General features: G+C 61.8%; 49 protein-coding genes. 26 read left to right on the top strand and 23 right to left on the bottom strand.

Features of this window, described 5'->3' with window-relative positions:
• The first annotated feature begins 280 nt into the window (after positions 1-280).
• From ACESMZ_RS10420 to ACESMZ_RS10410, 3 genes are all read left to right on the top strand, one after another.
• Complete coding sequence (locus tag ACESMZ_RS10420; RefSeq protein WP_372957622.1) at positions 281-1,288, top strand: methionine ABC transporter ATP-binding protein; 1,008 nt, start codon at positions 281-283, stop codon at positions 1,286-1,288.
• A complete protein-coding gene (locus ACESMZ_RS10415; RefSeq protein WP_091851851.1) occupies positions 1,288-1,953 on the top strand; it encodes a methionine ABC transporter permease in 666 nt (221 codons plus the stop codon). Before ACESMZ_RS10420 ends, ACESMZ_RS10415 begins: the two co-directional genes overlap by 1 nt.
• Positions 1,954-2,222: 269 nt before the next feature.
• Positions 2,223-3,005, top strand: coding sequence for a MetQ/NlpA family ABC transporter substrate-binding protein (locus ACESMZ_RS10410; protein ID WP_372957623.1), 783 nt, complete (start codon positions 2,223-2,225; stop codon positions 3,003-3,005).
• Between the two features lie 117 nt (positions 3,006-3,122).
• Here ACESMZ_RS10410 and ACESMZ_RS10405 read toward each other — a convergent pair whose 3' ends face one another.
• From ACESMZ_RS10405 to ACESMZ_RS10395, 3 genes are all read right to left on the bottom strand, one after another.
• Positions 3,123-3,776, bottom strand: a complete 654-nt coding sequence (locus ACESMZ_RS10405) for a peroxiredoxin (protein ID WP_372957624.1) — start codon at positions 3,774-3,776, stop codon at positions 3,123-3,125.
• 192 nt (positions 3,777-3,968) lie between these two features.
• Positions 3,969-5,327, bottom strand: coding sequence for an alanine/glycine:cation symporter family protein (locus ACESMZ_RS10400; RefSeq protein ID WP_372957625.1), 1,359 nt, complete (start codon positions 5,325-5,327; stop codon positions 3,969-3,971).
• Positions 5,328-5,435: 108 nt separating this feature from the next.
• The gene (locus tag ACESMZ_RS10395; RefSeq protein ID WP_372957626.1) at positions 5,436-5,621 is read right to left on the bottom strand and encodes a hypothetical protein; all 186 of its coding nucleotides are present in this window, start codon (positions 5,619-5,621) and stop codon (positions 5,436-5,438) included.
• A 1-nt stretch (position 5,622) separates the two neighbouring features.
• Between ACESMZ_RS10395 and ACESMZ_RS10390 the strand changes: the two genes are divergently transcribed.
• Both ACESMZ_RS10390 and fghA read left to right on the top strand, forming a co-directional pair.
• Complete coding sequence (locus ACESMZ_RS10390) at positions 5,623-6,051, top strand: CBS domain-containing protein (protein ID WP_372957675.1); 429 nt, start codon at positions 5,623-5,625, stop codon at positions 6,049-6,051.
• Positions 6,052-6,115: 64 nt separating this feature from the next.
• The gene (fghA, locus tag ACESMZ_RS10385) at positions 6,116-6,961 is read left to right on the top strand and encodes an S-formylglutathione hydrolase (RefSeq protein WP_372972581.1); all 846 of its coding nucleotides are present in this window, start codon (positions 6,116-6,118) and stop codon (positions 6,959-6,961) included.
• Between the two features lie 69 nt (positions 6,962-7,030).
• On the opposite strand, the gene ACESMZ_RS10380 is transcribed toward fghA, so the two are convergent.
• From ACESMZ_RS10380 to ACESMZ_RS10365, 4 genes are all read right to left on the bottom strand, one after another.
• Complete coding sequence (locus ACESMZ_RS10380; protein ID WP_372957628.1) at positions 7,031-7,996, bottom strand: NAD(P)H-quinone oxidoreductase; 966 nt, start codon at positions 7,994-7,996, stop codon at positions 7,031-7,033.
• 80 nt (positions 7,997-8,076) lie between these two features.
• Positions 8,077-9,234, bottom strand: coding sequence for an HD-GYP domain-containing protein (locus ACESMZ_RS10375; protein ID WP_372957629.1), 1,158 nt, complete (start codon positions 9,232-9,234; stop codon positions 8,077-8,079).
• Entirely contained in the window at positions 9,221-9,664 is a 444-nt protein-coding gene (locus ACESMZ_RS10370) for an acyl-CoA thioesterase (protein ID WP_372957630.1), read from the bottom strand. Before ACESMZ_RS10370 ends, ACESMZ_RS10375 begins: the two co-directional genes overlap by 14 nt.
• Before the next feature lie 82 nt (positions 9,665-9,746).
• Positions 9,747-11,369 (bottom strand): methyl-accepting chemotaxis protein, encoded by a 1,623-nt coding sequence (locus tag ACESMZ_RS10365; RefSeq protein ID WP_372957631.1) that lies wholly within the window; start codon positions 11,367-11,369, stop codon positions 9,747-9,749.
• A 315-nt stretch (positions 11,370-11,684) separates the two neighbouring features.
• Between ACESMZ_RS10365 and ACESMZ_RS10360 the strand changes: the two genes are divergently transcribed.
• Positions 11,685-13,769, top strand: coding sequence for a diguanylate cyclase (locus ACESMZ_RS10360; protein ID WP_372972580.1), 2,085 nt, complete (start codon positions 11,685-11,687; stop codon positions 13,767-13,769).
• Here ACESMZ_RS10360 and ACESMZ_RS10355 read toward each other — a convergent pair.
• The 12 genes from ACESMZ_RS10355 to ACESMZ_RS10300 all read right to left on the bottom strand — a co-directional run bounded on the left by ACESMZ_RS10355 (position 13,758) and on the right by ACESMZ_RS10300 (position 30,967).
• Entirely contained in the window at positions 13,758-16,640 is a 2,883-nt protein-coding gene (locus tag ACESMZ_RS10355; RefSeq protein ID WP_372957633.1) for an EAL domain-containing protein, read from the bottom strand. The two genes, ACESMZ_RS10360 and ACESMZ_RS10355, sit on opposite strands and share 12 nt — an antisense overlap.
• Positions 16,633-17,079: a response regulator gene (locus ACESMZ_RS10350; protein WP_372957634.1), complete on the bottom strand. Its 447-nt coding sequence runs from the start codon at positions 17,077-17,079 to the stop codon at positions 16,633-16,635. The genes ACESMZ_RS10355 and ACESMZ_RS10350 overlap by 8 nt, the downstream gene beginning before the upstream one ends.
• Positions 17,076-20,723 (bottom strand): PAS domain S-box protein, encoded by a 3,648-nt coding sequence (locus tag ACESMZ_RS10345; protein ID WP_372972579.1) that lies wholly within the window; start codon positions 20,721-20,723, stop codon positions 17,076-17,078. The genes ACESMZ_RS10350 and ACESMZ_RS10345 overlap by 4 nt, the downstream gene beginning before the upstream one ends.
• A complete protein-coding gene (locus ACESMZ_RS10340) occupies positions 20,716-22,962 on the bottom strand; it encodes an ATPase, T2SS/T4P/T4SS family (protein ID WP_372972578.1) in 2,247 nt (748 codons plus the stop codon). The genes ACESMZ_RS10345 and ACESMZ_RS10340 overlap by 8 nt, the downstream gene beginning before the upstream one ends.
• 14 nt (positions 22,963-22,976) lie before the next feature.
• Positions 22,977-24,113, bottom strand: coding sequence for a sensor histidine kinase (locus tag ACESMZ_RS10335; protein ID WP_372972591.1), 1,137 nt, complete (start codon positions 24,111-24,113; stop codon positions 22,977-22,979).
• A gap of 2 nt (positions 24,114-24,115) precedes the next feature.
• Positions 24,116-24,778 (bottom strand): GTP-binding protein, encoded by a 663-nt coding sequence (locus ACESMZ_RS10330; RefSeq protein ID WP_372957638.1) that lies wholly within the window; start codon positions 24,776-24,778, stop codon positions 24,116-24,118.
• A gap of 7 nt (positions 24,779-24,785) precedes the next feature.
• Complete coding sequence (locus ACESMZ_RS10325; protein ID WP_372972577.1) at positions 24,786-25,313, bottom strand: response regulator; 528 nt, start codon at positions 25,311-25,313, stop codon at positions 24,786-24,788.
• Positions 25,310-26,668, bottom strand: a complete 1,359-nt coding sequence (locus ACESMZ_RS10320; RefSeq protein ID WP_372957640.1) for an HD domain-containing phosphohydrolase — start codon at positions 26,666-26,668, stop codon at positions 25,310-25,312. Before ACESMZ_RS10320 ends, ACESMZ_RS10325 begins: the two co-directional genes overlap by 4 nt.
• A gap of 19 nt (positions 26,669-26,687) precedes the next feature.
• Positions 26,688-27,548, bottom strand: coding sequence for an ATP-binding protein (locus tag ACESMZ_RS10315; protein ID WP_372972576.1), 861 nt, complete (start codon positions 27,546-27,548; stop codon positions 26,688-26,690).
• Between the two features lie 184 nt (positions 27,549-27,732).
• Positions 27,733-28,494 (bottom strand): hypothetical protein, encoded by a 762-nt coding sequence (locus ACESMZ_RS10310; protein WP_372957642.1) that lies wholly within the window; start codon positions 28,492-28,494, stop codon positions 27,733-27,735.
• 103 nt (positions 28,495-28,597) lie between these two features.
• Entirely contained in the window at positions 28,598-29,980 is a 1,383-nt protein-coding gene (locus ACESMZ_RS10305; protein WP_372957643.1) for an MATE family efflux transporter, read from the bottom strand.
• A gap of 99 nt (positions 29,981-30,079) precedes the next feature.
• Positions 30,080-30,967, bottom strand: a complete 888-nt coding sequence (locus ACESMZ_RS10300; protein ID WP_372957644.1) for a DUF6279 family lipoprotein — start codon at positions 30,965-30,967, stop codon at positions 30,080-30,082.
• 181 nt (positions 30,968-31,148) lie between these two features.
• On the opposite strand from ACESMZ_RS10300, the gene ACESMZ_RS10295 reads away from it, so the two are divergent.
• The 11 genes from ACESMZ_RS10295 (at position 31,149) to ACESMZ_RS10245 (ending at position 39,996) form a co-directional block, all read left to right on the top strand.
• Positions 31,149-31,412: a DUF2798 domain-containing protein gene (locus tag ACESMZ_RS10295; protein WP_372957645.1), complete on the top strand. Its 264-nt coding sequence runs from the start codon at positions 31,149-31,151 to the stop codon at positions 31,410-31,412.
• Positions 31,409-31,879 carry a Na+/H+ antiporter subunit E gene (locus ACESMZ_RS10290; protein WP_372957646.1) on the top strand — a complete coding sequence of 157 codons (471 nt, stop codon included), beginning with the start codon at positions 31,409-31,411 and terminating at the stop codon, positions 31,877-31,879. The genes ACESMZ_RS10295 and ACESMZ_RS10290 overlap by 4 nt, the downstream gene beginning before the upstream one ends.
• Entirely contained in the window at positions 31,876-32,151 is a 276-nt protein-coding gene (locus tag ACESMZ_RS10285) for a monovalent cation/H+ antiporter complex subunit F (protein ID WP_372957647.1), read from the top strand. Before ACESMZ_RS10290 ends, ACESMZ_RS10285 begins: the two co-directional genes overlap by 4 nt.
• The gene (locus ACESMZ_RS10280; RefSeq protein WP_372957648.1) at positions 32,144-32,443 is read left to right on the top strand and encodes a cation:proton antiporter; all 300 of its coding nucleotides are present in this window, start codon (positions 32,144-32,146) and stop codon (positions 32,441-32,443) included. The genes ACESMZ_RS10285 and ACESMZ_RS10280 overlap by 8 nt, the downstream gene beginning before the upstream one ends.
• Positions 32,440-32,709: a Na(+)/H(+) antiporter subunit B gene (locus ACESMZ_RS10275; protein ID WP_372957649.1), complete on the top strand. Its 270-nt coding sequence runs from the start codon at positions 32,440-32,442 to the stop codon at positions 32,707-32,709. The genes ACESMZ_RS10280 and ACESMZ_RS10275 overlap by 4 nt, the downstream gene beginning before the upstream one ends.
• 50 nt (positions 32,710-32,759) lie before the next feature.
• On the top strand, positions 32,760-33,401 hold the full coding sequence (locus tag ACESMZ_RS10270; RefSeq protein WP_372972575.1) for an MnhB domain-containing protein: 642 nt from the start codon (positions 32,760-32,762) through the stop codon (positions 33,399-33,401).
• Entirely contained in the window at positions 33,401-33,715 is a 315-nt protein-coding gene (locus tag ACESMZ_RS10265) for an NADH-quinone oxidoreductase subunit K (RefSeq protein ID WP_372957651.1), read from the top strand. The genes ACESMZ_RS10270 and ACESMZ_RS10265 overlap by 1 nt, the downstream gene beginning before the upstream one ends.
• Positions 33,712-35,175 carry a complex I subunit 5 family protein gene (locus ACESMZ_RS10260; protein ID WP_372957652.1) on the top strand — a complete coding sequence of 488 codons (1,464 nt, stop codon included), beginning with the start codon at positions 33,712-33,714 and terminating at the stop codon, positions 35,173-35,175. Before ACESMZ_RS10265 ends, ACESMZ_RS10260 begins: the two co-directional genes overlap by 4 nt.
• Positions 35,175-36,674, top strand: coding sequence for a complex I subunit 5 family protein (locus tag ACESMZ_RS10255; RefSeq protein WP_372957653.1), 1,500 nt, complete (start codon positions 35,175-35,177; stop codon positions 36,672-36,674). The genes ACESMZ_RS10260 and ACESMZ_RS10255 overlap by 1 nt, the downstream gene beginning before the upstream one ends.
• Complete coding sequence (locus ACESMZ_RS10250) at positions 36,671-38,368, top strand: complex I subunit 5 family protein (RefSeq protein ID WP_372957654.1); 1,698 nt, start codon at positions 36,671-36,673, stop codon at positions 38,366-38,368. Before ACESMZ_RS10255 ends, ACESMZ_RS10250 begins: the two co-directional genes overlap by 4 nt.
• Positions 38,369-38,592: 224 nt before the next feature.
• Positions 38,593-39,996 (top strand): DUF4397 domain-containing protein, encoded by a 1,404-nt coding sequence (locus ACESMZ_RS10245; RefSeq protein WP_372972574.1) that lies wholly within the window; start codon positions 38,593-38,595, stop codon positions 39,994-39,996.
• Between the two features lie 54 nt (positions 39,997-40,050).
• On the opposite strand, the gene modC is transcribed toward ACESMZ_RS10245, so the two are convergent.
• The 3 genes from modC to modA are packed head-to-tail and all read right to left on the bottom strand — an operon-like array spanning position 40,051 to position 42,566.
• Positions 40,051-41,133 (bottom strand): molybdenum ABC transporter ATP-binding protein, encoded by a 1,083-nt coding sequence (gene modC, locus ACESMZ_RS10240; protein ID WP_372972573.1) that lies wholly within the window; start codon positions 41,131-41,133, stop codon positions 40,051-40,053.
• Positions 41,130-41,816, bottom strand: a complete 687-nt coding sequence (modB, locus tag ACESMZ_RS10235; RefSeq protein ID WP_372957657.1) for a molybdate ABC transporter permease subunit — start codon at positions 41,814-41,816, stop codon at positions 41,130-41,132. The genes modC and modB overlap by 4 nt, the downstream gene beginning before the upstream one ends.
• A gap of 6 nt (positions 41,817-41,822) precedes the next feature.
• The gene (gene modA / locus ACESMZ_RS10230; protein ID WP_372972572.1) at positions 41,823-42,566 is read right to left on the bottom strand and encodes a molybdate ABC transporter substrate-binding protein; all 744 of its coding nucleotides are present in this window, start codon (positions 42,564-42,566) and stop codon (positions 41,823-41,825) included.
• 237 nt (positions 42,567-42,803) lie between these two features.
• Between modA and napE the strand changes: the two genes are divergently transcribed.
• From napE to ACESMZ_RS10200, 6 genes are read left to right on the top strand one after another with little or no spacing between them, the layout of a single operon-like run.
• Positions 42,804-42,983, top strand: coding sequence for a periplasmic nitrate reductase, NapE protein (napE, locus tag ACESMZ_RS10225; protein WP_372957659.1), 180 nt, complete (start codon positions 42,804-42,806; stop codon positions 42,981-42,983).
• 41 nt (positions 42,984-43,024) lie between these two features.
• The gene (gene napF / locus ACESMZ_RS10220; RefSeq protein ID WP_372957660.1) at positions 43,025-43,528 is read left to right on the top strand and encodes a ferredoxin-type protein NapF; all 504 of its coding nucleotides are present in this window, start codon (positions 43,025-43,027) and stop codon (positions 43,526-43,528) included.
• The gene (locus tag ACESMZ_RS10215) at positions 43,521-43,826 is read left to right on the top strand and encodes a chaperone NapD (RefSeq protein ID WP_372957661.1); all 306 of its coding nucleotides are present in this window, start codon (positions 43,521-43,523) and stop codon (positions 43,824-43,826) included. Before napF ends, ACESMZ_RS10215 begins: the two co-directional genes overlap by 8 nt.
• A gap of 50 nt (positions 43,827-43,876) precedes the next feature.
• A complete protein-coding gene (gene napA, locus ACESMZ_RS10210; RefSeq protein WP_372972571.1) occupies positions 43,877-46,381 on the top strand; it encodes a nitrate reductase catalytic subunit NapA in 2,505 nt (834 codons plus the stop codon).
• Positions 46,382-46,393: 12 nt separating this feature from the next.
• Entirely contained in the window at positions 46,394-46,882 is a 489-nt protein-coding gene (locus ACESMZ_RS10205; protein ID WP_372972570.1) for a nitrate reductase cytochrome c-type subunit, read from the top strand.
• Positions 46,879-47,466 (top strand): NapC/NirT family cytochrome c, encoded by a 588-nt coding sequence (locus ACESMZ_RS10200; protein WP_372957664.1) that lies wholly within the window; start codon positions 46,879-46,881, stop codon positions 47,464-47,466. Before ACESMZ_RS10205 ends, ACESMZ_RS10200 begins: the two co-directional genes overlap by 4 nt.
• Positions 47,467-47,508: 42 nt before the next feature.
• Here the strand turns inward: ACESMZ_RS10200 and ACESMZ_RS10195 are convergent, their stop codons facing one another.
• The gene (locus ACESMZ_RS10195; protein WP_372972569.1) at positions 47,509-48,060 is read right to left on the bottom strand and encodes a DUF1415 domain-containing protein; all 552 of its coding nucleotides are present in this window, start codon (positions 48,058-48,060) and stop codon (positions 47,509-47,511) included.
• Between the two features lie 83 nt (positions 48,061-48,143).
• Here ACESMZ_RS10195 and ACESMZ_RS10190 point away from each other — a divergent pair, with 83 nt between their 5' ends.
• From ACESMZ_RS10190 to ACESMZ_RS10180, 3 genes are all read left to right on the top strand, one after another.
• Positions 48,144-49,016 carry an EamA family transporter gene (locus tag ACESMZ_RS10190; protein ID WP_372972568.1) on the top strand — a complete coding sequence of 291 codons (873 nt, stop codon included), beginning with the start codon at positions 48,144-48,146 and terminating at the stop codon, positions 49,014-49,016.
• A gap of 178 nt (positions 49,017-49,194) precedes the next feature.
• Positions 49,195-50,766, top strand: a complete 1,572-nt coding sequence (locus tag ACESMZ_RS10185; protein ID WP_372972567.1) for a PAS domain-containing methyl-accepting chemotaxis protein — start codon at positions 49,195-49,197, stop codon at positions 50,764-50,766.
• Between the two features lie 239 nt (positions 50,767-51,005).
• Complete coding sequence (locus ACESMZ_RS10180) at positions 51,006-52,379, top strand: sodium-dependent transporter (RefSeq protein WP_372957668.1); 1,374 nt, start codon at positions 51,006-51,008, stop codon at positions 52,377-52,379.
• Positions 52,380-53,167 lie beyond the last annotated feature (788 nt).

Genomic DNA, 53,167 nt, shown 5'->3' with positions numbered 1-53,167 from the left:
TCGACGCGGCTGAGGTAGGAAACCCATGCCTGGGTGGATGTCATCCTTGAGCCTGGCGGTGTGGAATCACTCACAGTGCGCAAAGCCTCTGGATCAATGGTGGATCGATAATGTCACAATTGATTCATGGTACTACACTTGTGTTGCTGCCCCAGCCGGAGTCCGCCTGCGGATACAAAAACGAACATTCGGGTTTCAGGATTGATTGCGTTATAATCAGCGGCTTTTCGTGCCGTACCCACAAGGTGGCGGCCAGTGCCTGACGGAAGGTTTGTGCTCTGTGATTGAACTTGACCAGGTTCAGAAATCCTATCAGGTGGGCGGCCGGGCGATCCCCGCGTTACAACCCACCGATCTGACCATCGACACCGGCGAGGTTTTCGGTATTGTCGGTCATTCCGGCGCCGGCAAATCCACGCTGGTGCGACTGATCAATCTGCTGGAGCGGCCCACCGGTGGCCGGGTGCTGGTGGATGGCGAGGACGTCACCCACTATGACGCTGCCGAACTGCGGGCCTTCCGTCGCAAGGTGGGCATGATCTTCCAGCACTTCAATCTGCTGTCGTCCCGCACGGTGGCAGACAATATTGCCTTTCCCATGAAGCTGGCCGGTATCTATTCCAGGGGACAGATCCGCGACCGGGTCGCCGAACTGCTGGCGCTGGTGAGTCTCACTGACCAGGGCAGCAAGTACCCTTCACAGCTCTCCGGCGGGCAGAAGCAGCGGGTGGGCATTGCCCGGGCACTGGCGTGTCGTCCGTCCATCCTGTTGTGCGACGAGGCCACCAGCGCCCTGGACCCCCAGACCACCCAGTCGGTGTTGCGTCTGCTGGCGGAGATCAACCGGGAGCTGGGGCTGACTATCGTGCTGATTACCCATGAGATGGATGTGGTGCGCCGGATCTGCGACCGCGTCGCGGTAATGGACGGTGGCCGGATTGTGGAAATGGGGCCGGTCACCGATGTGTTCCTGCACCCGGAACATCCCACCACTCGCGACTTTGTATTCGAGAGCGAAAATGTGGACCGGGAGGAGCTGCAGCAGGATCTCCAGCATGCACCTGGCCGCATTCTTCGACTGACGTTCCGGGGTGAGTCCACCTACCAGCCCTTGCTGGGCCATGTGGCCCGGGCTTCGGGTGTGGATTTCAGCATCCTCTCCGGCCGTATCGACCATATCAAGGATACGCCCTACGGCCAGCTAACCCTGTCACTGGTGGGCGGTAACCTGGAGCAGGCCATGTCGGAGTTCGAGGCGGCGGACGTCCATGTGGAGGTGGTGCGATGATGGAGTCACTGCTGACGAACGTGGACTGGGTGGAAATCGGCTGGGCCAGCTGGGACACCCTGGTGATGGTGGGTATGTCGCTGCTGTTCAGTGTGCTGATCGGTCTGCCGGTGGGTGTGCTGTTGTTTTTGACCGGCAAGCGGCAGCTGCTGGAGCAGCCGGTGGCCTATGCCATCCTGTCGTTTATCGTGAATGTCTTGCGGTCGGTGCCGTTTATCATTCTGCTGATTGTGATGATTCCGGTGACGGTGATGATCATCGGCACGTCGCTGGGTGTGGCCGGGGCGATTCCGCCGTTGGTGGCCGGTGGTGCGCCGTTCTTTGCCCGGCTGGTAGAGACCTCTCTGCGGGAGGTGGACCGGGGGATTATCGAGGCGACCCAGGCGATGGGGGCCAACGTGCGGCAGATTATTTTCGGGGCACTGTTGCCGGAGGCCCTGCCAGGGATTATCGCGGGTATTACGGTGACGGCGATTACGCTGGTGTCCTATGCGGCGATGTCCGGTGTGGTCGGCGGTGGTGGTCTGGGTGATTTGGCCATTCGTTTCGGTTATCAGCGGTTCCAGACGGACGTTATGGTGATTACTGTGGCGTTGCTGGTGGTGTTTGTGCAGTTGCTGCAGATGCTTGGGGATCGGCTGGTTTTGTATTTTAGCCGGAAGTGACGGTTAGGTTTTTTGGGAAATTTGAATGATGGCTTGGTGCTCGGTCGCCAACCATGGGGTTCCGCCGGAAAGCTCAGACTCCGGAGCACAAGCCTTCCAGCCGATAAGCTTTCCCCGGACACGCCCCGCAAGTACATCCATGTAGGGCTCCGTCGCGCCATCCATGGCGCTCCAGGGTCCGGGGAAAACTTCTCAGCCAGAAGGCTCCCGTAGCTGTGGAGTTACCTTCGGTGCCGAATGGTCTTTATTTCGTTGAGTAGGAGAGTGTTATGAATTTCAAGAAAACACTGGTTGGTTTGACAGCGTTTGCGGCGTTTTCCGCGGCCCAGGCTGAGGAGACGCTTTCCGTTGCTGCGACTGCGGTTCCCCATGCGGAGATTCTGGAGTTTATCCAGCCGGCTCTGAAGGAGAACGGTGTGGATCTGCAGGTGAAGGTGTTTACCGATTACGTGCAGCCGAATATCCAGGTGGACCAGAAGCGGATGGATGCGAACTTTTTCCAGCATCAGCCGTACCTGGATGAGTTCAACGATGGCAAGGGCACGGACCTGGTGACCGTGACCGGTGTTCACATCGAGCCGTTCGGCGCGTACTCCCAGAAGGTGGACTCCCTGGAGGCGCTGGAAGAGGGGGCTACCGTGGCTATCCCCAATGACCCCACCAACGGTGGCCGTGCGCTTCTGCTGCTGCAGGATGCCGGGCTGATCAAACTGAAGGATGAGAGCAAGATCACCGCCACGCCGCGGGATATTGCCGAGAACCCGAAAAAGCTGAAGTTCCGTGAGCTGGAGGCAGCCACCCTGCCGCGTATCCTGAACCAGGTGGATCTGGCGCTGATCAACACCAACTATGCCCTTGAGGCTGATCTGAACCCGGCGGAAGATGCGCTGGTGATTGAAGGTGCCAACTCTCCCTATGTGAACATCCTGGTTGCCCGTCCGGACAACAAGGACTCCGAGGCCATGCAGAAGCTGGCGGAGGCACTGACCTCTGAGGACGTGCGTGCGTTCATCGAAGAGAAGTATGAAGGGGCGGTTGTGCCGGCGTTCTGATCCGGTTCGCTCCGGGCAGATCCAAAAAAAACCGGCCCGCGTTGTAGCGGGCCGGTTTTTTTATGCTTTGTTGAGCGCCGCACTGTGCTGTTGATTCGGTACGGCACTGGGTCGGTTTCAGTCGCCTGACCAGTTGGACTTGGGGTCCGGGGTCATGCGCAGGTAGGATCTGACCGCCTTGTAGCCCTTGGGGAAGCGCTGTTTGATCTCGTCCTCGTCCTGCAGGGAGGGCACGATCACAACGTCCTCACCGCGTTCCCAGTTGCCCGGGGTGGCGACCTTGTGCTCGTCGGTCAGTTGCAGGGAGTCGACAACACGCAGCACTTCGTTGAAGTTACGGCCGGTGCTGGCGGGGTAGGTGATGATCAGGCGGATCTTCTTGTTCGGGTCGATCACGAACAGGGAACGCACGGTCAGGCTGTTATCCGCGTTGGGGTGGATCATGTCGTACAGCTCGGACACCTTGCGGTCCTCGTCGGCGATGATCGGGAAGTTCACCGAGCAGCCCTGGGTCTCGTTGATGTCGCTGATCCATTCCTTGTGGGAATCCACCGGGTCAACGCTCAGGGCGATCGCCTTGACGTTGCGCTTGGCGAACTCATCTTTGAGTTTCGCGGTCAGGCCAAGCTCGGTAGTGCACACCGGGGTGAAATCCGCTGGATGTGAGAACAGGATGCCCCAGCTGTCGCCCAGCCATTCATGGAAGCGGATGGTGCCTTCACTGGATTGCTGTTCGAAATCAGGTGCGGTATCACCAAGACGTAAACTCATACCTTCTCCTCCGTTGTCGGTACTGCGGCCTGCAGTGGTCTGCGAGGCTCTGTTTGGTTATCCATAAGGGCTGCCGGTAGCCGGCAGAGTGGTCTTATACTCAACAGTTATGGGACCGGCGGCGTCACTCCACAAGGGGGTGGGCGCGTCGGTGTTATACGATTTTGTAATCGGGGTATGCCAATAACGGCATTAAACCCCGACTTTCCGTTCGTTTTCGAAGTGTTCCCGGGTCAGCCTGAAGACCACCGGGCTGAGTAGCACCAGGGCAATCAGGTTAGGCAGTGCCATCATTGCGTTCAGGGTATCGGCAAGCAGCCAGACGAAGCCCAGGTTGAGGGTGGCACCCACAGGGATGGCGAGAATCCACAGCACACGGTAGGGCACGATCGCCTTGACGCCGAACAGGAATTCGACGCTGCGCTCACCATAGAAGGACCAGCCCAGAATGGTGGTAAAGGCAAAGATCGCCAGGGATACCGCCACCACATAGTTGCCACCGGGAATACCCAGGGCAAAGGCGTCGGAGGTGAGTGCCGCGCCGGACTCGCCGCTGGTCCAGGCGCCGGAGGTAATGATCACCATGCCGGTAATGGTGCACACGATGATGGTGTCGATGAAGGTGCCCAGCATGGCCACCATGCCCTGATTGATGGGGTTGCGGGTTTGTGCGGCTGCGTGGGCGATGGGGGCAGAGCCCAGGCCAGCCTCGTTGGAGAAGATGCCCCGGGCCACGCCGAAGCGGATGGCTGCCCAGACGGCAGCACCGGCAAAGCCGCCTTCCGCGGCGGTCCCTGTAAAGGCATCGGAAAAGACCATGGCGAAGGCGGCCGGCAATTCGGTGGCGTTGACGGCCAGGACCACAAGGCCGATAGCGACATAGGAAATCGCCATCAGTGGCACCAGGGTGCTGGCCACCTGGCCAATCCGGCGGATGCCCCCGATCAGTACCAGGCCAACCAGCACGGCGAGCACAATGCCGGTAAGCCAGTGGGGCAGGGCAAAGTTGGTCTGCAGCACGTCGGCCACCGAGTTGGCCTGTACCGTATTACCGATGCCGAAACCGGCGATGGCGGCAAAGATGGCGAACAGTACCCCCAGCCAGGCCCACTTCTTGCCCAGGCCGTTACGAATGTAATACATGGGGCCGCCGACATGGGCGCCGCGTTCGTCCACTTCCCGGAATTTGACCGCAAGAACGGCTTCCGAGTACTTGGTGGCCATCCCTACCAGAGCGGTCAGCCACATCCAGAACAGGGCGCCGGGCCCGCCCAGGAACACGGCGGTTGCCACCCCGGCGATGTTACCTGTGCCTATGGTGGCAGACAGGGCCGTCATCAGGGCCTGGAACGGCGGAATCTCACCCTCTTTCTCGGCATCGCCCCCGGTACGCCCTTTCCACATCAGGCGGAACCCTTCGCCCAGGCGCAAAATCGGCATCAGCTTGAGACCAAGGCTCAGGAAAAGCCCCACACCCAGAATCAGCACCAGCATGGGTGGGCCCCAAACCAGGCCGTTAATGGCCGACACAAAATTGCTTATAGCTTCCATGATTGTCTCCGTCGCAAGCCCCGTCCTGCAGCGGTTGCGGTGAGGGGCTGATTGATTCTTTTTAACGTCCGTCTCAAGTTTAGCCCCTGAAACCTGGATGTAAATGTTTCAAATCAGTGAGTTGGCAGCTTGCGTTATTTTTTTGCTGAGAAAGTGAACGTTTCGTTTTGCCAGCTTCTTGCTAAGGTTATAGATATGCGGCTTGCGCTGGCCGCGCCGCAACGCCCGACCGGCGTGGTCTGGACCGATCAGCGAAGCAACCAGACGGGACACCAGGAACAGGAGGATGGTCATGATGCGCTCACTGAAAGCCTCGGACATCATGTGGAACCATATCGAACCGGTGCGACTGGGTACGACCCTTCCGGCAGTGGTAAAGCACCTGCTGCAGAACCATGTCACCGGTCTTCCCGTAGTGGACAAGGACCGGAAGGTGGTGGGGTTTGTGTCAGAGCAGGACTGCATCCACGCGCTGCTGGTCAGCAACTATCACAGCGAGGGTGAACCCTCGGTGGATGACGTGATGAAAGGCGAGCCGGTCACCATCAGCCCGGAAATGTCTGTGGTGGACCTGGCCCAGAACCTTGGTCACGGCAGGCCCAAGGTCTATCCTGTGGTAGACCATGGTCGGCTGGTGGGTATAGTAACGCGCACGTCCATTCTGGCGGAGCTGGCCCGGGTTGGTGCCGGTATTGATGTAGGGCGGTTTGCGGGGGCTGACTGACCGGAGAGATCCTGTTCGGCCTGCCCTCCACCCGTTCACCCTGAAAGTCTATCGGAGGTTAGGTATGGAACTGTTGGCAAGCAATGTCTGTTTTGGTGGCGAGCACCGCCGTTATCGTCACCGCTCTGAGGTGCTGGACTGCGACATGGAGTTTGCCGTCTACCTGCCACCGGTGGCCATCGCTCGGGAGCCCAGGCCTGTCCCCGCGCTTTACTGGCTCTCGGGGCTCACCTGCACGGACCAGAACTTCATGCAGAAGGCCGGCGCCCAGCGCCGCGCGGCAGAACTGGGACTGGCCATTGTATGCCCGGACACCAGCCCCCGGGGAGTCAACCTGCCCGGGGAGGATGACAGTTACGACTTCGGTTCCGGTGCCGGCTTTTACATCAATGCCACCCGGGAACCCTGGTCCCGGCACTACCGCATGTACGATTACGTGGTAACGGAGCTGCCGGAACTGCTGGAAAAGGAACTGCCCGTGACCGGCAAGCGCAGTATCAGTGGTCATTCCATGGGGGGGCACGGTGCTCTGATTGGCGCCCTGAAGAATCCGGGCCGGTACCAGTCCGTTTCCGCCTTTGCCCCCATCGCCAACCCCAGCAACTGTCCCTGGGGCCGCAAGGCGTTCAGTGGTTATCTGGGTGATGATGAAGAAACCTGGAAAGCATGGGACGCCACACTGCTGATTCCGGAGGCGGAGGAAAGACTGCCGCTGCTGGTGGACCAGGGCACGGCGGATGACTTCCTGGAAGAGCAGCTCTCACCGGAGGCGCTGGCGGAGGCCTGCGAGAAGGCTCACCACCATATCGACCTGCGCATGCACCGTGGCTATGACCACAGCTACTTCTTCATTGCGTCGTTTATTGATGACCACCTGAACCATCACGCCCGGGCGCTGGGTCTGAAATAAACGATCTGCGGGGTCGGCCTGGCGACCCCGAACGGTGCGTCAGGCGGCCCTTGACCAGGGCCGCTGGCCTTACTGGTTCACCTGCAACAGTATCTTGCCTGTGCTCTCGTTGCTCTCCAGATACGCCATCGCCTCATCGGCGTCTTCTATGGGCCAGGTCCGGTCAATAATTGGCCGTATCTCACCGCTTTCCAGCCTGGGCCAGACCTGTTCGTACAGGGCGTCCATGACTTCGCCCTTGAGGCCCACCGGTTGCGCCCGTAGGGTAGAACCGATCAGACGCTGGCGCTTCATCAGCATCACGCCGGTGTTGATGTGGGCGTCGGCACCCCCCATACGCCCGATGAGAATGATGCGGCCTTCCATATTGAGGCACTTCTGGTCCTCGGCGATGTAGTCACCACCCACCGGGTCCAGCACCATATCGGCTCCGCCCCAGTCCTTTACCGCATCGGCGAAAGAGCCATTGTGGCGGTTCCAGGTACCGGTGGCGCCCAGTTCCTGGCAGAAGGCGAGCTTGTCGTCGTTGCCGGCGGTGGCGAATACGGGGTTCCCCATGACGGTTGCCAACTGGATGGTGGCGGTACCGACCCCGCTGGCAGCGGCATGGACCAGCACCCGTTCGCCGGGTTGGACAGCGGCGACCATATACAGGTTCATCCAGGCGGTGGCATAGACCTCCGGCAAGGCGCCGGCCTGTTCCAGGGTGAAGCCTTTGGGTACCGGCAGAACCTGGGCTGAGGGCACGTTAACCCGGCTGGCATAGCCACCGCCAGTGAGCAGTGCGCACACCTCATCACCCGCCTCCAGGTGGGACACATTCTCGCCGACGGCGGCCACCCGGCCGCTCACTTCCAGCCCGAGGATGTCCGATGCACCCGGGGGCGGCGGATAGGCGCCTTTACGCTGCATGAGGTCGGCCCGGTTCATTCCGGCCCAGGCCACATCAATGGCGACCTCGTCGGCGCCAGGGGGCGGCAGGTCGTCCACATCGGTCCAGGTCAGGTTCTGCTTCTCAATGGTAATGGCTTTCATGTCCCACAACTCCGGTTACGCACGATCGTTAAAGCCTAGCACGGTTCCTGGTGACCAGCAGGGATAGAAGCGTCCCTGGCTTACGCCTGGTAGTCCCAGAGCGCCTGGAAGTCCATGGGGGGCATCATTTCCACCACCTCAACTGCCCGGATATTGAACTCCAACAGGTCGGTCGTGTGCCGGAATCCGGTGAGATAGGCGTTGCCTCTCGGATCGGTGATTGCCTTCACCACATGACCACTGCGCTGCTCCGGCCGGTGGGTGACCACGGCAATCTCGTTGTTGGCCAGGCGCACCAGGGCACCCGGGGGGAAGGGGGTCAGGGCGTCAAGCAAGGCCTGGAAAAGCTTGGGCCGGCTACTCTCCCTGGCGGCCTCGGCGATGGCCTTGCGGGCCTGGGTGATATTGCGTCGGGGCCGGTAGCCCCGGCGACTGATCAGGGCAACATAATGTTCCGACAGGGCGAGGATGCTGGCTTCCGGCAGGATGGTGTCGCCTTCCAGGCCTTCGGGGTAGCCGCTGCCATCGGAACGTTCATGGTGCTGCAGGATGATTTTCAGCAACAGACGGTTTTCGATGCCCGCGTCGTGCAGTGCCCGGGCGGCCAGCTGGGGGTGGCGGCGGATGATAGTGCGTTGCTGGTCTGTAAGGCCGTGACTGGAGGCGTTCAGCCGGTCGAGGATTGGCATCAGTGCCAGGTTGGCGGAAAGCGCAGCAGCCATCAATACCACCCGCCGGCCTTCGTCCATGCCCAGCTCGGTTGCGGTGAAGTGGCAGACAATGGCGTAGAACAGCGACTGCTCCGTGGCGGTGGGCTCCACCGAGTACAGGTGCACCAGGGCCAGGGTGGGGGCCGGTGCCTCCCGGCAGATGCGGTCGATCAGCCGGGCCAGGCCCAACAGCTTGAGGCGTGCCTCCGGATCACGGGCTGAAATGGCCTGGTGGGTCCGTCTGAGGGTTTTCAGCAGGGCGCGATAGTCGGAGAAGGGATTACGTTCCCCTTCCGCCACATCTTCCTGGACTTCCTCGTCCGGGTTTTCCGCCTGGCGGGGGTAGAACATGCCCCGCTTGTAGAGCTGCTCCAGCTGGGAGTCACTCTGGATCACGAAACCCTGGGCCAGCAGGACTTCACCCTGGCTATCGAACACCGGCCAGGGCAGTGGCTTGCCCACCACCAGCACACCCGGGGCAACCCGGACCAGACTCTGGCCGGCGTCGGCGGTCCTACTCTCCGGCATGGCTGACCACGACACCCTGGCCCGCGGTGACCATCCGCTCGCGGACGTCATCGGGAATGGTCCTCTTGCTGGCGGTGGCCGGGTCGATCATTACGTAGACGACGTCCGCCGTGGCAATCGGCGCCTCGTCCGGGTACCGCACAAAGTTCACCTCAAGGGTAAAGGAGGTATTGCCCAGCCTTTTTACGCTGATGCGGGCGCAGAGCACCTCATCAAAGCGGGCGGGGGCGGACCAGTTGAGGGTCATGCTGACCACCTGCATATCCAGCCCGGCATCCAGCATGTTCTGGTAATGGCCGAATACTGCACGGATGTATTCGTTGACCGCAATGTCCACGTAGTCGGCGTAACGGGCATTGAACACCACCTGCTGGGCGTCGCATTCGGCGTAGCGGACCCGAAAGCGGAATTCCATGGGGGTATCGCTCATGACCTCTCCTGTTATATCCGTAATCCCACAGTGTACCCGCCAGTGGCGGTTTGTCATCAATGCCGTATCCCGGATGACAGGGTCAGAACTGGAACTTCCGGACCAGTTCCGACAACTCCGCTGCCAGCCGTGACAGCTCCTCGCTGGATGAGCGGGTCTGGTTGGCGCCGGTGGCGGACTGGGCGGCCAGGTCCCGGATGTTGGTCAGGTTGCGGTCCACGTCCCGGGCCACCTGGGCCTGCTCTTCCGCGCCGCTGGCGATGCTGGCATTGCGGTCGTTGATGTCGGTGACGGCCCGGGCGATCTTCGCCAGGGCCTCGCCGGCCTCCCGGGCGATAGCCAGTGCATCGTCGGAGCGTTCACTGCTTTTCGCCATGGCGTTTCGGGCGTTCTGACTGCCGTCCTGCACCGCACTGATCATGGTCTCGATTTCCGCCGTGGAATCCTGGGTGCGCTGGGCCAGGTTGCGGACCTCGTCGGCCACCACGGCAAAGCCTCGTCCTGCCTGACCGGCCCGGGCGGCCTCGATGGCGGCGTTCAGCGCCAGCAGGTTGGTCTGGTCGGCAATCCCGCGTATGACATCCAGCACGGTACCGATGTCGCCGGCCTTGCTGGCCAGTTCCTCAACGTAGTGCACCGTCTGGGTAATGTTCTTCGCCAGGTCTTCCATGGCCAGCACGGTGTCCGCCACTTTCTCGCGGCCACCCTGGGCCTGCTGATTCGCCTCCCGGGAAGAATCTGCGGCGGAGCTCGCATTACGGGCCACATCATCGATGGCAGCAGTCATTTCGTTCACAGCAGTGGCGGCCTGGTCCAGCTCGTCACTCTGCTGGTTCATGCTGCGGCTGGATTCGTCGGTGACCGCGCTCAGCTCCTCGGAGGTGGAAGCCAGCCGGTCTGAAGAACCGGCGATGGTGCTGATGGTGCCACGCAGGTTGTCCTGCATGGTGGTCACCGCCTGCATCAGTTCTGCCATTTCGTCCTGGCCACGGGTGTCGATGCGGGCGTTCAGGTTGCCCCCGGCAATCGTGCGGGCCACGTCCAGGGCATGGCGGATCGGACCGGTGAGGGAGCGGGTGATCAGCAGGGCCATGAACAAGGTGAGAGCGACGCCAATCAGTACGGCGATGATAACGCCGTTGCGGACATTGGCGGCCACCCGGCCACCCTCGCCAGCGGCGTCAGTAATCCGCTGATCCTGAAACTCGAGCAGGGCACGGGTGAGCCCCATAACCTCTTCGGTTACCGGGTTCAGTTCCTCGTTTCTCACTTGCCGGGCACGGTCAGACTGGCCGCGTTCAGCGTAGCGGACGACGTTTCCATGGGCTTCCCAGAATGACTCATCGGCTTGCTGCAACCTCGAAAACAGATTGCGGGCTTCTTCAGCCTGAATCAGGGAATCGTAACGCTCGGTAGCTGCTTTGAGTTTGTCCCTGGTATCCACCAGGCGGCCGATCAAGGGTGCCCGGGTTGCCATGTCCGATGCGCCGATCAGGGACTCGGTATGGAACCGGACACGCAGGTATTGCTCATTGACCCCGTTGATTGCGTCGTTAGCTGGGGCGAGATGGTCGGTTACAGAGAACAGTTCATCACGTAGGGCGTTGCTCTGGACCAGCGAGTACGCCCCCAGACCAACAAGAACCAGAATCAGGAATCCAAAAGCCAGCGACAGTCGCAGGCCGACACGTAATTGTCTGAACATGGAAGAACATCCGTTGATTGATAGGCAGGATAAAAAGGGTCGCCATCATACGCGGATGTTCTATCGGCCTCTGTTCCAAAATGTTAACTGGTTCCTGTTTGCATTGGCGGTATTCATGGGGGCCGATTAGTTATATCGATGATTGATGTTTGTCACCGTAGGGGCCGCCTCTTACCATTAAGTCCTTTAACAAAACCCTACAGTCGGTCGCTTGCCTGTCGTGGTAAACCCACTATAGTTCCGGGGTAGACCGCGCCGTTCTTTTTCCCCGGCTGCGGTAACCTCATATCTGTATCGCTGTCCGGAGAACTGCCGTTGAACCTCGTCCATGGGAAGTCCCGTGGGTCGGATGAGGCAAAGGACCGCCCCTTCCCGATCAGTCAGGCCATCCAGGCCTGTGGTGCCATCCTTGTCCTCGATAGCGAGCTGAACACCGTTGTTCAGGCCAGTGCCAATCTGCTCCAGATCATGGGGGTCCCGGCCGGGGGCGCCTGCGAAAGCACGCCGTCCGAGGTGCTTGGTCCCAGATTGCTGCGTGCGCTACGGAGTGGGCTCCGTAAAGGCCCCCAACTTGATGGCCCCCTGTCGGTCCGGCGGTACCTCAACGGGCGCCAGTGCCGTCTGCAGATTCGTGCCTGGCGCCGGGAGGGGCATGTCATTGTAGAAATCGAGCCTTTGTTCTCGCTGGGCAAGCGTCGGCTGCTGGGCTCGGTCAACCAGTGGCTGGGGGACCTGGCCCGGGCCAGTCATCCCGATGACCTGCTGGCCACTCTGGTGGAAAGTATTGCCGATATCGGCGGCTTTGAGCGGGTGATGGTCTGCCACTTCGAGAGCCAGGGCAATGGTGTGGTCATTGCGGAGAATCAGGGCGCCGGCGGTGCCACCATGCTCGGCCAGCGGTTTGCCTCATCCTTTTTCCCGGAGGAACAGCGGGAACGCTTTCTGGCCCTACCCCTGCGCAGTATCCCGGACCTGACTTCGGCGGACGTACCCCTGATACCGGTGGACTACTTGCAGCAGCCGGACCTGAGCACCTCGGTGCTGGCTGCCCCGTCTGAGCACAAACGTGAGCAGTGCCTCTCGCTGAACGCCGGGGCACTGCTGTCCCTGTCGGTGATCTCGGAGAACGGTCTCTGGGGCGTGGTGGTCTGCACCAGTTCGCGCCCCCAGGAGCTTTCTCCCACAGTGCGGGATGCCACCTACACTCTGGTGCAAATGGCCAGCCAGCGGCTGTTCCTGCTCAAGGCCCGCATCGAGTCCGCCTTTCTCAGCCGGGTGCAGCAAGTGCGGGAGCGGCTGGCGGAGGATATGTCTCTTCATCGCACACCGGCTTCTCGTCTGCGGGAATCCGGCGAGGAGTGGCAGGCCCTGTTCCGGGCCCATGGGATTGTCATTATCGCCCGCAATGCTGTCGCCGTGGTGGGCAACACCCCATCGGAAACCGTTATCCGCGTGCTGGCGAACCGGCTGGCTGACCATGCCAGGGGAGGCCACTGGCGCAGCGAATGCCTCCACGATGAACCCCTGTGCCATGAGCTGGGGATGGGCGACAGTTGCGGCCTGCTGGCGGTGGCCCTGCCCTCCACCAGTGTGACGGGCGAGTGGCTGATGTTCTTCCGACCCCGCCATCGGGAAGCAGTGTACTGGTCCGGCAGCCCCCTGACGCCGGTGATCAGTCGTCAGGAAGCCCGGGCGGCGCCCCTGCAGCAGCCCCTGAAGTGCTGGCAGCAGGAAATGCGACACCACAGTGAAACCTGGGAGCGGGTCGAGGTGCTGGGCGCCCAGGACCTGGCGGAAGACCTGGCGGTACTGAGTTCGTCCTGCGAAATTGCCGAACTGAACGAAAAACTGGAAGAAGAACGCAAGGCCCTGGCCCGGGCCAATGAGCAACTGCGGGAGATGGCAACCCGGGACTCCCTCACTGGTCTCTGGAACCGATACGCCATGGAGCAGGCTCTGGACGACGCCCTGGCCCGGGCGGAGCGCTATGGCGAGCCCTTTTCCGTACTGCTGGTGGATGTGGACCATTTCAAGCAATTCAACGACGTCTACGGTCATGAGACCGGCGATGAGGTGCTCAGGGCGGTGGCGAGCATCATGGCCGGCGCCCTTCGCGAAACTGACAGGGTGGGGCGCTGGGGTGGCGAAGAGTTCGTGGTAATTGTGTCCAGGACCGACGGCGACGATGCCGCCAGCCTCGCCGAGCGACTACGGGCGCTGGTGGAAAACCTTGAAGTCCCGGGCATCCCCCGGCCGGTCACTGCCAGCTTTGGCGTGGCCTGCTGGCAGGCCGGCGACCGGCGCAAGGCCGTGCTGGCCCGGGCCAATGAAGCCATGTACCGGGCCAAGGAGAAGGGGCGTAACAGGGTGGAGCGTGCCGACGGGGCCTCAGTCCGTTGAGGCGCCGTAATACACGAAGGCCTGGCGCACGTGGCTGCGGATCTGCTGGTCATCCCAGGGCTTGGTGAGGAACTTGTAGATGGCGCCTTCATTGATGGCATCAGTCACCGACTTAAGGTCGGTGTAGCCGGAAAGCACGATACGCACCGTATCCGGGTAGATGTCCTTTACCTGACTCAAAAACTCGGTGCCGGACATTTCCGGCATGCGCTGGTCTGAAATGATCACCTGCACATTATTGGCCGCCAGTAATTCGAAGGCTTCCTTCACGCTGGTCGTCGACAGGATACGGTAGCCGTCCCGGCGTAATAGCCGGGTCAGGGCCCGGATAATATTGGTCTCGTCATCCAGCAACAGCAGGGTGGGCTTGTCTTGGGAGGTGACGTCCGGGGCTCTGTCTGCAACCGGGCCCCGATCCGCCAGGTAGGCGATGAGGTCATCGAATGGCATAGGCCGCGCGAACAGGTACCCTTGCAGGATTTCACAGTTGTTTTTGCGCAGGAAGGCGGCGTGGGCCTCGGTTTCCACACCTTCGGCCACCACTTCCAGGGACAGGTGGTGAGCCATGGAGAGGATGCCCTGGGTAATGGCTGCATCACTGGAGTTGCTGATCACATCCTTCACAAAGGCCCGGTCAATCTTGATCTTGGTGACCGGCATGATCTTCAGGTAGCTCAGGCTGGAAAAACCGGTGCCGAAGTCATCAATGGCGATGCCGATCCCCATGTCCCGCAGCGTAGCCAGCCGTTCCACCACCTGTTCGGTGTCATAGAGGATGGCCGATTCAACGATCTCCAGTTCCAGCAACTCCGGCGCAAGACCGGTTTTGCGCAGGGTTTCCGTTACCAGGTCGACAAACCCCGGCTGGCGCAGCTGCATGGGTGACACGTTGACTGCCATCCGGTGTTCCCGGTAGCCCAGTCCCTGGAGCCTGACCGCATCCCGACAGGCCTGTTTAAGTACCCAGCGACCCAGCTCGATGATCTGGCCCGTATCCTCCGCCAGGGGTATGAACCGGCCAGGTGATACCAGCCCTTTTTCCGGGTGGTGCCAGCGGATCAGTGCTTCCGAGCCCCGTATACGGCCTGTACGGCTGTCCACAAGGGGCTGGTAGAAAAGTTCCAGCTGTCGCAGCTCGATGGCCTTCTGCAGATCATTTCGCAGTTCCACCCGCTCGTTGGCCTCATCGTTGAGTTCCGAGGCGTACCACTGATAGGTGTTCCGGCCCTGTTGCTTGGCCCGGAACATGGCCAGGTCGGCCTGCTGTACAAGGGTCATGGGCTCGGCGATGGTGCCGTCGTCGAGGGCGATGCCGGCACTGGCGGTCAGCCGGAGTGAGCGCTCACCGGCTTCATAGGGGGCGGCGATGGCGGCAAGCAGGTGTTCGACTACCTTCACCACGTCATCGCCATGGGCAAGGTCGGGGAGTACAACGATGAATTCATCTCCGCTGCCCCGTGCCACGGTATCACCGTTGCGAACGCCCTTTTCCAGGCGCCGGGCCGCTTCCACCAGAATCTGGTCGCCGACCCGATGGCCCAGGGAGTCGTTGATGGGTTTGAAGCCGTCCAGGTCAAGGAACAGGATACCGACCTTGCGACCGTAGCGCCGGGCCATCTGGCAGGCCTGGATCAGCCGGTCTTCCAGAAGCGCGCGGTTTGGCAGACCGGTGAGCACATCGTGGCTGGCGTTATAGGCCAGCTTGGATTCCGCGGACTTTTTCTCGGAAATGTCGTTCTGAATGCCTATGTAGTGGGTAACCATGCCCTTTTCGTCCCGGATCGGGGCAAGGTAGAGGTCGTTCCAGAAGGGCGTGCCGTCCCTGCGGAAGTTGCGCAACACCACGGAGACCTCGGTCTGTTCCCGCAGGGCGAGGCGAAGCCGGGCAAGGGCATCCCGATTGACGTCATTGTCGGGACCGCCCTGCTGGAGAAAGCGGCAGTTGCGGCCCAGGCTCTCCGACTGATCGAAGCCGGTGATCGTGCAGAACGCCGGGTTAACGTAAACGATGGGAAAATCCGACCGGCGGGCGTCGGCAATGACAATGCCGTTGGAGCTGGCCTCGATGGCCCGCTGCATCAATCTCAGCTGACGGCTGCTGGCAATACGCTCGGTCACATCCACAACCATCACCAGCAGGATCTGCCGCTGGTTGAGCACCATGGACTGGTCCCGCATTTCTACATAGAGCTGGGAGCCATCCTGTCGCTGGTGTATTTCCAGACGACTGTCCCTGTGGGTAATCAGCCCCTCGGCGTTCACATTCCGGGGCAATGAGCCGTTGCTATCCTCCGGACCCTGCAGGTCGCGCAGGCTGAGATGACTGACCATAGCGGGCTCGACATCGTACAGGTCCCGGGCGGCCTCGTTCATGGACAGGATTCGCCCGGTTTCCGGCTCGGTGAGCAGCATGGGCACCGGGTTGCTGTTGAACAGCACCCGGTAGCGGGCCTCGCTCTGGGCCAGGCTGCTGACCGCCAGGGACCGGTCGATGGCGTAGCGGATACTGCGAATCAGGGCCTGGGCATCCACCAGGCCCTTCACCAGGTAATCCGCTGCGCCAATTTCCACTGCGTTATGGTCCAGTTCCCGGTCGCCCTGGCCGGTCAACAGTATCAATGGCGTGTTGACGCCTTCCTGGCGGGCCTGGCGGATCAGGTCGATGCCGGAGTCCGGTCCAAGCCGGTAATCCACCAGCGCCACATCATGGCGGTGCTCCCGCAATACCAGCAGGCCTTCATCGGCATTGTCCACCCACTCCACATCCACCGGCAGGCTGCTGCCTTCCGCCAGCAGATCCTGTGTAATCAGTACATCGTCTTCGTCATCCTCGATCAGCAGGATTCTCAGGCGCGCTTGGGTATCAGACATAATGCTTGTTCTTTCCTGGTAATACGGTGGTTTCCATCCAGTAGTGTTTCAGGGAGCGGACAATATCCAGTAATCCGTCATAGCTCACCGGTTTCACAATGTAGGAACTGGCGCCGAGGCTGTAACAGCTCTCAATATCCTCGTCAGCCCCGGAAGTGGTCAGCACGACAATCGGTATATGCCGAAAGGCAATGTCGGCCTTGAGTTCCGATATAACCTGGCGCCCATCCTTGCCAGGCATGTTCAGGTCCAGCAGGATCAGCTGGGGCAGGGTTCTGGTCGCCAGCGCGTCAGAGAGCCCCTGGAGGATAGTCTCGCCATCTTCGTAGAAGGTCAGTCGGGCCTGGTGCGCGCTCTCCAGAAAGGCGTCCCGGATCAGCAGGCGGTCGTCGGCGTCGTCATCGGCGATATAGATATGTATCGGCAGGGTGTGGCTCATGGTGTCGGCGTATCTCCGGCGGGCTCGCTGGGAGCGGCCTGGCTTGTGAAATGGATTCGGAAGGTGGCTCCTTCTCCGGGCTGACTATCGGCCACGATGATGCCGTTATGACGAGAGACTATCTTGCGAACGATGGCCAGGCCGATGCCGGTGCCCGCGTAATCGTTCTTGCTGTGCAGCCGCTGGAAAGGCTGGAACAGCCGGTCCACGTATTTTGGATCGAAGCCGGTGCCGTTATCGCTGACCACCAGTGTCCAGCCCTTGGCGCTGATATTTTCAGCGTATACCAGAATCTCCGGTGTCACATCCGCACGGCGGAATTTTATGGCGTTGCTGAGCAGGTTTTGCATGACCTGCCGGAGCTGGGACGGGTCCCCCTGGACCGGCGGCAGGTCAGACACCCTGATTACTGCGCCACTGCTGGTGATGGCCGACTCAAGGTCCTGTTGTACCTCCTCAATGATCCGGTTCAGGTCGCAGTCCCGGAACGGTTGCCCCCGGGTGGAGACACGGGAATAGGTCAACAGGTCCATGATCAGGGTCTGCATGCGGCTGGCGGCCGACTGCATGCGTTTGAGGTAGTCCTGTTCCTTCTCGCCCAGATTTTCCGCGTTGCGCATCAGCCGGTCGCCGAAGGTCTGGATCTTGCGCAGGGGTTCCTGAAGATCATGGGAGGCCACGAAGGCGAAGTCCTGAAGCTCCCGGTTGCTGCGCTCCAGCTCTGCCAGGGTGGCCTGCAGGGCCTGTTCAGCTTTCTTGCGTTCGTTGATGCTGCGGAAGTAGACCGCCAGGCCTTCCTCGGAGGGGTAGGCCTTGACCTCAACCCAGAGCTCTAGGGGCTCGAAATGGGCTTCGAAAGAGGCGGTTTCACCGGTTGTCAAAGCATCGCGGTAATGCTCCTCAAACTCGGAACCGATCGTTTCAGGGAACGCCTCCCAAAGGGTTTCGCCTAACGCATCACTCCGGGAACGTTGCAGCAGTTCCTCGCACTTTCCGTTCATGAAGGTAAAGTGCCAGCTCCGGTCCAGCGTGAAGAAGGCGTCTGTGATGCTCTCGAAAATCCGCGACTGGCGTTCCGCAAGGCGCCGTATTTGCTCGCTGGCCTCCTTGCTGGCTGAAACATCCTGAAATGCACCCTGCAGCTTCACGATTCTCCCGTGATCATCACGAACGGCCTGCCCGATCGCCCGTACCCATCGCAGGCGGCCCTTGACGGTACGAATGCGGGCTTCAATATCGAAAGGCAGTCCGAGCTCCGAGGCCAGACGTACCGACTCTTCCACCAGTGGACGGGTCTCTGCGGTGTAGTAATCGAGGGCGTCCGTCAGATCTGGTACTTCGCCAGGCTCCATGTCGTGGATTTCATAGATAGCACTGGACCAGGTGGTCTTGCCGGTGGCTACGTCCACCACCCAGCCCCCAAGGCGTCCTGTGTTCTCCGCCATGCTGAGCAGGCGCTCTTTTTCCTGGAGTTGCCGCTGTGTTTCCTTTTCGCCGGTAATATCCCTCGCGGAGCAATAGATTTTCTCTGCGTACATGGCCGCGTTGAGTCTCAGCCAACGTTGCTTCCCCTCCCGGTTCAGGACCTCAATTTCCAGGTCGTAGATGGTTGCGCCATCCAGCAGTTGTTCCACTGCGTTGACCACGGCCTGGTGGTGTTCCGGGAGAATGATATTCAGGTAGGGATTACCCAGTAGCTCCTCGCGGCTGTAACCCAGGTTTGTCAGAAATGCCTGGTTTACCTCCACGAAACGGTTGTCGGCAACAATGCAGAACATCTCCGGCGTCAGTGAGAAGAAGGCCTCACGCTGCTGGGCCAGTTCCTCTGCTTTCAGCTCTGAGGTCATATCCCGGCCAATGGCAAACAGGGTGCCATCTTCCGAGGATATCCGGGCCTTCCAGTCCAGGGTGACCGTGCGGCCGTCCCTGTGCCGGTAGCGGTTGCGGAACTGCGGGACGGGCGCTGAGTGGCGGGTGCGCACCTGTTCCACGACTTCAGCACTGGCGGCCCAGTCCTCCGCCAGCACAAAGTCCCGCACCGGCCTGCCCTCCAGTTCCTCGGGGCTATAGCCGAGAATGCGTCGGCTTGATGGGCTGACAAAGCGGAAGTAACCCTCGCTGTCAATGGTGCACAGCAGGTCGCTGCTGAAATTGACGATGCGTTCGTTGGTTTCCCGCAGTGCCTGTTCCCGTTTCAGGTGCCGCTGAAGCTGGCTGTTGGCCTGTTCCAGGCGCTGGTTCCGGCCGGTAGCCATGGCTCCCAGCAGGCGGCTGAGCATCATCAGCACGGTCAGGGCAAGGCCGCCGAAAAGGATCAGTGTCTCAGTGGCATAGTCTTCTGTCGTCTGCCCGGTCAGGGGTTCGGATACCGTGAGCCTCCACAGGGCATGGTCCAGGTTAATGCTTGCGTTGGCCCGTACCAGGCGATCTGCCCCGGAGAGGTTGTTGGTTCGGTAAAGGGTATTGCCACCACTGGTCACATCCACCACCATGCCGGCCGTCTGGCGGTTGTCGAGCCACTGCAGGGCCTGGTCTACAGAGGTAAGGGCCAGCAAAGTCCACGACCTGCCATCCGCAAACTGTACTGGTGCAGCCAGAAATATCGATAATTGCCTTCCCGGTCCGCGATACACGCGGCTGGTATGGGGCGTTGGTTGGGCGTGATCGTGGCCTAGCCAGGCGCGGAATTCGTCCCGTCCGAACTGATCGCTCAACCAGAACCGGCTATCGGAATCCCGGACCTCCAGTTCGATGATTTGCTGGCGGTGGTCCAGCAGGGCGAGCATCTGCAGGTGGGGCAGGTCCCGGAAATAACTGGCGACTTCCTGTTGCCAGGCATGCTCCGGCAGCGTGCCCCCGTAGGCCTGCACCCGCTCGCCAAGACGCGCCACCGTGGCCAGTTCATTCCGGTGAAAGGCCTGGATGGACTCCGATGTCTGGCTGGCGATCAGCTCCGCTTGTCGCTGCATCTCCTCATTGTGGTTATTGCGGGCCAGGTACCAGCTGGTCACCGTGATGAGAATGCCCACAATTCCGACCCAGAGGACCGGTTTTCGCTGTTCGCGGTAATTGACCTGGTAGAGACGGGGGACCAGCATAAGCACTGCACCGAGAATCATCAGGAACAGGGCGGTGGCCGGGCCCAGGTCCGGCACCGTCGTCAGTCGCGCCCAGGCCGGTAGGCCGAGACTGGCAGCGAAGAGATTGATGGCACCGCCTGCCATCGTGGCTGCGGAAATAGCCTTCACCAGGGGCGTGGTCTGGTCGTGACGGGCGGCCATCAGGTACCCGATGCAGCCCAGTATTACGATCGCGGGTAATCCCGGGAGGATGCCGGTTTTGGGCAGCTCCGCCTGAACCAGGTCTGTGTTGGCCAGGGCCAGGGGGAACTGGATAATCGAGACCAGAATCAGCAGCAGTGCCATGATCCGGCTCATCCAGCGGGACGCAAAGGCCAGTGCCAGGCACAGCCCCCCCGCCAGCAGTGACAGGGGGCCACCTACCGGGTAGATGACGTCCGAAGGCGTATCCACCAGTAACAGGAATAAATTGACCGACAGGGCCATGCCGTGGCCAACAAGGCACAGACCCAGTGCCAGAATCAGGCACCAGTAGACGGCGTCGCGGTTATTCAGCTCAGTCATGGAGCTCCTGGGGGCCCAGTACCCGGAGGATTTCCTCCGCGGTCGTCAGGCCGTCTTTCAGCTTGTCCATGGCATCGTCCAGCAGCACTCTCATGCCTTGCTCCCGGGCAATGGCTTCGATCTGCATGGCGCTGGCCCCTTCGGTGATGGCGATTCGTAGTCTCTGGTTCATGGTCAGCACTTCGTGCAGCGCGACCCGGCCCCGATAGCCCTTGTGGCAGCGTTCGCAGCCCTTGCCCTGGAAATACCTCACCTCTGGTTGAATAAACCGGGACCCCAGCTGCTTCAGAACGTCTTCCGGTGGCGCCACCTCCTCCCGGCAGTGGGTGCAGGTGCGCCGTACCAGCCGCTGGGCAATGATGGCCTCCAGGGCTGTCGCCAGCACAAAGGGCTTCAGGTCCAGGTCCAGCAACCGGGCAACGGTGGCGGCGGCGGAGCTGGTGTGCAGGGTGGAGTAAACCAGATGGCCGGTCATGGCGGCGTGGAAGGCAACGTCGGCGGTTTCCTCGTCGCGGATTTCTCCCAGCAGGATCACGTCCGGATCCTGGCGCAGGATGGCGCGAAGTACCGTGGCAAAGTCCAGTCCGATGCGGTCCTTCACCGGTACCTGGCCGGCCATGTCCACATGGAACTCCACGGGATCCTCGATGGTGACGTAGTTACGCTCAGGCGTGGCGTTATGCTGCAACAGTGCATACAGGGTGGTGGTCTTGCCGCTGCCGGTGGGGCCGGTGGCCAGGATGATGCCCTGGGGCTTGCCCACCACGTGCGTCAGCTGTTTGAGGTTGTGGTCCGAGAGCCCCAGCTGGTCCAGGGACTGGGCGGAGGACTGGCGCTCCAGCACCCGCATGACCACCTTCTCGCCATTGATGGTGGGCAGGGTGGAAATGCGCAGATCTACGATGCGCATGGGGGTTTTTACCGTAATACGCCCGTCCTGGGGGCGGCGGCGCTCGGTGATATCCAGCTCCGCCATCACCTTGATGCGGGAGACCACCGACATCAGCAGGTTGGTGGGAATGTGGATCTTGTCCTGTAGCACGCCGTCGATCCGGTAACGCACCACCAGGGACTTGGTGCGGGGATGGACATGGATATCACTGGCCCCCAGGCGCAGGGCTTCCAGGATAATGCCGTTTACCAGGCGGATGGCCGGGGGTTCCTCGGAGCTTCCAAGCAGCTGCTCCAGGCTTTCGCTCTCCTCGTCGTCCAGGACGATTTCGATGCCTTCGTAGGGGTCATCGGTGCCCACTTTCGTGGTGAGTTCGTCGATGTTATCGGTCTGTTCGCCGAAGGTTTCGTTGAGCTTGGCCTGCATCTGGCCGGCTTCCACCAGCAGCGGATGGATGGTGTAGCCGGTCATGAAGCCCAGCTCATCAATCAGGTTGATGTCCATGGGGTCCACCATGGCCAGGCGCAGACGCTTGCCCTGGACCCGTAGCGGCAGGATCAGCTGGCGGGTGCACACCGACTGGGGAATCAGTGACAGCAGGCTGGGGTCCACCTGGAATTCCCGCAGGTCGATCTCCTCGAACATCAGTTCGTCCCGCAGCAGGTCCCGTACCTTGCCGAAGTCCACCCACTCGTGTCTCATCAGCTGGCGCACCACCGGCGCCTTCTGGCTCTGCATTTCACGGTGCAGCTGCTGGATCTGCTGAGGGTTCAGCCAGCCTTTCTTGTGGAGCATGATGGCCAGCTGGCTGCGGTTGGTGGCCCCCAGCTTGGCAATGGTTTCCAGGTCTTTGTTCTGCTTCTTGTTCTGCTGCTCCAGCTGGCGGGTTTTCTGGATCAGCTCGTATTGCTCCAGGGCCAGGGCGATGGTCAGGCGCAGGTCATCATCATTCCAGGGCTTCAGGATGAACCGGTAGACGGCGCCATCCTTGATGGAGCCCATCACCGCATCGGTATTGGCGTGGCCGGTTAGCATGATGCGGATGGTCCGGGGCCAGCGCTCCCGGACTTCCCTCAGTAGTGCGCTGCCGTTGATGCCGGGCATCATGAAGTCCGTCATGATCAGTTCCACGGACTGCTTCTCGAGGATGCTCAGGGCCTCTTCGCCGCTTTTGGCAAACAGCAGCTCGTAGTTTTCCCGCATGAACACTCGCCGCAGGGAGGCCAGGATGTTGGGCTCGTCATCCACCAGCAACAGGCGATAGGGCCGACGCTTGTCCGTCTCAGCCGGGGCCCGGTCCTGGTTGTCCTGTTCGCCGGTGAACAGGGAGGCGTAACGTTTTGCCATGGTTCTCCTGGTGGTTAGTTACCGCGGGGCAGTAAAAGGGTGACGCGGGTGCCGGTACCTTCCCGGCTCTCAAGCTTGATCAGGCCTTTGTGGGCGCGCACGGTGTCCTGGGCCACGGTCAGCCCCAGGCCAGTACCGGAGCCTACCGGGCGACTGGTAAAGAACGGGTCGAACACCTGCTCCCGCTCATCCGGTGAAATGCCGCAGCCATTGTCCTGGACGACGATGGCGATGTTGCCGCTGTTGTCGGTGGCGGTCTTGACGATAATGCGGCCCTCGTCATCGATAGCCCGGGCCGCGTTGTCGAGGATATTGTAGAAGGCCTCTGACAACCTCGCCGGATTGCCGGGAATCTCCGGCAGCTCCCCCAGCCGCTCGTCGATGGTCAGTTGGCGGTCGCTGTGACAGGTCTTCAGCAGATGGATGGCTGCCCGCACCAGGTCGTTGATGTTGCAATGGGTGTATTCGGCGTGGTCGATGCTGGAGAACGTCTTCAGGTCCGACACAATGGTGGCAATACGCCGGGAGCCGTCCAGGGATTCTGACAGCAGGTCCCGGAAGTCCGCCAGCAGTTCCCGGGTTGCCTCATCCTGTGGCAGCTTTTTCTCCAGGTCGTCCAGGTAGTCACCGGCCACTTTCAGGTTGCTCTGGATAAACCCCACCGGGTTGTTGATCTCATGGGCGATGCCGGCGGCCAGTTGCCCCACGGAGCGGGTCTTGGCGCTCTCGTAGAGTTCCTGCTGGGCTTTCTGGATGGTGTCGACCTGTTCCCGCACCTGCTCCTGGAGCTGGTCCGACAGGTCCCGGTAGCGGGCCTCGGATTCCTGCAGGGCCTCGTGTTTGCGTTGCAGTTCCGCGTAGCTGGCCTCGGTGGTGTCGTGGTGCAGGTTGGCCGCCAGGCGGTATTTGGCCACAAAGAACAGTACGAACGAGACCAGCTCGGCTGCTTTCTCAACAAGGTTCCGGTTGGCGTTGGCGGACAACCAGGCCACGGTTTCCAGGTTGAATTCCACCGGCAGGGCACCGTCGCTCCTCTCTGCCGCCAGCCGGGCCTGTGTCAGCCCGAGCCCGGCCAGGCTGGCCTCCAGGCGTGCTATCTGGCCAGGATCCAGCAGGTCCGTCAGGGTGGGGTCGTCTTCAAAGTGCCGCATGGTCACGAGCCGTCCCCCTCTGCGCTCAGGCGGTCGACAAAGGTCTGGCGGTCAATGCCGTGGCGGTCCGCCAGCTGGAATTCCTGGTCGGTGGCGGTGTAAAGGCGGTCGAGTAGTACCCGGAATGTGTCCACCACGCCGGTGCCGTTGAGGGCACTGGCCATCTGCAGGGGTGACCAGGGGGTTTGCGCCCAGCGTTGCTGGAGGTCCTCTTCCGGTACCACCTCCGCCATGTCCCGCTTGTTGAACTGGATGACCAGGGGCAGGTTGTCGATGTCCAGGCCCACCTTGTCCAGGTTTTCCTCCAGGTTCCCAAAGGCCATGGCGTTATTGTCCTGCTGGTTTCGCTGGGAGTCCGCCACGAACACGATGCCGTCCGCCCGGGAGAGTACGGCCTTGCGGGTACTGTCGTGCTGTACCTGGCCTGGTACGGTGTAGAGCTTCAGCCGAAGATCCAGACCGTCGGAGCCCTTCAGGCCGATGGGCAGCATGTCGAAGAACAGGGTACGGTCGTCCCGGGTTTCCAGCACCATCAGTTCGCCCTTGCGCTGGGGCATCAGCAGGGTGTGCAGCTGCATCAGGTTGGTGGTCTTGCCGCTGAGGGCAGGGCCGTAGAACACCACCTTGAGGTTGAGCCGGTTATCTTCGGGAATAAAATCAGCCATGGCGTGGTCAGAAAGACTCGTCGATCACAATGGAACCATCTTCATCCCGTCGTACCCGGGTGATGCCGGGGTTGTCCTGCTCCAGGCGCAGCAGTTCTTCCTCCCGTTGGCGCAACAGGTCATTCTGGTGGCGCACCTGTGCCAGCAGGCGCTGGTTTTCAATCTTTACCTCGTGCAGGTCCACGGCGGAGCAGATGGCGGCCTGGATTTCGTAGTCCTCCCAGGGCTTGGACAGAAAGCGGTAGATCTCCGCCCGGTTGATGGCGTTGATCATGGACTGGCGGTCACCGTGGGCGCTGAGAACCAGGCGGATGGCTTCCGGCTGTCGCTGGCGGGCGAACTGCAGGAAGGTCACGCCGTCCATTACCGGCATCTTGTAGTCCGAGACGATGACACTGTAGTCGTGAACCTGCAGGGCCTCCACAGCGTGTTCGGCATCGGTGAAAGCGTCTACCTGCCAGTCTTCTTCCCGCAGCAATCGTTTGAGGGCGTTGAGAATGTTGGCTTCGTCGTCCAGCAGCAGAATGCGGGTCATTGGATACTGGCCTCCATCAATGGCTCTTCCGGTTCTTCCGGGTCATAGACAAACAGGGTGTAGCGGGTGCCTTCCGGCTCGCCCTTCTCGAAGGTAATCAGCTTGTCGATCAGGGGCCTGGTGAGACGCTTGCCCTCGTTGAGCAGCAGCATGCCGGAGGCAGCGTGCAGGTCCCTGGCCAGTACCATGCCGGCGGCCAGTTCCCGGGTGGGCAGGGCGATTACGCCTTCCTCGGTGGGGGCCAGGTCCGGGGCGGTTTCCTCGCACATGACCGCAAACTCTTCACAAAGATCTGGCTGGTACAGGCGGCCGCTCTGGCGGCGGAGCAGTTTGATGGCGTCTTCCCGGGACACCCGGCGGCTGAGGATCAGCCCCGCCTGCAGTTCGATAAAATCCACCGCCATGCGCAGGATGCGGGCACCCAGGGGGATAGCTTCACCTTCCAGTTCATCGGGAAAGCCACGGCCGTTCCAGCGTTCCTGGTGGTGACGGATCAGGTGGGCGGCTTCCTGGAGGGGCTCCAGGGTCATCAGTAGCTGTTCCCCGGACTCCGGGTAGGCCCGGTACAGGGCGGTTTGCTCCTTGGTGAGCTGATCCGAAGGTGCCCGTAACATGTCATCGGACCAGCTCAGCTTGCCCAGGTTGTAGAGGGCGGCGGCCATTTCCAGGTTGCGAGTCTGTTCGCTGTCCAGGCCGCGATGCTGGGCGAAGGCCCGCACCAGTGCGCTGACCCGTGCATTGGTCTGTAGATCCCGGGGCAGGCGCTGGTTGAGCAGAGACGAGAACACCTCGGTGGTGGTGACATAGCTGTTGCGCAGTTCCGCGAGGGTGCGGTCCAGCATGTCCGCCGTTTCCTGAAGTTCGGCGGTGCGTGCGGCGACCTTTTTCTCAAGGCTTTCCGCCAGTGCCCGCAGTTGCTTGTTCTGCTTGCGGGACTTGCGCTCCAGGGCCAGCCGGCGCCGCTCGGAATGCTGGAAGGCCAGGGCCTGGCGGATGGTCAGCCGGAGCTCGTCGTCATCCCAGGGTTTGCTAATGTAGCGGTAGATCTGGCCGTCATTGATGGCCTTGATGGTGGAGTTCATGTCCGCATAGCCGGTGAGCAGGATGCGGATCACCCAGGGCCAGCGCCGGCGCACGGTACTGAGCAGGGTGGGGCCGTCTACCCCTGGCATGCGGGCATCGGAGATCACCAGGTCGATGCGCTGGTTTTCCAGCACTTCGATCGCCGCCTGTCCGGAGCCAGCCATCACCAGGTCATAGGGTTCCTTGCGCAGAATCCGTTGCAGGCTGCGCAGGATGTTGGCTTCGTCGTCCACGAGCAGCAGCCGCAGGTTGTCGGGCAGCTTGTCGGTCATAGGCGCCTCGCGGATCTCCTCAGACACTGGCAGGGCTGTGTGGCTGGCTCACCGGCAGGCGGATATGGAAGGTCGTGCCCTGCCCCGGGGTGCTGGTGGCGGTAATCTGACCGCTGTGCTTCTCGATAATATTGAACGACAGGGAAAGGCCCAGCCCGGTACCCCTACCCACCGGCTTGGTGGTGAAGAAGGGTTCGAAGATGCGGTTCAGGTGGGCCTGTTCAATGCCCTTTCCGGAGTCTGTGATGTCCAGGCTGACGAAACCCCCTTCGCTGCGGGTGCGGATGGTGATGGTGCCGGATTCCTCGATGGCATGGGCGGCGTTGACCAGCAGGTTCATGACCACCTGGTTGAGCTGGGAGATAATGCACTCGATCTCCGGCAGGTCACCAAAGTCCCGCACTACCTCGGCCTTGTACTTGAGCTCGTTGTTGACCACGTTCAGGGTGGTCTCGATGCCCCGGTGCAGATCGGCGTAGCGGAATTCCTCTTCTTCGGTGTGGGAGAAGTCCTTCATGGCGGCGATGATGGTCTTGACCCGCTCGATGCCTTCCCGGGACTCGGCCAGCAGGTCCTCCAGGTCACCGCGGAGGAAGTCGTAGTCGATACTCTTGCGGATCTGTCGCAGATCTTCCAGGGATTCCGCCGTGTCCACCGCATCCGTCAGCCGGAACAGGTCTGTCAGGTAGGTGCCCAGGCTCTGCAGGTTGGAGTACACATAGCCCACGGGGTTATTGATCTCATGGGCCACCCCGGCTGCCAGCTGACCAATGGCAGCCATTTTTTCCGACTGGACCAGCTGCCGGTTCGCCTGCTCCAGACGGGCCGAGAGCTCCTGCGGGGGCATATCCTGTGACAGCGGTGACGGTGCATCAGTCATGGCGGAAACCACACGTTTTGTAAGGGCTTAAGATGGATTGGATCCACATCAAACAGTATAGAACCCTGTCACAAAACGTTTGGTAACGATTGGTATCAAAGAGTGGCTGGGGTGTGACAACAGAGCTGCTCCCGGTGCCGGCAGCGCGTATAAATTAGCTTACGAATGACGGGGGAGGGGTTCCTCAATCCTGCCTCCTATCCTCCTCAGAACGGGTATCCGCCACGTTGAAGGTCTTCTGCACCCGCTCCGCAATCCGGGCCTTTTCCCCGCTGCGATCCAGTTGCTCCAGTGCCTTCGCCAGTGGTTCTGCCAGGTTGGCGTGGCGGCGGTGGAGGTAGTGATACAGGGTGAAACGGGTAACGGGTTCCGGGATGATATGGAGGTGGTCCCAGCGCTCATCGTCAAGGGGCGAGAGGCTTTCAATGCTCGAAACCAGGGCGAGGTCGACACGGCCCCAGTCGAGCAGGGCCTGCATTTGCTGGTAGCTGTCGGCATGGACAAGGACCATGCCCAGGTCTTCCGCGGTCTGTTCGGCAATGAGTACGCCTCGCCGAACGGCCACCCTCGGTTTCCAGTCGCCGTTGCCCACCAGTAAACGATCACCTGGAAACCTGGAGACGGCATGAAGCTTGGCCTCCAATAGCGGATACGGCACGCGGACCAGGTTAGGGTAGCGATCGCCGACCTCGGCAATCCGGAACAGATCACCGTCAACCTGGCCGTTATCGGCCATCATCAATGCCCGCCGGGACGGTACTTCCCGCGTGGTCAGCACGATCCCCAGGTTGTCGTAGGCAGCGGCCAGCAGCTGTACCGCCAGGGTGGTGCCGGGCACGTCAAAGATAACGGCAAACTGCAGGTCATCCGGCAGATCGGCTGTCTCCGCAATAGCTGCATTGCTGGTGCCCAGCAGCAGCGTCAGGATAATGCTTTTCCCCCACATGGTGGTCTTCCGAAAGAGAATGGAAATACCTCCTGTCAGGGTAGACGCTCAGGCGGGAAATGTCCGTCCGGGTTTGTACGTTCGCCCTCGCCCGTGAAGCAACTCAGCGGGTATAAAGAAAAAGCCGTGTGCCCAGCAGAAGGGCCGCGGTAGCCAGACCCGCGGTAATGCCCACCCAGAAGCCCGGCGCGCCCATGGCGGCGACCAGGGCGTCGGTAAAGGTCAGCACATAGCCCAGTGGCATACCGACACCCCAGAAGGAGAACAACATGATAAACATGGGGATGCGGGTGTCCTTGTAGCCCCGCAGGGCGCTGATGCAGCTTACCTGGATGACGTCGGCAATCTGGAAAACGGCGGCGTACTTCAGCAGCAGCGTGGTGACTTCCTGCACCTGCCGATCGCTGGTGTATAGGCCTGCTATGGGTCCGGCAAACAGGAACAGGGTGACCGCGAATACCAGCGCCGTGGCGGAGGCCAGTAGCAGGGAACTGCGGGACAGCAGGTGTGCCGTGGCCGGCGTGTTGGCGCCTACCAGAAAGGCCACCCGCAGGGTCAGGGCCATGCCGATGCTCAGGGGTAGCATGAACAGCAGTGAGGTGACGTTGAGGGCAATCTGGTGCCCGGCCACCACGACCGGCCCCAGGGGGGCCAGGAACAGGGCGATCACCGAGAACATGCTGGCCTCCACGAAGATGGTGAAGCCAATGGGGAGGCCGATGCGCAGGATGTAGCGGATGTTTTCCGGATCCGGTTTTACCCAGTCGGCAATCAGGTGGAAGTGTTTGTAGACCGGGCTGCGATTCAGGTAGAACACCATGGCAACTGCGGCAATGGCATTGGAGATGGCCGTGGCCCAGCCGCAGCCGATACCACCCATCTCCGGCAGGCCGAACTTGCCGTAGATGAGCGCCCAGTTCAGGGGCAGGTTGATCAGCGTACCCAGCACCGAGAACGCCATGATCACCCGGGTGTGGCCCAGGCCATCGGTGAGTCCCCGCAGTGCCACCATCAACAGCATGAAGGGCACCCCCCAGGCAAAGGCGTCCAGGTAGCCTTCAGCAATATCCGAAGTCTGCGTGTCCAGGTTCATCATATTGAACACGGGGCGAACGTTGATCACCAGCAGGATCATGATCGCCGAACTGATCGCACCGATATACAGACCCTGCCAGGTGGCGGGCATGATCTTCTGTACTGCCCGGGCGCCGTTGTAGCCGGAAATGATGGGTTGCAGCGCCCCCAGCAGACCCATGAAGAACAGGAACAGGGGCATCCAGATGCTGCTGCCGATGCCCACCGCTGCCAGGTCCTCGGCGCTGGCATGCCCGGCCATCACCGTATCGATGACGCCATTGGCCATCTGGGCTATCTGCGCCACCAGGATGGGCCCGCCCAGCAGGGCAAGTGTGCGCCACTCCCCCAGAATACGGGGGATCAGCGGCGCCCGGGTGTCGGGGACTGGCTGGTGTTCGTGGTCGAGCATGGTGCAGCGGGTTATCCGGCAGGTCGGCAAAGCGCCCTACTATACACCTTCAGCTGGCGTGTGTGTCCCGGCCCATTCGTTAACCCTGATTCACCCGATTCAACCGCGCGGACGGGGCTCGTCAGTGTCAGGCAGCGCACAGGCGAGGGCGGAGACGTCCTGTTCCAGGCTGGCGATGCTTTTCTGCAGGGTTCGCCAGTGGCGGTCGTCGGCTGCCTGAAGCAGGTCGTGGGTCAGGCGGGTGAGGTCGCGGGTGTTGGCTTCAAGCATGTTCCGGTATGCCTCGCCCTGATAGTCCGGGGCGTTAAGGATCAGGTCCCGCAAGCGGGGTCCGAAGTCCGCCTGCCGTCGCTCCCCAAGCAGCTCTGACAGTGCCTGCTGCCAGTGTCCCCGGCCTTGCAGCCAGATCCGTGTCTGTTGCTGCCGGTCCCGGGTCCAGTCATCAATGATAGTCTGCTGGCGTTGGTTCAGGGTGCCGAGCCAGCGTTCTGTCCGCTCTCGTATGCGTTCGGCGGATTTTTGCTGGCTGTCGTCGCCGAGGAATTCCTGTTTTCGGTCCTCCTGTTCGCGGGCCATATTGACTTCCAGCTCCTCCACCTGGGCGTCGCTCAGGGTGCCCAGCAGGCTTGTGGCAACCGGTACGATGCGCGCTGCCAGCGGTTCCGCGAATGTGGCCACCTGCTCCCGGTGGAACTCAATGCGTGCCGGCGGCAGTTCGCCGTTGGCCATCTCCTCCCGGAGCTTTCCGAGCCAGCCGGAGTAACGGGGTAACTCGGCCTCGCAGTGCCAGGCTTTGAGCACTTCCAGGTCATTCCGTAGCGTGGCCTTCTGTTCACGGGTCAGGGTGACGTAGTCGTCCACCCACCAGAGGACACCCTGGTCGGCGAAACGGTAGGCCAGCCGGGTGGAGCTACAGGCGCCCAGCACGACGACAACCAGCAGGATGCAGGTGGTACGGACAACGCGAACGGGCATAAACGCTTGCACTGGCGGACGTCCTTTCGAAATTTCGTTACCCTGTAAATTCCAGTGGCCTGCGCGGGTTCTACAGCGCGAGCCCCCGGAGCAGGGAACAACAGGTGCTCTGGCCATGGTAGTTCAGGGTGTACCCGGAAGACATTACGGCCCGGTCGGGCTTCTGGATGCTTACAACCGCAGGAGATGATGTTTGACCAACCAACCTTCCATGAAAGTTCAGCAGCTGGTTTTCGCGTTTTACATGTCCGGGCTTATGTCCTTGCTGATGTCCGGTGTGATCACTGCCATCAATACCGGCCTGGCCATCGGGTTTGTGCAGCGATGGTTGCCGGCCTGGGTTGTAGCCTGGGCGGTGGCATTCCCGCTGGTGGTGCTGGTGGCGCCCCTGGCCCGGCGGATGTCGGATACGACCATCCGGGTGTTGTCACGAATTCGTGGGCGGGGCGCCCGGTGAGATTGGGCCTGCTGGCTGTCCTCTGGCTGGCGCTCACCAATGGCGACCCGTCAGGCTGGGGGTATGGCCTGGTCGTAGTGCCGCTGGTCTGGATATTGTCCTCCAGGGTCTTCCCGCCGGGAGCCTACCGGGTGAAACCACTTTACCTGCCGCAATTTACCGTATGGTTTCTGGTGCAGTCACTATCGGCCGGCTGGGATGTCAGCCGCCGGCTAATGGCACCACAACTGGCGGTTGCGCCCGGTGAAAGGGAAGTGCCCTTCACCCTTCCGGAGGGCAGCCCCCGCTGGCTTGCCGCCAACCTGTTGTCGCTGATGCCCGGCACACTGAGTGTGGAGGTTCACGGAGAAACCCTGTTGCTGCATTGCCTGGACACGGGGCAGGATACGATCGCAGCGGTGGCGGAAACGGAACGGCAGGTGGCCCGCCTTTTCGGCATTACGCCATCGGCCACGGAGGGTGAATGACACTGGCACTCGAACTGACTGCGGTATGGCTTCTGCTAACGCTTTTGCTGGGGCTGGTACGCATCTGGCAGGGACCGCGTCCGGCAGACCGTATCCTTGCCGCACAGCTGTTTGGCACCACCGGGGTGGCCATCCTGCTGGTGCTGGCCAGCGTGCAGGACATGCCCTCATTGAGGGATGTGGCCCTGGTCCTGGCCCTGCTGGCAGTATTGGCTACGGCGGCGTTTGTCACCCGTGAGGTCCGCCTGGACCGGGAGGATGACGTTGGCTGAGTTTCTGCCCTGGTTGCAGATCCCCTTGCTGGTGGCGGGGTGCCTGTTCTTCGGTATCGGTACCCTGGGCCTGTTCCGTCTTACCGAAACCCGCGACCGGCTCCATGCCCTGACCAAGGTGGACAATCTCGGTCTCGGGCTGATTGCGCTGGCGTTGCTACCATCGGTGCCCACGGTTGGGGACGGGGCCAAGATCCTGCTGGTGTGGCTGGTGGTGCTGATGGCCAGTGCCACCTCGGCCCATCTGATTGCTCGCGCCGCCGGCCGGGATGTTACCCGGGAGGATCCATGACCGCCTGGTGGCTGGACGGATTGCTGGCCGTAATGCTGGTAATTACGGCGGTCTCTGTGCTGGTTTCCCGAAGCCTTTTCCGGGCCGTGGTGATGTTTATCGCCTTTGGAATGCTGATGGCGCTGGCCTGGATGCGCCTGCAGGCACCGGATATCGCCCTGGCGGAAGCCGCCATTGGTGCCGGCCTGACCGGGGTCTTGTTGCTGGATGCGGTGGCCCACTTCCGGCGTGGTCCCGGCAATGACCGGGAAGGCGGGCAGGGATGACGCGCCGTGGGTTGTTGCTCTTGCTGTTACTGTGCGCTGCACTTGGTTGGATGCTTGTCTCGGGTCTCTGGTCCATCGCCTCCAGCCCGGTGGGAGGTGCGTTGCCGGCGCAGGTCAGGGGGGCCATGGCCGATAGCGGGGTGGACCACCCGGTAACGGCCGTGCTGCTGAACTTCCGCAGCTACGATACCTTGCTGGAGATCGGCGTTCTGGTGATCGCGGCTATTGCTGGCATTTCCATGGCGCGCCTACCCTCGCTGGAAGACCCGGCCTTTCGCACTCAGGATGCCCTGCTCGGCGCCTTGCAGCGCTGGTTTGTTCCATTGATGTGGCTGGTGGCGGGCTACCTGGTCTGGGCCGGCGCCCACCAGCCAGGAGGGGCCTTTCAGGCGGGGGCGGTGCTGGCAGCTACCGGGGTGCTGATGCGGCTGGGGGGGATGCCCATGGGTTTCCTGCGGCCTGGTCGCCTGCTGCGCGTGGGGCTGGTGCTGGGGTTTGCGGTATTCCTGCTGGTTGCGCTGGTCACCGCCTTCGTGGGCGATGCCTTCCTGGCCTACCCGCCAGGCACAGCGAAACACCTGATCCTGCTTATCGAGGTGTTCCTCACCCTGTCCATCGCCATGGTGCTGTTGTCGCTGTTTGCCGCAGCGCCGGTCAATAAGCCCCAGGGGTCACAGGAGGGCGATCATTGATGACTCCCGACCTGCTTTACGCTTTTACCGGCCTAGTGCTGTTCGTTATCGGGGTGTTTGGCATGGTTGCCCTGCAGCACCTGTTGCGAAAACTGCTGGCCTTCAACCTGATGGGGTCCGGTACCTTTCTGACGCTGGTGGGCCTGGCCCAGCACCGTAACGGGGCTGATCCGGTGGTGCAGGCGCTGGTGCTTACCGGCATCGTGGTAGCTATCGCGGCAACGGCCCTGGCCCTGGTGCTGATCCGCCGGTATTTCCACCTTACCGGCATGAGTTCGCTGGAACCGGATACTACCGATGAGGGTAGCCCATGATGGCCTGGCTGATGGCCGGCCTGCTGTTTACGCCCCTTGCATGGGCGGCGCTGTCGCTGCTGGGAGGTTTCCGGCCCGGATGGCGGCTGGCCTGGTTGGGCATGGCCCTGCAGGGTGCGGTTTCGGTTCTGTTGTGGCTGGCGATCGCCCGCGACGGGGGGTTTTACTACGCCCTGGGAGGCTGGCCGGCGCCCCTGGGTATCGAATTGCGGGTGGATGGCCTGGCCGTCACCTTCATATTGCTGACCGCGGCCGTGGCCACCGCCTGTGGACTGCACGCGGGTGTCTATCTGGACCCGGACAAGTCCGGGCAGCGCTATTTCTGGCCCCTGTTCTGGTTTCTCTGGGCCGGCCTCAACGGCGTATGGCTGGGGGCAGACCTGTTTAACCTGTATGTGGGACTGGAGCTGATCAGCCTGGCGGCAGTCGGGCTGGTGGCCCTGGGGAGTACGGCGGATGCCCTGCGGGCCTCACTGCGGTACCTGCTGGCGGCGCTGGTGGGTTCGCTGTTCTACCTGCTGGGGGTAGCGCTGGTCTACGGCCAGTTCGGCACCCTGTCGCTGAGCGGAGTTGCGCAGTTGGCCGGAGAGCATGCCGGGTTGCCCGGTGCGGGGCTGGCCCTCGCGCTGATGCTGGCAGGTCTGGCACTGAAAACGGCGCTGTTCCCCCTCCACGGCTGGCTGCCACCGGCCCACGGAATTGCGCCTTCGCCGGTGAGCGCGTTGTTGTCGGCACTGGTGCTGAAAGCTTCGTTCTATATTGCTGCCCGCCTGTGGCTGGAGCTGGGTGAATCTCAGGGCAGCTATGGGGTGGCGCAGCTGGCAGGGGGGCTGGGAGCCCTCGCGGTGCTATGGGGGAGTTGGATGGCCTGCCTGCAGACAAGACTAAAGCAGGTGGTGGCCTACTCTTCAGTGGCCCAGATCGGGTACCTGTTCCTGCTGTTCCCGCTGACCTGGCAGGTATCGGAACAGGTGTCACAGCAAGCCCAGCAGGGTATGACCCTGCAGGTAATCAGCCATGCCCTGGCCAAGGCGGCCATGTTTCTGGCCGCCGGTAACCTGATTCTGTCCACCGGCAGTAACCGTGTGGCCGATCTCGCCGGGGTGGGGCGTTTTCTGCCCTTTTCGCTGTTCTCGTTCGGCCTGGCCGGGGTGTCGCTGATGAGCTTGCCTCCCAGCGGCGGATTCGCCGCCAAGTGGTTCTTGCTGCAGGCGAGTCTGAACAGCGGGCAATGGTGGTGGGTTCTGGTGCTGATGGCCGGCGGGCTGCTCTCCGCCGTCTACGTGTTCCGCATCTACCGTGCCTCGTTCCAGGAGGCGTCGGGTCAGGACGATTTTCATCACCCACCCAGGCGCCTGGAGGCCATTCCCATGGTGCTGGCGTTGCTGTCCCTGGGGCTGGGGCTGGCGGGTGACCAGGTGCTGTCGGTCATGGGGCTGCCGTTCGGGGAGGAAGACTGATGGCAGTGGACTTCTCTCTCAACCCCTGGTTGCCGGTACTGGCGCTGGCCACGTCACTGGCGGCCTCGCTGGTGATTTTCATGTTGCCGGAGGCGCGTCACGGGCTGAGAACAGCGCTCAACCTGGGAGCGGCGGTCGCGAAACTGATTCTGATCGTCGTGATGGGATGGGGGGTGTTTCACGGTCTTGAGTACCAGCTGGCCTTCACCATGCTGCCGGGCATCGAGTTCGAACTGAAGGTGGACTCCCTGTCGATGATGTTTGCCGGGCTTTCCTCAGTGCTGTGGCTGCTTACCACCGCCTATGCAGTGGGCTACCTGGAGAACTCCCCCAATCGCAGCCGGTTCTTCGGTTTTTTCAGCCTGTGCGTGGCTAGCACCACCGGCATTGCGCTGGCGGGTAACCTGTTTACCTTTTTCCTGTTCTACGAAATGCTCACCCTGTCCACCTACCCGCTGGTGGTTCACCGGGGTACGGCGACGGCCTTGCGGGCGGGGCGGAGTTATATCATCTACACCCTCAGTGGCGGTGCCGTGCTCCTGCTGGGTATGGCGTGGCTGTATGCCGAGACCGGAACCCTGGACTTCGCTCCCGGTGGCGTGGTGGACGGCTCGCCAACGCCGGCCCTGACGGCCATCTTCGTGTTACTGGTGGTGGGGCTGGGTGTGAAGGCGGCGCTGTTCCCCCTCCACGGCTGGCTGCCCCAGGCCATGGTCGCCCCCGCTCCGGTGAGTGCCCTGCTGCATGCGGTGGCGGTGGTCAAGGCAGGGGCTTTCGGCATCGTCCGGGTGGTCAACGACGTGTTCGGCACCGGGTTCGCGAACGAGGCGGGCCTGCTGTTGCCCCTGGCGGGACTGGCCGCCTTCACCATCATTTTCGGCTCGGTGAGGGCCCTGTTTCAGCAGGACCTGAAACGACGGTTGGCCTACTCCACCATCAGCCAGGTGTCCTACATCATCCTGGGCATCTGCCTGGCGGGGCCGCTGGGGATGGTGGGTGGGCTGGTCCATCTGCTCCACCAGGGCATCATGAAAATCACCCTGTTCTTCTGCGCCGGCAACTACGCCGAAACCCTGGGTGTGCACCGGATCGATGAGCTGGATGGCGCCGGCCCGCGCATGCCAGCCACCTCAGTGGCATTTACCATCGGCGCCTTCGGTATGATTGGTACACCGCCCCTGGCCGGGTTCATCACCAAGTGGACCATGGGGCTGGGGGCGCTGGAAGCCGGGCTGCCCTGGGTGGTCGCCGTCCTGCTCGTCAGCAGCCTGTTGAATGCCGCCTACTTCCTGCCCATCGTCCACCGGCTCTGGTTCCGCCCCCGGCGTGAGGCATGGCCGGAAGAGGTGCGCTGGGGACGCCTGGAGACCCTGGGCTGGCTGCTGTGGCCGCCGGTGCTGACCGCTGCCGCCGTGGTCCTGATCGGGGTCTTTGCGGCCATGCCGTTCAGCCCATTGTCCTGGGCGGAGCTGGTGGTGAACCGGGAGTATCGGCCATGACGCCCACCCTGCAGTTTCTGGCCATAGCAGCCGTGGGCCTGCCCCTGGCGTGGTTACTGACGCTGCCACTTGCCGGCCGCTGGCAAAGGTTCGGCTTGCCGCTGTTACCATTGCCGGCTCTCCTGCTGGCGCTGGTATCAGAGGCTGACTGGCAGTGGTCGTTGCCCTGGTTGTTGATGGACAGCCTGTGGCTGCTGGATGACCTGCGCCGTACCTTCCTGACCCTGACGGCGCTGCTCTGGAGTGCCGCCGGGGTGTTCGCCCTGGGATACCTGGAAAGCCGCAACCTCCGGCGTTTCCTTGTGTTCTGGTGCCTGACCCTGTGCGGCAACCTGGGTCTGGTGATCGCCGGCGATGTGGCCAGTTTTTACAGCTTCTTCGCGCTGATGACCTTTGCCAGCTATGGGCTGGTGGAGCATGACGGCACCGGTGAGGCTCTTCGGGCTGGCCGGGTGTACATGGCCATGGCGGTCGTCGGCGAGATGTTGCTGCTGGCCGGCCTGATGCTGGCGGCGGAAGAAGCGGACAGCCTGCTATTGACGGAGCTTGCGGACGCTGTGGCGGAAGCGCCCCGGGCTGAACTGATAATCGGTCTGTTGATCACCGGGTTCGGGGTCAAGGCGGGCCTGCCCTTGCTGCATTTCTGGCTGCCACTGGCGCACCCCGTGGCACCGACCCCGGCCAGTGCGGTGCTCAGTGGTGCCATGATCAAGGCCGGCCTGCTGGGCTGGCTGCTGACCTTGCCCCTGGGGCAGGCCTCGCCGGGCTACTGGGGCGACCTGATGGTCGGTGCCGGCGCGGTGGCTTCCCTCGGCGGTGCGCTCGCCGGCGTCTGCCAGCGACAGGCCAAGGCGGTACTGGCCTATTCCAGCATCAGCCAGATGGGGCTGATGCTGCTGCTCGTGGGCGCCGCGCTGGCAACGCCGGAGCGGGCATTGTTGATACTGCCGGTAATCGCCCTCTATGCCCTGCACCATGGCCTGGCCAAGGGGGCGCTGTTCCTCTCGACGGCTGTGCGTCCGCCAGGGGGAAATCCGGCCCGGTGGGCGTACTGGCTGCTTCTGGCCTTACCAGGTTTTTCCCTGGCCGGGCTGCCCTGGACCAGCGGAGCCCTCGCAAAGCTGGCCATGAAGGAAGCATTGGCCAAGGATCAGCTCACCATGGCTACGGCGACCTGGCTGTCTCCGCTGATGACCGCTGGTGCCGTGGCCACCCTGTTGCTGGTATTGCGGTTTCTCTGGCTGCAATACCGGCAGGCAGAGCCGGGCGCCAACTCCCGCTGGCGCACTGCCGGCTGGTTGCTGACGGTAGCCGGCTCAGCCCTGGTGTTCTGGTGGCTGCCCTGGCAAGTGGGCGAGCTGGTGGAGCAGCCTTACTGGCTGCCGAAAGCCTACCAGTACGCCTCGCTGTTGACGCCCATCGGGCTGGCACTGGTGGCCGGACTGCTGACGGCCCTGCTGGTGCGCCGTGCACCAGCGGTTCCTCCGGGCGACCTGCTCGCTCTGTGGCCAGGGCGCCCACAGGTACCCGGGAGGCTATCGACCATGCCAGCATGGCCCGCGGCAAATACCCAGCGTTGGGCAGGTCGATTTTCCTCGTTGACGACGGGGGCCGAAAACCGGCTGCGTTCGGGTGGCTTGCTTGCCCTCGCAGTGCTTGCGCTGCTCTTCATATTGATCAATCAGGCTGGCTGATTGACCGCACATCCGGCATGAGCGCGCCCTGCCATTTTCTTGGCGTTTTTGTCCGTTCGTGGGGCACCCGCAAATAAAACGTCAAAAAATGTCAAAGCATTTGCATCCGTTTTACATCCGCCCCCGTAAATCGCTGTGACGCATGGTTCATGGAATGAAACTGTGCAGGTTCGAACCACTTTATTCAGGTAGTCAATAACGTCTGCACGATGAGGAGCAGAACTATGAATCGTTTTATGGCTTTACCGATGGTGGTTGCGGGAGCGCTGGCGCTTTCCGGTTGCTTTGACGGGGACTCCGACAGCTCCGATGATGATGTTGCGCGTTCAGAGGTGAGGATTATCCACGCCTCACCGGATGCGCCGCCCGTGAATATCCTGGTTAATGGCGATGCCGCCGTTGAAGGGGCCGATTACAAACAGGCTGCGGTGCTGACCCCGGAAGTGGGCAGTTACGAGATTGCGGTTGAAGGTATTGTTCCCGGCGGAAATGCGGCGGTCATAGGGCCGGCGGACTTCACATTTGAAGAGAACGTTCGTTACAACGTGGTGGCCGTTAACACGGTGGCGAACATTGATACGGTTATCTTCCAGGACGAGCCGGGCTTCAGTTCCAGTGACGAGGTGCGGGTTCGCATCGGCCACCTGGCGCCCAGTGCCCCCAATGTCGATATCTATGTAACCACTGCGGGCGAAGGTGATGACCTGTCTGCCATCGACCCGCTGCTTTCAGATGTGGCCTTTGAAACCGTTGCCGAGCCTCTGGAAGTGCCCGCCGGTGACTACCGGATCCAGATCACCGCCGCCGGTGCGTCAACAGCGGTCTTCGACAGTGGCGATGTCAACCTGCCGGCCGGCGCGGATCTGTTTGTGGGCGCGGTACAGAACACCGGGGCCAACGCCTCTGTTGACGGTACCAGTCCGGTCAGCCTGATCGTGGTAGACGGTGCCGATGTGGCCGAGATCCATGATGCGGACCAGGGCGCCGGTGTGCGGGTGGTGCATGCATCGGGCGATGCGCCGGCTGTGGATGTGCTGGTTGACGACGCGCCCGCATTGACCAACATCGCGTTCGGTCAGGCTTCGCCTTCGGCTGCACTCGATGAATATGCGGTGCTGGCGGCGGGGGACTATAACGTCAAGGTGGCCGCCAATGCCGACAACTCGATCGTACCGATTGAAACTGACCTGAGCCTGACCAACGGCCAGGGGTACTCGGTCCTGGCGACAGGCCTGCTCGGCGGTGATCCTGCCATTGAAGCGCTGGTGCTGGAAGACAGTGTTCGCAGCATTGCCACCCAGGCAACCCTGCGCGTGGTTCATGCCTCTACCCAGGCGGGCAACGTCAATATCTACCTGCTGCCTGAGGACCAGACGGAGATCGATAACGCCACGCCCGCCCTGGCGGATGTACCCTATAAGGCGGTAACCGATTACCTGGCCATACCTGCGGGCACCTACAATCTGCGGGTAACGGACCTGGATGGTAACGTTGCCATCAGTGCCGACGGTGTTGCTGTGGCCAACGGCGGTGTCTACACGGTGATTGCCCGTGACGGCGAGGATGGGAATGGTTCGGTCCTGACCGACCTGGGCCTGATCCTGCTGGACGACTTCGCGGCGCTTTAATCCGACACGCAGCAGACATGTCCGCAAACCATCGGGCATGTCTGCTTTTTCTGTCTACTCCATCAGCGCCGCAGACTTCACCAGCGCCACGACGGAGTCCCCCGGCGCCAGCCCCAGTTCTTCCACCGACTGCAGGGTGATCCGTGACAGCAGCAGCTGGCCGTCCGCCAGCCGGCAGCTGATGGTGCATCGGTGCTCATCACTCTGTTCAATCCGTTCGACTCTCACCGGCATCATGTTGCGGATGCTGATACCTTGCGGTTGCGTCAGGGCCAGGCTGACATCGCTGGCGAGAATACGCAGCCGGTGCAGGCTGGTAAGGTGGCTGGACTGGCCGCTGACCTGAAAAGGTACCGAAGGCCGGCCGTCGCCACCCCGGGTGACGAACTGCCATTGCCCGTCGTCAGTCTCCCGAAGATCCCCCTGCAATACTGCCGCCGGTCCCTCATCGCTGAACAGCGGGGAATCGGGTCGGGTCAGCGCCTCCCGCAGGGGTTCAATCCTTTCGATCCGCCCCTGGGCCATGAAGGCCACCTGATCCGCCAGCTGCTCCACCTCCCGGGCGGAGTGGGTCACCAGCAGCATGGGTACCCCGGTGTTGGTGGACAGGCCGGACAGAAACGGCAGGATCTCCCGTTTGGCAGTGGTGTCCAGCGCCGACAGGGGTTCATCCAGCAGCATCAGTTGCGGGCTTGTGAGCAGGGCACGACCAAGGGCAACCCGCTGGCGCTGGCCGCCGGACAGGGTGTGAACCGGCTGTTGCAGGAGTTCATCCAGGGCCAGAAGGGGGCGGATGGTTTCCGGGTGAAGGCGGCGCTGGCTCTCAGCTGTGCGGCGGTAACCGTACATCAGGTTCGCTTCCACCGAGAGGTGAGGCAGCAGGCTGGACTCCTGGAATACCAGTCCCAGCCGGCGCCGGTTTACCGGCAGGCTCCGGTGGCCGGCCTGCCATACCTCGTCGTTGAAGGACACCTCGGCATTCCTCAGCTTTTCCAGGCCGGCAATTAGCCTCAGGAGCGTGGTCTTGCCGCAACCGGACCGCCCGAACAGTGCGGTAATGCCGTCGGTTGGCAGGGCATCGTTGACCGAGAGTGTGAAGTCCCCCCGTTGTAGCCGGGCGCTTACCTGGAGCGTCATGGCCGCACCCCGTCGAACCGGCGGTTGAAGCTGTACACCGCCACCAGTACCGCAAAGGCAAAGATCAGCAGCCCCAGGGACAGTCGATGGGCGGCGGCATAGTCCATGGCTTCCGCGTAGTCATAGATCAGTACCGACAGCACCTGGGTCTCACCGGGAATACTGCCCCCCAGCATGAGGATGACACCGAACTCCCCCAGGGTGTGGGCGAAGGTGAGGGTGGCGGCCACGATGAAGCCACCCCGGCACAGGGGCAGGGTGACGGTAAACAGCCGGTCCAGCGGCCCCGCACCCAGCGAGGCCGCCACCTCCACCGGACGCGTGCCGAGGTGACGGAAGGCTTCCATCAACGGCTGAACCGCAAAGGGCAGGGAGTAGATGACGGAAGCCACCAGGATGCCCTCGAAACTGAACGCCAGGTGAGTCAGGCCCATGGCCTCCAGGGTCTGGCCGACTGGCCCCCTGGGCCCGAGAGCGATCAGCAGGTAGAAACCCAGCACCGTCGGCGGCAATACCAGTGGCAAGGCCACCAGTGCCTGCACCACCGTTCGTGAAGGGGATTGCCGATGGGCCAGCCACCAGGCCAGGGGCGTGGCGAGCACCAGCAGAATGGCAGTGGTGAGGGTGCAGAGCTTCAGGGTGATCGCGATCGCCTGCCAGTCCTGGGGGGAAAGCTCGGGCATGGGCTGTCAGTCCTCCTCCGGCGCTTCGAAGCCGTACTGCTCAAGGATCGCCCGGGCGTCGGTGGACAGCATGAAATCATGGAAGCGCTGGGCTTCCCGCTGGTCTGCACCTCGTCGGGTGATCACCATGGCCATGGTCATCGGGCTGTGAAACTTCTGGTCAATAAGCGTGTAGGGCCGGTCCGCCAGCTCCGGTGTAAAGGTCAGTGACCAGGCAATCAGGCCGGCGTCGGCAGCGCCGGACTCCACCATGGCGGCGGTCTGGCCGATGTTCTCTCCGTAGACCAGGCGTGGCTCTGCCGTCTGCCACAGATTCAGCGCCTGAAGCACTTCCCGGGCGCGCTGACCATAGGGGGCGTGGCGGGGCTGGGCAATGGCAATGCGGCGGATATCACTACCTGCCAGCTCTTCCGGCACTAGCGGGGCCCGTTGAGGGTCCCTGTGCCAGAGCACGAGTCGCCCAATGGCGTAGGGCTCAGGGTCGGTGGTACTTGCTCCCTGTTCGGCGAGATGAGTGGGATAGGTTTCGTCTGCCGAGAGGAAAATATCGTAGGGTGCCCCGTTCAGAATCTGGGTGGCTAGCTTGCCGGAGGCGCCATAAATGACCCGGACCGGGCTGTCCGGTCTCTGCTGTCGGAACGCGGCTTCAAGTTCTGGCATGACCTGTCGCAGGCTGGAAGCGGCGGCGATGGTGAGGGCATGGCCCGGAAAGGCAAGGACAAGCAGGCCAAGTAACAGGGCAATGCGCATAGTCAGGGTGAGTCTCGTGAGTTTCCATCAGACTATCCTATTTGGCCGGCGGTTCAAATTGCCGGAACTACCCACAAGCACCGGTTTCCTGGGACTGGATTGCCTGGAAAGGCGGGGGCGCTAAACCGCGGTTTTTCCCTAAACTATAGCGATCCCGTAAGCTAATAGCTTGAATGTATTGGCTAATAGCCCCCTGTGTTCTAGGTTTATGGCAAAACCGTACACAGGGAGTCAGCTATGTCCGATACCCATGCCGAGGGTGCGGAAACCACCAGCCGCAAGCGTTCCGAGCTGCGGCTTTTTGTTTTTCTGGTGGTGTTCCTGTTCCCCATCCTGGCGGTGGCCGTTGTGGGCGGCTACGGCTTTCTGATCTGGATGACCCAGCTCTTCCTCGGGCCCCCGGGGCCACCGGCCTGAATGAGCGCTGTCTGGATGAGCCGGCCCGGAGGAATACGCTGATGGGTGTTGTTGAATCCCGCCGTGCCCTGTTCCTGGGTCGGAACCGAACGGTGGCAAACCGCAAACGGCCGCCATGGACCGGGGAGGATTTCACCGATAGCTGTACCCGTTGCGGCGAATGCATCAAGGCCTGCCCGGAGCAGGTGCTGGCACCGGGCGATGGCGGCTTCCCCCAGGTGGTGTTCCGCGGCGAGGGCTGCACCTTCTGTGGGGAGTGCGCCAGAGTCTGTCCGGAACCGGTATTTGACTTCGCGCGGGAAGCCTTTCAGTGGACTGCCCGGGTTGAGAGTCAGTGCCTGGCCCATAGCGGTGTGCATTGCCAGAGCTGCCAGGATGCCTGCGAGCCCCGGGCCATCCGCTTTCGGCCGCAGCTGGGGCGTCCGCCGGTGCCGGAGATTTCTGAAGACGTCTGCACCGGTTGTTTCGCCTGTGCCGCCGTCTGTCCCCAGGACGCAATCACCCTGCAACAACCACCACCGGAAACGGAGATCGGGTATGACTGAGGCGGCTTCTGACGAAGTGCATATCGCCAGTTTCATCGTGCACTACCAGCCCGGCCAGGACGATGAGCTCACGCTGGCCCTCAACGCCATGGCGCAGGTTGAACCCCAGCCGGCGGATTCAGCTGGAGCCGGCAAGAGGGTGGTGATCTGCGAGGGACCCCACCAGGGCCATATCCTCGATCAGATGGAGGCCATCGAACGCCTGCCCGGTGTGTACGGATGCTCCCTGGTCTATCACGAGGTGATGAGTGCCCGTGAGGCGGACCAGCAGATGATCACCGAAGTGAAAAGCGCCTGATGTGACGTGAAACCGGCCCGCAAGGGCCACAGAACAACAGGAAGAACACCATGAAACTGACCCGACGAGAATTCGCCAAGGCAAACGCCGCTGTGGCTGCCGCAGCTGCCGCCGGGCTGTCTGCACCAGCGGCAGCCAGCAACCTGGTGACCAACCGGGAACTGACCGAACTCAAGTGGAGCAAGGCCCCCTGCCGGTTCTGTGGCACCGGCTGCAGTGTCATGGTGGCCACCCGTGACGGCCGTATTGTCGCCACCCACGGCGACAGCCAGTCGGAAGTAAATCGTGGTCTGAACTGTGTGAAGGGTTATTTCCTGTCGAAGATTCTTTATGGCCGCGACCGGCTGACCCGGCCACTGCTGCGCAAGCGTAACGGTGAGTTCCACAAGGACGGTGAGTTTGAGGAAGTCAGCTGGGACGAAGCCATGGACATCATGGCGGAAAAATTCACCAGCGCCATCCGGGAGCATGGTCCGGAAAGCGTGGGCATGTTCGGCTCTGGCCAGTGGACCATCTGGGAAGGCTACGCCGCCAGCAAGCTGTTCAAGGCCGGCTTCCGCAGCAACAATATCGACCCCAACGCCCGCCACTGCATGGCCTCCGCCGTGGCCGGGTTCATGCGGTCCTTCGGTGCGGATGAACCCATGGGGGTGTATGACGATATTGAGAGTGCCGACGCCTTCGTGCTCTGGGGCTCCAATATGGCGGAAATGCATCCCATTCTGTGGACCCGGGTCACCGACCGCCGGTTGTCCAACCCGGATACGGAAGTGGCGGTGCTTTCCACGTACGAGCATCGCTGTTACGACCTGGCTGACCTGGCGATGACCATGCACCCCCATGCGGATATCGCCATTCTCAACTTCATCGCCAATTACATCATCCAGAATGATGCGGTAAATCGGGACTTTGTCGACCAGCACACCAATTTTGTGCGCGGCGCCGATGACATTGGTTACGGCCTGCGCCCGGAGGATCCACGGGAGTCCTCGGCCGCCAACGCCCGCAACCCCAATAACTGGGATCCGATCGATTTCGAGGCCTTCGCCGAATTTGTCCGGCCCTACACTGTCGAGCGGGCGTCGGAAGCTTCCGGCGTACCGGTAGACCGGCTCAACCGGCTGGCGGCCCTCTACGCTGACCCCGGCAAACGGGTGACCACCTTCTGGACCATGGGGGTCAACCAGCATACCCGGGGCGTATGGGTGAACAACCTGATCTACAACATCCACCTGCTCACCGGCAAGATTGCCACCCCGGGTAACAGCCCATTCTCCCTCACCGGCCAGCCTTCGGCCTGCGGTACGGCCCGGGAAGTGGGCACCTTCGCACACCGGCTGCCAGCGGATATGGTGGTGACCAACCCGGAGCACCGGGCCACGGCGGAGAAAATCTGGAAACTGCCGGAAGGCACCATTCCGGAAAAGCCGGGCTATCACGCGGTGCTGCAGAGCCGCATGCTCAAGGACAGCAAGCTGCGGGTGTACTGGACCCAGGTCACCAATAACATCCAGGCCGGGCCCAACACCATGCAGGAAACCCTGCCGGGCTGGCGTAACCCGGACACCTTTGTGATCGTATCCGATATATATCCGACGGTGTCCGCCCAGGCCGCCGACCTGATCCTGCCGGCGGCAGGCTGGGTGGAAAAGGAAGGTGCCTTCGGCAACGCCGAACGGCGGACCCAGTTCTGGCATCAGCTGGTGGCCCCGCCGGGGGAGGCCCGTTCGGATCTCTGGCAGACCATGGAACTGTCCAGGCGCATCCGGGTATCCGACGTCTGGCCCGAGGAGCTCCTGGCCAGGGCCCCGGAGTTCCGCGACAAGACCCTGTTCGACATCCTGTTCCGTAATGGCAACGTCGACCAGTATCCGGTTGAGGATCTCAACAGTGACTACGAGAACCATGAATCTGCGGATTTCGGCTTCTATGTCCAGAAAGGCCTGTTCCAGGAGTACGCCCGGTTCGGTGCTGGCAAGGGCAAGGACCTGGCCGACTTCGACACCTACCACCGGGTGCGCGGCCTGCGGTGGCCGGTGGTGGATGGCCAGGAAACCCTGTGGCGCTACCGGGAAGGCTCCGACCCCTACGTGGAGGAAGGTTCCGGTTTCCAGTTCTACGGCACGCCGGATAACCGTGCACGCATCTTTGCGGTGCCCCATGAGCCGCCGGCCGAATCACCGGATGAGGACTATCCCTTCTGGCTATGCACCGGGCGGGTGCTGGAGCACTGGCATACCGGTTCCATGACCCGTCGGGTAGGTGAGCTGCACAAGGCGGTTCCCGATGCCTTGCTGTACATGCACCGGGACGATGTCCAGGAGCGGGGGTGGCGCCGGGGCAGCGAAGTCCGGGTAATCAGCCGTCGGGGTCAGGTCAGCATGCGAGTGGAGACCCGGGGCCGGGTGAGTGTGCCCCGGGGCATGGTGTATGTGCCTTTCTTTGACGCCGGCAAGCTGATCAACAAGGTGACCCTGGACGCCACTGATCCGATTTCCAAGCAGACCGACTTCAAGAAGTGCGCGGTCCGCCTGGAACTGGTACGCCTGGCCTGAGGAGGAATACTGATGAATACCCTGATTGTGCGAATAGCCGTCATCGCCCTGGCCGGAGCCCTGTCCATCACCAGTGCCTCAGCCCAGGACCGGTCACTGGCGGCACCAGCCCCTGACGGTTTACGCAAGGGGGGTACCCTCCACGAGGACCTGTCAGCCCCTCCTATCGCCGGCGACCCGCGGGATGTCCAGCGGGAAGTGCGCAACTATCCTGAGCAGCCTCCGGTGATCCCCCATGTCATCCGGGATTACCAGGTGGACCGTCGCTTCAACAAGTGCCTGGACTGCCACAGTCGGGAAGCTGCCCCGGATGCGGGTGCGCCCATGGTGAGCGTGACCCATTTCATGGACCGCGATAACCAGGTACGGGCGGATGTGACCCCCGGGCGCTACTTTTGCACCCAGTGCCATGTGCCCCAGACCGATGCCGACGAACTGGTGGAGAATGATTTCCTGCCGGTCGATCAAGTTATCCGGCGCATGCGGGAGGATAGCGAATGAAGGCCTGGCTGAAACGCTATTGGGATCTGCTGCGCAAGCCCAGTGTGCACTTCAGTCTGGGCTTTCTGACCCTGGGCGGGTTTATTGCGGGCATCATCTTCTGGGGCGGATTCAATACCGCCATGGAAGTGACCAATACCGAGCAGTTTTGCATTGGTTGCCATGAGATGGAGTCCAACGTCTACCAGGAGCTCCAGGGTACCATCCACTGGAGCAACCGCTCCGGTGTTCGCGCCACCTGCTCGGACTGTCATGTGCCCCATGGCTGGACCCACAAGATCGCCCGCAAGATGGAAGCTTCGAAAGAGGTCTGGGGCTGGATTTTCGGCAGTATCAATACCGAAGAGAAATTCGAGGCCAAGCGGCTGGAGCTGGCCCAGCGGGAGTGGCACCGACTGAAAGCCAACGACTCACTGGAGTGCCGGAACTGCCACGAGTTCGACTCCATGGACCTGGCGGTCCAGGACGAGCGAGCGGCAAGGGCCCACTCCACATCGCTGGCGGATGGTGACAAGACCTGTATCGACTGCCACAAGGGCATCGCCCACGAGATGCCGGACATGGCTGGGGCCGCGATGAACTGAGCCCCGGGTGTGTGATATCGGGGCCCTGGTGGTGCGGCGCCCCTATGGATCGCCCCGCTGACAGGAGGCCAGCAGGGCCTTCATGGCTGTCAGCCCAAGCGCTTCGACCCGTTCGATGTTCCGCTGTGGTATGGCTGCTGTATCCGGGTAGGAGGCTATCGCCTGCTCCAGACTGGACTCCCTGAGCAGGTGGAGCATCGGCCAGGGGGAACGATTTGTGTAATTCTCTGCCGCATCGTCTGCGGTGCCCGCGAACTGGTATTGCGGGTGAAAGCTCGCAATCTGCAAGACGCCTTCCAGTTCCAGCATTTGCACCAGGCCGTCCGCCACATCCAGGAAGTCGTTGTAATCCTGGAAATCCTGCAGCACTTCCGGGTGGATCAGCAGCGTGGTTTCTATACTGTCGTCGTCGGCAAGTTGCAGCAGCTCCTGCTGCAGTTCCATTAACAGTTCTTCGAGTGTCTGAGCTCCGGTTACGGTAAAGCGAATCCGGTTGTTGACCAGCTCGCGCCGGGCGAAAGGGCACAGGTTCAGGTCGATAACCACCTTTTCCACCCATTGGCGGGTGGCGTGAATAACAGCTTGTTCGTTCATGGAGGTGGCGTTCCCGGTTGTCAGGTCAATTTACTGGCAGCCTATGATACAGTGCCCGCCCTCTGAAAGGGTGGGTGGATAGCATGGCGCTGCTGATTCTGGTAACCGTTCTCTGGGCGTTTTCTTTCAGCCTGATTGGTGAATTCCTGGCCGGGCACGTGAACAGTGATTTTGCCGTGCTCAGCCGGGTATTGCTGGCGGCATTGCTGTTCCTGCCTGTGACCCGCTGGGCCGGTGTGCCGGGGCGCCTGAAGCTGGGCATCATGGTGACCGGGGCCCTGCAGTTCGGCATTACCTACCTGTGCCTGTACCGCTCGTTTGCCTACCTATCGGTACCCGAAGTGCTGCTGTTTACCGTGTTCACGCCGCTGTATGTGACGCTGATCGATGATGCCCTTTACCGCCGGTTTTCCCCGGTGGCCCTGCTGGCGGCTGCGGTGGCAACGTTGGGCGCCGGCATCATTCGCTACGACGGCCTGAGCCAGGATTTCCTCACAGGCTTCCTGCTGCTGCAACTGGCCAACTTCACCTTCGCCGCCGGCCAGGTGGGTTACAAGCACCTGATGCAGGCCTTCCCGCTGCCGGTGCCGGCCTGGCGTACCTTCGGCTACTTCTTTTTCGGGGCACTGGTGATCGCCGCGCCGTCGTTCATTGTTTTCGGGGATGCCGGCCGGTTACCGGCCACGGGCCTGCAGTGGGGTGTACTTGCCTGGCTGGGCGCAGCGGCTTCCGGCCTGGGGCTTTACCTGTGGAACCGGGGCGCCTGCCAGGTGGACGCCGGTACCCTGGCAGTAATGAACAACATGCTGGTACCTGCCGGATTGCTGGTAAACCTGCTGATCTGGAACCGGGAGGCTGATCTGCTGCGGCTGTTTGTCGGCGGTGCCGTTATTGCCTTCTCGCTGTGGGTGAATGCACGGTTCCATCCCCGGGCAAAGCTCGACCTCGCGACATAATGCCGCGGGACCCTCGTATGGGCGCATTAGTGACATTTCCTTACACTCTGTGTGCTTTCTAATTGTTAAGATTCGGTCCTGTTGACTAAAGTCAAGCAAGCCTCTGCCGATACGCCACCAGTCCAATATCGGCAGTGCCCGCTACCGGTACCTCCACAAGTCAGGAAGTCTGTCCGCCATGCGCAATAACGGTCCCGTCACTCAACGCGAAGCAAAGATGAAGCCGGGCAGCCGGCTGATCAGTACGACAACGCTGAAGGGCGTGATCACGCACTGCAACGATGACTTTGAGGAAATCAGTGGCTTTACCCGTGAAGAGCTGATCGGCCAGGCTCATAACATTATCCGTCATCCCGACATGCCCCAGAGTGTGTTCAAGGCCATGTGGGACACCATCAGTGCCGGCAAGCCGTGGATGGGTGTGGTCAAGAATCGCTGCAAGAACGGCGACCACTACTGGGTGAGTGCCTATGTGACGCCCATTCTTGAGAATGGCGAGATGACCGGCTTCGAGTCAGTCCGCGTTGAACCGACCCGGGAGCAGGTGGCCAGGGCATCCCGCTTGTACAGCCGGATTTCCGCAGGCAAGCAGCCCCTGTCGGTCGGTACCCATCTCCGATCCATGGTGCGGGCCGGCTGGCCCCTGGTGATCCCGCTGATCACCAGCCTGGTGGCTCTGGGGTGGGGTGCGTTCTGGCCAGGTGTGGCGCTGATTGTTGGCGGTATTGCTGCCGGAGGCTTCGTCCAGATGGCAGCGGTCAACGCACGCCTGAGGTCACTGATTGAGCTGCGCCCGGAGGCCTTCCGGGATCCTCTCGTGGCCCGCACCTATTCGGACGAGAGTGGCCGGTTTGCTGAATTGGGCATGGTGCTGATGAGCGAGAAAGCCCGTATACGCACCGCCCTGGCCCGAATCGAGGACCGTGCTGATGACCTGATGCGTACCGCACGGGAAGGCTATGAACAGATTGCCGAAGGCGCGAACGCCATCGAACGGCAGCGACAGGAAACCGACCAGGTGGCCTCGGCCATGAACGAAATGACCGCTTCCATCCAGGAGGTCGCCAATACCGTAAACCAGAATGCCGAGGGTGCCCGCCAGGCCAATGAGCTTGCCCACAGTGGCGGCGACCTGAGCCATGAAGCGCTTCAGGCCATCGAGCAACTGGTGAGACAGGGGGCCACTATCGGCGAGTCGGTCAGTCGCCTGGGTGAGTCCACCGACAAGATCGGTGACGCCGCCCAGCTGATCTCCGATATCGCCGAGCAGACCAACCTGCTGGCGCTGAACGCCGCCATCGAAGCGGCCCGGGCCGGCGAACAGGGTCGCGGCTTTGCGGTGGTCGCCGACGAGGTGCGCTCCCTGGCCCAGCGCACCCGCCAGTCCACGGTGTCTATCCATGAAGTGATCGAGAACTTCCGTGCCCAGGTGGAGGAAGTGGTTGCCGCTACCCGTCAGGGCGAGGAAATTGGTAACCAGGGCCTGGCCAAGGTCCGGGAAACCGAAGCGGCGCTCAAGGATATCGTACAGAACATCGAGGGCATCTCGGACAGCTTCATGACCATGTCGGCGGCCTTCGAGGAACAGAGCCAGGTGTCGGACGAAATCAACCAGCAGGTGGTCAGCATTGCCGGGCTGGCGGATTCGTCCACGGAAAAGGCGGAGGGTGCCAAGAGTGCCAGCAACGACGTCAGTCGTCAGGCCAGTGGCCTGAATGACCTGGTGGCCCGGTTTATCAGCCGTCAGTAGGCACCTTCCATCTGTAATGGGCCGGTTTTATACCGGCCCTGCACTCCTTTTTGCCATTCTCCCCAATAACTGCTCACAATCTCACCATTCTTGCTGGCATCAGCGGCGCCAGACTGGCAAAATTCGCCGCCAATTGCTGGTAACAGGCAGGGGACGCCCGGAACAGTCAGGGAAAGCCACGACCAGTGACCTATTCTTTTTTTCAACTGAATTTCACTGAACGATGACAGGGTTTCACTATGTCTGACACTAACCTGGCCAGCCGCGGTAACTGGTCTTCCCGCATGGCCTTTATCCTGGCCGCTGCGGGCTCTGCCGTAGGTCTGGGTAATATCTGGAAGTTCCCCTACATGACCGGGGAAAACGGCGGCGGTGCCTTTGTACTGATCTACCTCGCCTGTATCGCCATCATCGGTGTCCCCATCATGATGGCGGAAGTCTTTGTGGGCCGTAATGGCCGCCGCAACCCGGTGGCCAGCATGCGCCTGGTGGCCGAGCGCAACCTCAGCAATCCGGCATGGCGCGTCTCCGCCATCATCGGTGTGTTGGCGGCGTTTGTCATTCTGTCCTTCTACTCCGTTATTGGCGGCTGGTCGGCGTCCTACGTCATGCACTCGGCCGTTGGCGACTTCGCCGGCCAGGACGCCGATGCCGTAGGGGCTATTTTCGGCGACCTGCTGGCCAGTCCCGGCATCCTGCTGTTCTGGCACACGGTGTTTATGGGCCTGATCATCTTCGTGGTTTCCCGTGGCCTGAAGTCCGGTCTGGAGCGTGCCGCCAAGATCCTGATGCCGGCCCTGTTCATCCTGCTGCTGCTGGTGGTGGCCTATGCAACCACCACCGGCCACTTCGGCCAGGCCCTGGACTTCCTGTTTACCCCGGATTTCAGCGCGGTCACCTGGGAAACCGCCCTGCAGGCCCTGGGTCAGGCGTTTTTCACCATGAGCCTGGGTATGGCAATCATGATGGCCTATGGCTCCTATCTGGGTAAGGACGTCTCCATCGGCCGTGCCGCTGTGGGCGTCGGTATCATGGATACCCTGGTTGCCCTGCTGGCGGGCCTGGCGATTTTCCCGTTTGTGTTCGCCAACGGACTGGAAGCCGGCCAGGGCCCGGGCCTGATCTTCGTTACCCTGCCGCTGGCCTTTGGTCAGATGCCGCTGGGTGTGGTGTTCGCAACTGCCTTCTTCGTATTGCTGCTGTTCGCCGCCTGGACTTCCGGCATCTCCCTGCTGGAGCCAGTGACTGAGTGGGTCGAGGAAAAGTTCGCCATGTCCCGTACTGGTGCGGCCATCCTGGCGGGTGTTGCCTGCTGGCTGCTGGGTATCGCGTCTATCCTGTCCCTGAATGTCTGGTCGGATGTCTATCTGCTGGGCATGTTCGATCGCTTTGCGGAAACCGGTATCCTGGATCTTCTGGACTTCTTCACCGCGAACATCATGCTGCCCCTGTCTGGTCTGCTGACGGCGCTGTTCGTCGGCTGGTGCGTAGCGAAGGAATCCCTGCAGGACGATATGGCCATGTCCGATGGCCTGTTCAACCTGTGGCGTAACCTGCTGCGTTATGTAACGCCGATTGCCGTACTCGCAGTCTTCATCTACAACCTGATGTAAAAAAGCAGGCAAGCAAAAAGCCTGAAAGCCGGAGGCCCGGTACCCCCGTCCGAAACAGTCAGAGAACAGGGTTCTCGTTTTGGACGGGGGTACCGGGCCTCCGGCGTTTTGCACCAGGCACGAGAGAGGATCTGCCCGAGAATATAGGGTGCTTCCTGATGGATCGGGTCCGGGTATGGTCCTTCGAAACGCAAAACTTCGTTTTCCTGACTGTTTCGAAGGACCACACCCGGACCCTCTGGCGAGAATCGTCAGAAGGAGTTCGGCGAGACAGCGGCTTCGCGTCCCTTTCTTCGAAACGAAAACCCTGTTTTCTGACTGTTTCGAAGAAAGGGCCCCGAAGTCTCTGGTGGGGGGCCCGGGACAACGTTGATCTGAAACGACTCCGGCGATCTCTAAACACGAACCTTGTGTTCCGACCGTCTCGAAGGAAAGCCCCGAACACTCTGCCAGGCGAGTACGAAGACAGGGAGCCTCCGGGTAACCACTTTCGAAACAGTCAGAGAACAGGGTTCTCGTTTCGAAAGTGGTTACCCGGAGGCTTGAGCACGGAGTTCCGTCTTTAGCGTTCGTGCACAAAAAAGCCGTGAGTCCATTGTTGGGCCCACGGCTTTCCATGACGAGGCGTTTACAGCCGGAAGCGAGCGACCTGGCTACTCAGATCATCGCCGAGTCTCGCCAGCTCGTTGCTGGAACTGGAAATCTGCTCGGCCGCCGTGGCGGACTGATCACTCACATCGCGAATCTGGGTAACGTTCTGGTTGATGTCTTCCGCCACCGAGGTCTGT

Source organism: Marinobacter sp. (assembly GCF_041690615.1).
In the GTDB taxonomy this organism is placed as follows: domain Bacteria; phylum Pseudomonadota; class Gammaproteobacteria; order Pseudomonadales; family Oleiphilaceae; genus Marinobacter.
Note: the sequence above shows the minus strand (reverse complement) of the source record. Positions and strands in the feature narration are given on the sequence as shown.

Bases quoted from the DNA above. Each gene is read 5' to 3' on its own strand.
- ACESMZ_RS10415 (WP_091851851.1), top strand. From the start codon at position 1,288: ATGGAGTCACTGCTGACGAACGTGGACTGGGTGGAAATCGGCTGGGCC.
- ACESMZ_RS10410 (WP_372957623.1), top strand. From the start codon at position 2,223: ATGAATTTCAAGAAAACACTGGTTGGTTTGACAGCGTTTGCGGCGTTT.
- ACESMZ_RS10405 (WP_372957624.1), bottom strand. From the start codon at position 3,776: ATGAGTTTACGTCTTGGTGATACCGCACCTGATTTCGAACAGCAATCC.
- ACESMZ_RS10400 (WP_372957625.1), bottom strand. From the start codon at position 5,327: ATGGAAGCTATAAGCAATTTTGTGTCGGCCATTAACGGCCTGGTTTGG.
- ACESMZ_RS10395 (WP_372957626.1), bottom strand. From the start codon at position 5,621: ATGACCATCCTCCTGTTCCTGGTGTCCCGTCTGGTTGCTTCGCTGATC.
- ACESMZ_RS10390 (WP_372957675.1), top strand. From the start codon at position 5,623: ATGCGCTCACTGAAAGCCTCGGACATCATGTGGAACCATATCGAACCG.
- fghA (WP_372972581.1), top strand. From the start codon at position 6,116: ATGGAACTGTTGGCAAGCAATGTCTGTTTTGGTGGCGAGCACCGCCGT.
- ACESMZ_RS10380 (WP_372957628.1), bottom strand. From the start codon at position 7,996: ATGAAAGCCATTACCATTGAGAAGCAGAACCTGACCTGGACCGATGTG.
- ACESMZ_RS10375 (WP_372957629.1), bottom strand. From the start codon at position 9,234: ATGCCGGAGAGTAGGACCGCCGACGCCGGCCAGAGTCTGGTCCGGGTT.
- ACESMZ_RS10370 (WP_372957630.1), bottom strand. From the start codon at position 9,664: ATGAGCGATACCCCCATGGAATTCCGCTTTCGGGTCCGCTACGCCGAA.
- ACESMZ_RS10365 (WP_372957631.1), bottom strand. From the start codon at position 11,369: ATGTTCAGACAATTACGTGTCGGCCTGCGACTGTCGCTGGCTTTTGGA.
- ACESMZ_RS10355 (WP_372957633.1), bottom strand. From the start codon at position 16,640: ATGTCTGATACCCAAGCGCGCCTGAGAATCCTGCTGATCGAGGATGAC.
- ACESMZ_RS10350 (WP_372957634.1), bottom strand. From the start codon at position 17,079: ATGAGCCACACCCTGCCGATACATATCTATATCGCCGATGACGACGCC.
- ACESMZ_RS10345 (WP_372972579.1), bottom strand. From the start codon at position 20,723: ATGACTGAGCTGAATAACCGCGACGCCGTCTACTGGTGCCTGATTCTG.
- ACESMZ_RS10340 (WP_372972578.1), bottom strand. From the start codon at position 22,962: ATGGCAAAACGTTACGCCTCCCTGTTCACCGGCGAACAGGACAACCAG.
- ACESMZ_RS10335 (WP_372972591.1), bottom strand. From the start codon at position 24,113: ATGCGGCACTTTGAAGACGACCCCACCCTGACGGACCTGCTGGATCCT.
- ACESMZ_RS10330 (WP_372957638.1), bottom strand. From the start codon at position 24,778: ATGGCTGATTTTATTCCCGAAGATAACCGGCTCAACCTCAAGGTGGTG.
- ACESMZ_RS10325 (WP_372972577.1), bottom strand. From the start codon at position 25,313: ATGACCCGCATTCTGCTGCTGGACGACGAAGCCAACATTCTCAACGCC.
- ACESMZ_RS10320 (WP_372957640.1), bottom strand. From the start codon at position 26,668: ATGACCGACAAGCTGCCCGACAACCTGCGGCTGCTGCTCGTGGACGAC.
- ACESMZ_RS10315 (WP_372972576.1), bottom strand. From the start codon at position 27,548: ATGACTGATGCACCGTCACCGCTGTCACAGGATATGCCCCCGCAGGAG.
- ACESMZ_RS10310 (WP_372957642.1), bottom strand. From the start codon at position 28,494: ATGTGGGGGAAAAGCATTATCCTGACGCTGCTGCTGGGCACCAGCAAT.
- ACESMZ_RS10305 (WP_372957643.1), bottom strand. From the start codon at position 29,980: ATGCTCGACCACGAACACCAGCCAGTCCCCGACACCCGGGCGCCGCTG.
- ACESMZ_RS10285 (WP_372957647.1), top strand. From the start codon at position 31,876: ATGACACTGGCACTCGAACTGACTGCGGTATGGCTTCTGCTAACGCTT.
- ACESMZ_RS10275 (WP_372957649.1), top strand. From the start codon at position 32,440: ATGACCGCCTGGTGGCTGGACGGATTGCTGGCCGTAATGCTGGTAATT.
- ACESMZ_RS10270 (WP_372972575.1), top strand. From the start codon at position 32,760: ATGCTTGTCTCGGGTCTCTGGTCCATCGCCTCCAGCCCGGTGGGAGGT.
- ACESMZ_RS10265 (WP_372957651.1), top strand. From the start codon at position 33,401: ATGACTCCCGACCTGCTTTACGCTTTTACCGGCCTAGTGCTGTTCGTT.
- ACESMZ_RS10260 (WP_372957652.1), top strand. From the start codon at position 33,712: ATGATGGCCTGGCTGATGGCCGGCCTGCTGTTTACGCCCCTTGCATGG.
- ACESMZ_RS10255 (WP_372957653.1), top strand. From the start codon at position 35,175: ATGGCAGTGGACTTCTCTCTCAACCCCTGGTTGCCGGTACTGGCGCTG.
- ACESMZ_RS10250 (WP_372957654.1), top strand. From the start codon at position 36,671: ATGACGCCCACCCTGCAGTTTCTGGCCATAGCAGCCGTGGGCCTGCCC.
- ACESMZ_RS10245 (WP_372972574.1), top strand. From the start codon at position 38,593: ATGAATCGTTTTATGGCTTTACCGATGGTGGTTGCGGGAGCGCTGGCG.
- modC (WP_372972573.1), bottom strand. From the start codon at position 41,133: ATGACGCTCCAGGTAAGCGCCCGGCTACAACGGGGGGACTTCACACTC.
- modB (WP_372957657.1), bottom strand. From the start codon at position 41,816: ATGCCCGAGCTTTCCCCCCAGGACTGGCAGGCGATCGCGATCACCCTG.
- modA (WP_372972572.1), bottom strand. From the start codon at position 42,566: ATGCGCATTGCCCTGTTACTTGGCCTGCTTGTCCTTGCCTTTCCGGGC.
- napE (WP_372957659.1), top strand. From the start codon at position 42,804: ATGTCCGATACCCATGCCGAGGGTGCGGAAACCACCAGCCGCAAGCGT.
- napF (WP_372957660.1), top strand. From the start codon at position 43,025: ATGGGTGTTGTTGAATCCCGCCGTGCCCTGTTCCTGGGTCGGAACCGA.
- ACESMZ_RS10215 (WP_372957661.1), top strand. From the start codon at position 43,521: ATGACTGAGGCGGCTTCTGACGAAGTGCATATCGCCAGTTTCATCGTG.
- napA (WP_372972571.1), top strand. From the start codon at position 43,877: ATGAAACTGACCCGACGAGAATTCGCCAAGGCAAACGCCGCTGTGGCT.
- ACESMZ_RS10205 (WP_372972570.1), top strand. From the start codon at position 46,394: ATGAATACCCTGATTGTGCGAATAGCCGTCATCGCCCTGGCCGGAGCC.
- ACESMZ_RS10200 (WP_372957664.1), top strand. From the start codon at position 46,879: ATGAAGGCCTGGCTGAAACGCTATTGGGATCTGCTGCGCAAGCCCAGT.
- ACESMZ_RS10195 (WP_372972569.1), bottom strand. From the start codon at position 48,060: ATGAACGAACAAGCTGTTATTCACGCCACCCGCCAATGGGTGGAAAAG.
- ACESMZ_RS10190 (WP_372972568.1), top strand. From the start codon at position 48,144: ATGGCGCTGCTGATTCTGGTAACCGTTCTCTGGGCGTTTTCTTTCAGC.
- ACESMZ_RS10185 (WP_372972567.1), top strand. From the start codon at position 49,195: ATGCGCAATAACGGTCCCGTCACTCAACGCGAAGCAAAGATGAAGCCG.
- ACESMZ_RS10180 (WP_372957668.1), top strand. From the start codon at position 51,006: ATGTCTGACACTAACCTGGCCAGCCGCGGTAACTGGTCTTCCCGCATG.